The organism is Desulfovibrio sp. X2 (assembly GCF_000422205.1).
Lineage (GTDB): Bacteria > Desulfobacterota > Desulfovibrionia > Desulfovibrionales > Desulfovibrionaceae > Alkalidesulfovibrio.
The window spans coordinates 1-55,608 of the sequence record NZ_ATHV01000018.1; the positions used below are offsets into that span (position 1 = coordinate 1).

Consider the following 55,608-nt stretch of genomic DNA (forward strand, 5'->3'; position numbering starts at 1 on the left):
CGGGCCGTTTTTTTCGCCCTCCGCCGGGGACGGCGGAGGGCGAAAAAAACGGCCCGACCACATCTCCTTTGCCCGGGGCGAGGACAGCGAGCGCATCTGACGGTTCAGGGCAAAGGAGAGGGGAAGAGGTTGGGGAAGGAGTGTCGCTTGTCGGCGGAACGGCGACCGTGGTGGAGAAAACTGCTGCCTGCCGCGCCCAGGCTTCGTCTGCCGAGCCTGACCAGGCGCCAAGAGCGAAGCGGGGCGGGGCTCAGCCGGGGGGATGATCCCCCGCGCGGGAGAGTCCGGAGAGGGGCGCAGAGCCTCTCTCCGGACGTCGGAGGCTCTTTTCTTACTTTGCGACGGGGTAGTCGGCGCCCATCCAGGCGTAGATGCCGCCGGGGAAGCGGTAGACGTTGGTGTAGCCCAGCTTCCTGGCCCACATGGCGCCGTTGTGGGAGCGGGTGCACTTCACGAAGCCGCAGTAGATGACGATGGTCTTGGCCTTGTCGGGTCCGAGGAGCTTTTCGAAGTCGGCCTCGGACTTGCCGTCGGTCTCCTTGGCGTCCCACTTGGTCATGGTGGGCACGGGGAAGAGGAACTGCTCGGCGCCGGGCACGTGGGCCTTCAGGTAGCTGGCCTCGTAGGGCATGGTGTCGACGATGACCATGTCCTTCTTCTCGTCGATCCAGCTCTTCAGCGTCGCGGCGTCCACGAGCTTGTAGTCGCCCTGCATGGCCTGCATGGCGAGGTTGGCGCCGAGCACGGCGTACTTTTCGGCCGTGACCTCGTCCTCGAACTTGTTGCCGGCCAGGGCCGTGGAGGCCAGGGCCAGGCCGAGCGCGAGGCACAGGGCGAGCAGCAGGGCAAGTCTCTTCGGGTTGGTCATCGATCGCACTCCTTGCATTTTCGGGTGAAGGGGGGAAGGGGACTGCGCGGCGCGATGCCGTGCACGGCGCGTGCGGCGTAGAGCCAGACTGCCGCGGCGATCATCCCCAGGTCGCGGTACACCGAGGTCCACAGGGTCCCGAAGGCCTGGGCCTCCGGTTCCGATGGACCGTAACAGCCGCAGTCGATGTCCAGGCCTATGTGGATGGCGTAGACGAGCACGCCGATGAAGAGCAGGAGCACGAGGCAGGTGACCAGGAGGCTGCCGCGCAGATCGAAGGCCAGGGCCACGCCCAGGGCGATCTCGGCCACGGGCAGCCACTGGGAGAGCGGAATGACGAGCCAGCGGGGCGCGATGCCGAAGGCGTCGATGGTCACGGCGAAGACGCGCGGGTCCTGGAGCTTGATGACTCCGGCGACGATGATCATGGCGGCCAGGACGAGCCTGACCGCGGTGTAGAGGGGGCGGGGAAAGAAGCTGCGCGCGCGCATTCGGCCTCCGGTTGTCGGATTGTTTCGGGTAGCCCGTGGGAGCAGGGTCGGGCAAATCGATTGTCCGGATTGGTTTGCGTCAGAAGCGGGGATTCTGTCTATAGCGCAGCTTTCCGCGCGCGGCTTGCCGCTGTGCGGCGCAGCGGGTAGGGGTGGTTCATGGAGAAACATGCGCGGCAGAAGGCCTGGCGGGCGTTCGCGATGTGGCTCGGGCTGTTCGGCCTGACCCAGGCGCTGCTCGTGCTCCTCGCCTGCCGGGCGGACGGGCAGGGGCGCACGCTTCTGGCCTTTGCGCTGCTCTACGTCGCGGGCACGGCGCTGCTCTGGCCGCTGTGCAGGAGCTTCCGGCTGGAAGGGAGGCGCGGCTTCGCCCTGGTCGTGGGGCTCGGGGTGCTCTTCCGCGCGGCCTGGCTCCTCGCGCCGCCGGACGCGGACGTCTTCCGCTACGCCTGGGAGGGGCTGGTGCAGCTGGCCGGGCACAATCCCTACGCCCTGGCGCCGGACTCCCCGGTCCTCGAAGGTCTGGCCGCGGCCCATCCGGCCGTGTTCGGCGGCATGTTCTTCAGGCAGTTCACGGCCATCTACCCGCCGCTTCTGGAGCTGTTCTTCCGGCTCGCGGCCTGGGTCCTGCCCGGGACCTTGGGGGTGAAGCTCCTGCTCCTGCCCGTGGAGGCCGGGGTGCTGGCGGTGCTGGCGGCCCTGCTCGCGCGGCGCGGGATCAGGCCCGGCAGGCTGCTGCTCTGGGCCTTGAACCCCCTGGCCCTGCTCTTCCTGGCCGGAGACGGCCATGCCGAGGCCGTGCAGCTCCTGCCGCTGCTGCTGGGGCTCCTCTTCTTCGAGCGCGGGCAGGCCGGGCGCGGCTTCTTCTGCCTGGGGCTCGCGGCCATGGCCAAGTACTTCGCCTTCCTGGCCGTGCCCTTCTGCCTGCGCGCGGACAACCGGCGCAAGGCCTGGTGGGCGCTGGCGCCGCTCCTGCTCTTCCTGCCCTTCGCGGATGCCGGGGCCGGCCTCTTCCGGATGCTCGCGACCTTCGGCGGCTGGCATTCGGGCGGCCTGGCGGCCGAGCTTCTCTGGCCCGTGAGCGGCGGGGCGACGCCGCTGCTGCTGGGCGCCGGGCTGCTCGCCTGCCTGGTCGCGGTCTTCCTCGCGGTGCAGGAGAGGCTGCGCAGCGTGGCCCTGGCCTTTGCCTGCCTGCTCCTGCTCCTGCCCACGGTGCATCCCTGGTACCTGTGCATGGTTGCGGTCTTCCTGCCGCTCTTCCCCTCGCGCGCCTGGCTGTGGCTGTGCGGGGCCATGGCCGTGCGGCTGCCGGTGAACTGGACCCCGGCCACGGGAGGCCTGGTCGGCGACTGGGCCTGGCTCACGGTGGCCGAGTACGGGGGCTTTCTGGCCCTGCTCGCCTGGGGCGTGTGGCGCGACGACCGCATGGAGCGTGAGCGCAGATGGACCAGGCCCGCGAGCGTGAGCGTGGTCGTGCCGGTGCTGGACGAGGCCGCGCGGCTGCCCGCCTGCCTGGCGGCGGTGGCCGCGGCCGGGGGAGCGGCCGAGGTGGTGGTGGCGGACGGCGGCTCCACGGACGGCACGGCCGCGCTGGCCGAGCGGCTGGGCGCGCGGGTGGTGCGCTCCGCGCCGGGCCGGGGGACGCAGATAGCGGCCGGGGCGCGCGCGGCGCGCGGCGACGTGGTGGTCGTGCTGCACGCGGACTGCCTGCCGGATCCCGGGCTCTTCGCCCGCATGCGCGAGGCCCTGACAAGACGCCCCGAGGCCCCGGGCGGGGCCGCGGCCATGCGCTACGCCGGACCGGAGGGAGGAGGCGCGGGCACGGGGCTCGTGGCCCTGGCCAACAACTGGCGGGCGCGGCTTTCCTCCATCGCCTTCGGCGACCAGGCCCAGTTCGTGCGCGCGGACGCGCTCAAAGCCATGGGCGGCTTTCCGGAGCTGCCGCTGATGGAGGACGTGGAACTCTCGCTGCGCCTCAAGGAGGCGGGGCCGTTCCTCTTCCTGGGGCGGGGGATTTCCGGCCGCAAGCCCGGCGTGGCCGCCTCGGCCAGGCGCTGGCGGCGGGAGGGGCTGCGCGGCAACGCGGCGGCCGTGGTGCTCCTGCTCGGCCGCTGGCTCGCGGAGCGCAGGCTCGGGCTCCCCCGATCGCCGGACCACTATTACCGGCGCTATTACGGGCTTGCCGCAGACGGGAAAAAGGCGATAACACCGCGTCAGCCTTGACTTGCCCGCTATGCGTCCATAAGTTGGGGCCAACCCGCAGCACCCTTGGCCCGGAGCGAGGCGCCGTGACCGCGAAAAAGCTGCTCTCCATCGCAGTGATCTCCAGGGACCTGAACATCCCGGAATCGACCCTGCACTACTGGAAGAACCGGTTCTCGGAATTCCTTCCCAGCGTGGGCCGCGGCCGACAGAAGCGCTTCAGGCCCGAGTCCGTGGACATCTTCAGGACCATCGGCGAGATGCTGAAGCTCGGCCACACCACGCGCGACGTGAAGGCCGAACTGGCCTCGCACTACCCCCTGAACGTGGAGCCCGCGCGCGAGCAGGGCGCGTCCGGCGCGGCCATGCCCATGCCCATGCAGCAGATGCAACCCGTGGTCGAAGGCACGGCGCAGATCGCCACGGCCGTGGGCATGGAGATCGCCAAGGTCATCGGCGAGAAGCTGGGCGAGGCGCTGCGCGTGGCCTGCGGCGACGGGCTCTCCACCCTGAACGAGCAGCTCGCGGAGGCCAGGCAGGCCATGGCCGAGCAGGCCTCCGTGGTGGACACCCTGCGCCGGAGCGGGGGCTACTGCGAGTCCAGGCTCGCGGACCAGGACCTGCTCATCCAGACCCTGCGCGGGGAACTCGAGGTGCTGCAGGAGCGCGGCGAGACCCGACAGGAGCCGGGCGTCCAGGGCGAAGAGGTGCTGAACCTGCGCCGCGAGAACTCCGAGCTCAGGGACAAGCTCTCGGTCCTCGAATCCGAGCTCGTGCGCCTGCGCAAGGACCGCCGCGAGATGGAGAAGTTCCTGCTCGAGAAGATCAGCACCCTCTCGAAGGGCTAGCCGCGGCCGGTCCCGGCCGCCTCAGCGGGCCACGGGCCGAAAGGCCTGGTCCGCCCTGTCCAGGAAATCCTCGTACAGCTCTTCCTGCCGTTCGCTGAAGAAATCCTTGTTCTCCCACGCATCGCAGGGGACGTTGTCGTCCTGCACGCCGCGGCTGAAGGAGACCACGTAGCGGCCGTGCAGCGCGGGCACCATGTAGTAGGCCACGAGCGCGCAGCTCTTGGCGTCGAAGAAGGTGTAGACGGTGTCGCAGAAGGCCTGGTCGTCGCAGCGGTTCCACTCGATCCAGTCGTCCGAGCCCGGCTCGGCCTCCACGGAAACGGGCTCGTAGAGCACGCCCAGCTGTTCGCCCCCGTCCTTGCCCTTGAACAGGGCCACGGCCGAGGTCTTTCCGTTCTCGCTCGTGGTCCGGCTGCTGACCTCGTCCCACCCGGGGGCGAGAAGCAGCTTGTCGTGGGCCAGCCGCGAGTCGGCGAGCTTCACCAGATGGTCCTTGGCGGAATAGTCGATGGGGGAGCAGGCCGGGAGCAGCAGGAGGCAGAGGCAGAGGACTATCGTGGCGCGCATGGTTTCTTCCTTCTTTGCGCTCGTGCATCTACGCCAGGCGGAACGCGAAGTCGAGGCCCCGGGAAAAGAGGCCGCCGGGGCCGCTCTCTCCCCTCCTTCCCGTCACCGCGCCCGGGCCCTGCAGCCGCCCGCCCGGCCCATCCCTTCCGGCCTTCGCCCCGGCCTGCGCAAAACGAGCGCCTCATTGCCCCCGACCCCTTGCCAGATGCCGAAAACGGATTATGTACTGCAATTGATCACAAATGAGCCCCAAAGGAGGAACGACGCACATGAGCAGCGCCAAGGGCACGGGTACGTTCAAGTTCAAGGCTGAGATCCGTCAGCTTCTCGATATCCTGGTCCATTCGCTCTACGCGAGCAAGGAGATCTTTCTCCGCGAGCTCGTCTCCAACGCCTCCGACGCCCTGGACAAGCTGCGCATAGAGCAGCTGCGCGGCGCGGGCGCGGCCGAGATGCCGCTCGAGATCAGGATCACCACGGACAAGGACGCGGGCGTCCTGACCATCAGCGACACCGGCGTGGGCATGACCCGCGACGAGATCGTGCAGAACATCGGCACCATCGCCCACTCGGGCACCTCCGAGTTCGTCAAGCGCCTCGCCGAGACCAAGGACTCCACCCAGGCCTCCTCGGTCATCGGCCAGTTCGGCGTGGGCTTCTACTCGGTCTTCATGGTCGCGGACAAGGTGGAGCTCACCACCCGCTCCCACACCGGAGAGGAGCCCGCCTGGACCTGGACCTCGGACGGACAGGGCAGCTTCACCATCAGCCCGGCGGAAAACGGCCCGGAACGCGGCACCTCCATCCGCGTCACGCTCCGCCCCGAGGCCAAGGAGTACGCGAACCCGGCGCGCATCAAAGAGATCATCGCGCGCCACTCCAACTTCCTGGCCTGGCCCATCCTGGTGGACGGCGAGCGCGTGAACACGGTGCAGGCCATCTGGCGCGAGCCCAAGTTCCAGGTCACGGCCGAGCAGTACGCCGAATTCTACAAGTTCCTGACCTACGACTCCGAAGAGCCGCTCGATACCGTGCACATCGCGGCCGACGCGCCCATCCAGTGGACCGCGCTGCTCTTCGTGCCGCAGAAGAACCGCGACCTGCTCATGGGCTCCTACCAGGGCCAGCAGGGCGTGGACCTCTACGTGCGCCGCGTGCTCATCCAGCACGAGAACAAGGACGTGCTGCCCGAGTACCTGGGCTTCATGCGCGGCGTGGTGGACTCCGAGGACCTGCCGCTGAACGTGGCCCGCGAGACGCTGCAGGAGAACCTGCTGCTGCGCAAGATCAGCACCTCCGTGGTCAAGCAGGTGCTCTCGCACCTGAAGAAGCTCGCCGAGTCCGAGCCCGCGAAGTACGCCACCCTCTGGCGCGAGCACGGCAAGATCTTCAAGCTCGGCTACGGCGACTTCGCCAACAAGGAGTCCTTCGCCGAGCTGCTGCGCTTCGCCTCCACCGCAAGCGACGATCCCGAGGCCCTGACCTCGCTCGCCGAATACGCGGGCCGCATGAAGGAAGGGCAGAAGGAGATCTACTTCATCTCCGGCCAGAGCCGCGAGGCCGCCCTGGCCAACCCGAACCTCGAGCTCCTGCGCAGGAAGGGCGTCGAGGTCCTGCTGCTCCTCGATCCCATCGACGAGTTCGTCATGGAGACCCTGCACGAGTTCGACAGCAAGCTCCTGGTCCCGGCCGAGCGCGCCGATCCCGCCGTCCTGGAGGCCCTGCCCGACGTGGCCGGGCCTGATGGCGAGGAGAAGCAGGAGGAGCTGCGCGAGGACGAGCTCCTGGCCCTGCCCGAACTCATCTCCCGCATGAAGGCCGTGCTCGGCGAGCGCGTGACCGAGGTGCGCGAGTCCAAGCGCCTCAAGGACTCGCCCGTGGTCCTGGTGGCCCCGGACGGCCAGCCCAGCTCCGGCATGCAGAAGATCATCCGCCTCATGACCAAGGACGAGTCCGTGCCGCCGCGCGTGCTCGAGATCAACACGCATCACCCGGTCATCCGCAACCTCCTGGCCGTGGCCGCCAGGAACGCCGAGGACCCCTTCCTCGCCCTGGCCGCCGAGCAGCTCTACGAGTCCGCCATGATCCAGGACGGCTACCTCGCCGACCCGCACACCCTGGTGCGCCACATGCGGGAGCTGCTGGGCAAGGCCAGCGAACTGTACGCGAAGTAGGACGGCCAGGCCGTAATCCGCGTGGGGAAGGGGGAGAAGGGACCCTTTGAAATCAGTGCGCCTTCCCGTGTGCGGCTGATTCCAACCTTAGCCATTTCAATGTGTTGGGGGGGCCTTCCTTCCGCCGCTGCCTAAGCCGTGTGGGCCGTCTGTGTGTGGTTTTCGGTCCGCCTGCCGCAGGCCTGCTCGAAGATCGCCATGGCTTCGATCTCGATGGGGCGCAGCTTCTTCAGGTAGCGCTCGGTGGAGCGCCGGTCGCCATGGCCCAGGATACGCTGGATGGCCGAGACGGCCACACCCGCTTCGTCCATGACCGTGGCCCCGGAGCGGCGCAGGGAATGGAAACCGAAGCGCGTCACGTCCGCCCGGGCGCACAGCTTCTTCAGCAGGTTGCTGCGCTTGCTGTAGGGCCGCTTCTCCTGCAGCCCGGTCTTCCGGTTCTTCCATTCGAGCCGAAAGACCCAGGGCACGTCGGGATCGCGTTCCTTCCACAGCCTCGTCAGGACGTCGCGCAGGACGCCGGTCAGGGTGACGCTGCGCAAGGGCACGCTGCGCGAGCGCTTCTTGCGCGTGTGCAGCACCACCCGGCCTTCGTCCGGGTAGACGTCGTCCCTGGTCAAAAGGGAGCCCGAGCGCCTGGCAACCATCTCCGAGAAGACCATGCCGGTTGGCGGTTTGGGGGCTCTGCTTCCCCATGGCCAGCCTTTTCCTGAATTCGTGCTCCGCGCAGCGAAGTAACGAGCACTCGCCGAGGGGGAATGCCGCCGCAGGCGAAGCCGAAGGCGGCAGGGGGCTATGGCACGGAATGCCCCCTCCCCGGCAAAATGCGGGCGCAGCCCGCAACTGTGTTCCTGGATGTGAAGATGCTCTGGCCTGACCCGGCGTCACCACGGTCCCGTGGTGTGCAGGGAGTGCGTCTTTCCTCTCGGACGGCGCATTGCCAGGAGCACCGGATCGTCCCGCCAAGTCCGCCCTCTAAGCCGCAGCTAAGTCTCGCGCAGCAGTCTGCTCCGGGAACGCACCCTATCCCCATTCCCGGAGACGAGCATGGAGCATTTCAACCGGACTCTCTTTCTGCTGCTGAACGCCTCGGTGAACCCGCCCGTCCTTCTCCTGGGCCTCGCCCGGATGCTCGCCGTCCAGGCCATCTGGCTCGTGCCGCTGACGCTCGCGGCGGGCTGGCTCAGGGGCGCTCCGGCCACGCGGGCGGTCATGCTGCGGGCCGCGGCAGCAGGGCTTCTCGGACTGTCCGCCAATCAGGCGATCGGCCTCGTCTGGCCGCATCACCGCCCCTTCGCCCTGGGGCTCGGCCACAGCTTCCTGGCCCATGCCGCGGACTCGTCGTTTCCGAGCGACCACCTGACCCTGCTGTGGGCTGTGGCGTTCAGCCTCCTCACGCATGCCTCGACGCGCAGGGTCGGCCTGTTCCTGGCCCTGCTGGGCCTGCCAGTGGCCTGGGCGCGCATCTACCTCGGCGTGCACTTCCCCCTCGACATGGCCGGAGCGGCGGGCGTGGCCGCCGCGAGCGCCCTGGGGCTCCTTCGCTGCCGCCGCCTGTTCGAGGGCCCGGTCTACGCCTGGGCCCTGGCGGCCTACCGCCTGCTCTTCGCGCCGCTCGGCAGCGGCCACGGGCGCGGCCGGCCACAGTGAGCTCCGACGGTACGGGTCGATCGCAACGAAACAGCTTCAGCACGAGGAACGACATGAGATGGATACATAAAAAGCAGGCCGGGCGCGTGGCTCTGGCTCTCTGCCTTCTGGCGTCCCTCGTCCTGGCCAGGCTCTGGTACCTGGACGAGCAGGGCAACTTCCACGCGGTCACGGCCGGGGAGGCGTACCGCTCGGCGCAGATGGACCGGGACGAGCTGGAGCATTACGTGCGCGCCTTCGGCATACGCACGGTCGTCAACCTGCGGGGCGGGCAGCGGGGCGCCGCCTGGTACGACGAGGAGGTGGCGACCTGCCGCGCCCTCGGCGTCGGCCATGTCGATATCGCCCTTTCCGCCACCAGCGCGCCCGCTCCCGCCAAGCTCCGCCGGCTCCTCTCCATCTTCCGCAGCGCGCCGCGCCCGATCCTCGTCCACTGCAAGTCGGGCGCGGACCGCTCCGGGCTGGCCGCGGCCCTGTGGAAGCTCGTCATCGACGGTGAGTCCGCGAAGAGCGCCGCGCGGCAGCTCTCCCTGCGCTACGGCCACATGCCGTTGGGCCCGACCCAGGCCATGGACAGGTGCCTCGACAGGCTGGCCGGAGAAGGAGGCTACAGGGGCAGGGCCTTGACCGCCACCACGCTGACGTCGTCCTCCTGAGGCGCCTCGCCGAGGAAGTCCCGCACGGCGGCGTGCACCGCGGCCACCAGATCCTGGGCGCTTTCGCCCGCGTGCGCCCGCACGACCTCGCGCAGCCGCTGCTTGCCGAACATCTCCCCCGCGGTGTCGCGCGCCTCCCAGACCCCGTCCGTGGCCATGACCAGCACCTGGCCGGGGAGCAGGGACGCTCCTTCTCCCTCCGCGTAGACATGGTCCGGGAGCACGCCGAGGGGCACCCCCTCGCCCAGGGTCTCGGAGAAGGCATCCGCGGCCGGGTCGTAGAGCAGCGCCGGATCCAGTCCCGCGCGGCACCAGGCGAGGCGGGCCGGACGGCCCGGGCCGCCTGGCTCGACGCGGACGTGGAGCATGACGACGAAGCTGCCGGAGACGCTCGTGTCCTCTGAGAAGAGGCGGTTCACCCGCGTCAGGAGCGCCGCCGGAGAGACCTCCGGCCCGCCGCGACCCCGCAGCAGTCCGCGCAGCACGGCCGTGAGCAGCGCCGCGGAAACGCCGTGGCCGCTCACGTCGGCCAGCACCACGTCGCACGGCCCTCCGCCGGGGTATGGAAGGAAGTCGAAATAGTCGCCTCCGGTCGCATCGCAGAAGGAGACCGCGCCTGCCATGTCCAGCCCGGGCAGGCTGGGCGGGGACTGCGGCAGCAGGGTCTCCTGCACCTCCCGGGCAAGCCGCACGTCCTGCTTGAGGCGCAGCCGCTCGTCGAGCTGCGGGCCCATCTCGTTGAAGGTCTGGGCGAGCTCGCCGATCTCGTCCCGGCTTGTCACGGGCACAAAGGCCGAAAGGTCGCCCGAGGCCAGCCGCCGGGCGGCGGCCGCGAGCCCGGCCAGCCGCTGCGTCAGGGCTCCCGAGCCCCACAGCCCCAGGAAGACCACGGCGATCATCGTGGCCAGGGTCAGGCCGCCCGTGACCAGGGTCATGCGCCAGGTGCGGGACATGATGGCGTCCTCGGCCCGCTCGCCGCCCGCTTCGATGACCTCGCGGGGGGAGATGATGACCAGCACGGCGTCCGAACCGAGCAGGGGCTTGCAGACCGCGAAGGCGGGCACGCCCTTGTAGGACGTGGAGGCGAGGGCTGATTCGCCCTTGTCCAGGGCCGCACTGATGCGGTTCCAGGAGGACGCGCCGTCGAAATCCAGCCAGTGGCGGGAGCTCGGCCGCTCCCAGAACAGGAAGCCCGACTCCTCCACCTGGTCGCCGATGACGAAGAGCCCCTGGCCGCCGTCCGGACGGCGGCCGAGCCTGGCGATCATGGTGCGGAAGCTCCGCCCGTTGCCCGAGGACAGGCTGTCGTTCTCGCGCACGATCCGCAGCAGGGCCGTGATGGCCGCCACTCCCGCGGGCCGCCCCCCCCGTCCGCGCACGGACTCGGCCAGGGTCATGACGATCCTGCCCCCGGACGGACTGACGTGGAGCTTCCAGACCGGGACGGGGCTCTCGGCCGCTTCCCGGTACCACTCCTGGGCGCGCGCGTCGTAGTGCGCGGGGAAGTCCGGCCGGGGCGGATAGGTCAGGCAGGTCCCTCCGCTCAGGCACACGCTGCCCCAGGCGGCCTCCTCCCGGCCCTGGGAGAAGAGGTCCCGCAGCTCGGGCAGCAGGCCCGCGAGCCGCGCCTCGTCCCGGGCCGCCGCCTCGGGCTCGGCGTCGGACGGCGAATGGAAGAGGCCGCTCTTCGCGCCGGAGGGAACCGCCGTCCCTTCGGCGGACTGGGCGGGGAGCCCGGCGGCCTCCTTGGCCATGAGCCCGAGCATGAGCTCCTGGGACTGCCTGGCCTCGAGCATTTCGGTGTCCACGAGGTCGGCCGCGAGCGTCAGCTCCCGCTGCGCGATGCGGGTCATGCCCGCCTCCGCGCTGTCGGCCAGGTCCCCACCCAGGTTCTGGGCCTCCCAGATGGCGTAGCAGCTGATCAGGACCAGCGGCGGGATGACCAGGGCGAGCAGAAGGAGCAGCAGCTTGTGCCGGATGCGCAGGTCACGGATCACGATCGTCTCCTTGCAGGTCTCCCTCCTCCCTCTTCCCCTTTCCCGGGGGCGGCTCGCTCCCTGCGCGGGGCGCCGCCCCGGCGCCGCCGGACAGCCGGTCGAAGAGCACCGGCATGATCAGCAGCACGAGCGGCAGCTGCACCACGAGCCCCGAGATGATGGCCACGGCGAGCGGCTGCTGCATGGCCGATCCCTGCCCGAGGGCGAAGGCCAGGGGCAGGAGGGTCAGGATGGCCGCCAGGGTGGTCATGGCGATGGGGCGGAAGCGGTTCACGCCCGCCTGCACCGCGGCCTCGCGGTGGCCGAGCTGGGGCAGGAGGTCGTGGTATTCGGAGAAGTAGAAGATCGCCACCTCGGTCACGATGCCGATGATCATGGTCATGCCCATGATCGCGGAGATGTTCAGCTCTATGCCCGCTGCCCACAGCCCGGCGAAGACCGCGGCCACGGCCAGGAGCGGGATGACCATGATGGCCGCGGCCACCCGGAAGCTTTCGTAGAGATAAAGGAGCAGAAGGAAGACCAGGCCCACGGCCGCGGCGAAGACGTTGCGCAGTCCGGCGAAGGCGATCTGCTGCTGCGCGTAGGTGCCGCCGAGCTCGTAGTACATGCCGCGCGGCAGCTTTTGCGCGCCCATCGCCTTCTTCACGTCGCCCATGACCGAGCCGAGGTCGCGGCCGCTGATGCGCCCGGTGACCGCGACCATGCGCTTGAGGTTCTCGCGGCTTATCTGCGGCTGCCCGGTGACCGCCGTGACCTTTGCGATGCGTCCCAGGGGGAAGAGGTGGCCGTCCGGGGCCCTGAGGAGCAGCTTCGAGATGTCGGGCTCGGTGCCGCGCATGGCCTCGGGAATCCAGACCCTGACCCCGACCATCTTGACGGGCTCCTGGACCTGGGTGGTCACCGTGCCGCTCAGGGCGTCGCGCACGAGCGCGGTCACGGCCTCCGGGTCCAGGCCCTCGAGCGCCGCCCTGGTCTTGTCCACGCGGATGTCGAGCGCGTCGCCCGCCGGGTTTATGCCGTCGCGCACGCCGACGATCCCGGGCACGCGGCGCAGCCGCGCGGCCACCTGCCTGGCCGTCGACTCGAGCGGCCCGGGGGTGTCGTAGAAGAGCTTCACCTCCACGGGCTGGGGCACGGCCGTCAGGTCGCCGATGAGGTCCTCCATGAGCTGGGCCGTCTCCACCTCTATGCCCGGCACGCGGCGCTCGATCCTGCCGCGCACGTCGTCCATGATCGCCCAGATGTCGCGCTGCCGCCTGTTCTTCAGGCGGATGAAGAAGTCGCCCTCGTTGGCCTCGGAGAGCCCTCCGCCGAGCCCCGTGCCGGTACGCCGCGAATAGGTCTCCACCTCGGGCGTGGCGGAGACGATCTCCTCCACCTGGCGCAGCAGGCGGTCCGTCTCGCTGAGCGCGGTGCCGGGCGGGGTCCGGTAGTCCAGGATGAAGCCTCCCTCGTCCATGGAGGGCATGAAGCCGGAGCCCAGATGGGCGAAGGCCAGGAGGCCTCCGGCCAGGAGCGCCGCCACCAGGACGAGGGCGAGCCACGGGCGGTCCAGCAGGCGGCGCAGCCAGGCGGCGTAGCGCTCGTTCACCCGGTCCGTGAGACGGCCGCCCTCGGGACGGGCCGCGTCCTTCTCGCGCAGGAGGCGCCCGGCGAGCAGGGGGATGGCCAGCCAGGAGACGAGGAAGGAGATGAACAGGGACGAGGCCATGGTCAGGGAGAGGGCCTTGAAGAAGGAGCCGGTGAGCCCGCCCAGGAAGGCCAGGGGCACGAAGATGACGATGGTCGCGGCGCTCGACCCGGCCAGGGGCGGGAAGAACTCGCGCGCGGCACGCATGACGCTCTCGCGGTGTCCCTGCTCCCGGCCGCGCAGCCGCCGCACGATGTGTTCGTTCATGACGATGGCGTCGTCGATGATGAGCCCCACCGCCGCGGCCATGCCGCCGAGGGTCATGATGTTGAAGCTCATGCCGAGGGCCGAGAGCAGCACCACCGTGGCCGCGAGCACCGTGGGCACCACGAGCACGGCGATCAGGGTGATCTTCAGGCTGCGCAGGAAGGCGAGGAGCACCAGCGCGGCCAGGCCGATGCCGATGAGGATGGCGTCGCGCACGCTGGCCGCGGAAGCGACCACCAGGCGGCTCTGGTCGTACCAGTTGGCGATCTTCACGCCCTTGGGCAGCTGCGGCGCGTAGGCCTTGAGCTTGGCCTTGACGTCGCGCGCGATGCGCACGGAGTTGCCGCCCGGCTGCTGGTAGACCTGCAGCAGCACCGCGGGCCGCCCGTCCGCCGTGACCCTGATCCAGCGCGGCACGGTGGAGCTCTCCACCGTGGCCACGTCCTCCAGACGCACCAGCCCGTTGCTCCCGCTCGTGAGCACCGTGCGCCGGATGTCCGCGAGGTCCTTGAAGCGGGTGTCCGAGAGCACCAGGAAGAGCTTGTAGTGGTCCTCCATGCGGCCCACGGCCTGCAGCACGTTGGCCACGCTCAGCGCCCGGGCCACGTCCTGCAGAGACAGGCCGTAGGCCGTGAGGCGCCCCGGGTCCACGGTGACGCGGAACTCCTGCTCGTCGCCGCCGGTCACGCCGATGCGGGCCACGTTGTCCACGCTCGAGAGCAGCGGCCGCAGCTCATAGGCCGCCAGGTCGTGCAGCCTGGCCAGCGAGAGGTCGGACGAGGTCAGGCTGTAGGCGATGATGGGAAAGACGGTGGGATCCATGCGCCGGGTGAGCAGGGACGTGCCCTGCGGCAGGCTCGGCATGATCTGGCTGATGGCCGAGTTGACCTGCAGCGTGGCCAGGGACATGTCCGTGCCCCACTGCATGGTCACCGAGACCTCGGCACTGCCCCGGCTGGTCGTGGAGCGCACGTCGCGCACGCCGGGCACCCGGCGCACGGCCTCCTCCACGGGCCGCGTCACCTGCAGCACCATCTGCTCGGCGGGCCTGTCCCCGGCGTCGAGGCCGACGTCGATGCGCGGGAAGTTGACGCGGGGGAAGAGCGTGACCGGCATGCCGAAGGAGGCCGCCAGCCCGCCTGCCGCGAGCAGGGCCAGGAGGAACAGGATCGACCGGCGGTGGGCCTGGATCCAGTTCGTGAAGTTCACCGGCCCTCCTCCCGCACGGCCGTGCCGTCCCGAAGCTCGTAGTTGCCCGAGACCACCACGGGCAGCGCCGGATCGAGGGAGCCCGACACGGCGACCTCGCCGTCCGTCTCCACGCCGCAGGTCACGGGGACGTGCACGGCATGGCCGTCCTTGACCTGGAAGAGGCCCGCCTTGCCGTCCGCGTCGCGCAGCACCGCCGAGCGGGGGACCACGAAGGACCGGGTCGTGCCCAGGACGATCTTCCCGCGCACCTGCATGCCCGGGACCATGCCCGCGCCGCCGGACGAAAGCGCGACCACGACGTCCACGAGACGCGTCTGGGGATTGATGATCCCGTACACGGCCGCGATGCGTCCCTCCACCGGGCGGTCGTGGTCGAAGACCGGGGTGATGCGCACCTCCATGCCGTCCGCGACCATGGAGACGTCTTCCGGCTCCACGCCGAGCACGGCCCGAAGCCCGGAGTTGCGCCCGATCTGGAGCACGAGGCCGCCCGCCGGGACGATATCCCCCTGCTTGACCGCGACCTGGGAGACGATGCCGTCGAAGGGCGCGCGGACGACCTCGCTCGGCGTGCCCGTTCCCCGGCTGCGCTGGGCCTTCAGGGCGGAACGGGCGTCTTCCAGGGTCTTTTCCGCCGTCGCCAGGTCGGCCGTGGTCGCCAGGTGCTGCCCCAGCATGCGCCGCACGCGCTCGAGATCGCGGCCCGCGTAGTCCACGCCCAGCTGCGCCTGCCTGAACGCGGCCAGCTCCTCCGGGGCCGAGCGAAAGCTCGCCAGGGGCGCGCCCTTGCGCACCATCTGCCCCTGGGCGACCATCAGACGCTCGACGGTCCCCTTCCGGGGAAAGGACACGGCGGCTGTCTGCCGCGGGTCCAGGAGCACCTGGCCGTAGGCCGAAAGGGTGGATTCCACGGACTTTCGCGTGAGCGCCGCCGTCTTCACCAGGACGCTCGACCCGTCCTGCCCGTCCTTGCCCTGGGCCGTCCGGGCGGGAACGGAAAGCAGGAGCAGCGGGCAGACCAGGGCGAGGACGGCGGCCGCGAACCGGACGGACTTGGTCTTTCTGATATTTGGGGTCGTTCTGGTCGTTCGGGTCATCGGGGTGCCTCCTCGTGCCGCGCCGGGACGTCTCCGGCCGCGACCTTCTCCAGGACCGACGGGTCGCAGCCGAGCGTGGTCTCCAGAGCGAGGCGCTGCTCGGCCAGGGACTGCGCGAGGGTTATGCGCTCGGCGAGCTTGGCGCTCCTTGCCGCGTGCAGGGAAAGGTAGCTCTGCTCGTCGATCTCGCCCGCGTCGGCCGCCTTCCGGGCCGCGGCCTCGGCCCGGTCGAGCCTGGGCAGGGTGGCGTCCAGCTCGGCGAGCCGGGCGCGCAGGAGCCGCAGGTCGTCGAGCAGCCGGGCGACGTCCGATCCGGCCTGGGCCAGCCGCGCCTGGAAATCGTCGTACAGGCGCTCCCGCGTGGCCTTGGCCACGGCGATGTTCCCCCGGTTGCGGTCGAACAGCGGCAGGCTCATGGTCACGCTGAAGCCGAAGGTCTGCACGTTGCTCGTGTCCGAGGCCCGGTTGAAGCCGAGGTTCAGGGCCGGGAACTGGTCCAGGATGGCCTTGCGGTATTTCGCGTCCTGGCTCTCGTAGCCCCATTTCAGGGCCAGCAGGTCGGCGCGGCGCTGGGCCAGGTCGGCCAGCCGCCGGGCGACGAGCCCCTCGTCCAGGGACGGGGAGTACGGCTCGCCCACGAGCTCCAGGCGCGTTTCGGGCGCAAGGCCCAGGAGCAGGTTCAGGTCGTGGCGGTCCTTGGCCAGGGCGCGCCGCTGGGTCGAGAGCCTGCCCGTGGCGTCGGCCAGGGCGGCGAGGTCGGCCCCGGCCGCGGCCGCCGTGACGTCCCCCGCGTCCAGGGCGCGGTCCATGCGCGCCTGGCGTTCCTCGAGCAGGGCCGCGTCGGCGGCGAGGAGCCGTTCGAGGCGCTGCCCGGAGACGATGCGCGCGAACAGCAGCCGGGCCCGGCTCGCGGTCTGCCATTCCTGCCACACGAGGCCGAGGTCGGCCTGGCGCACAGAGGCACGCCCGGCCTCGAGCACCACCTCGTGGGTCAGCAGGGCGTTCAGGTCGTAGCTCAGGCCCACGCTGTAGGCCGTGTAGTTGGAGCCGGGAACGTCGCGCAGCGGGAAGTCCTCGGACAGGCCGACCTGGGGGTCGGGCAGCAGCCCGGCGGCGAAGGCCTGGGCGTGGGAGACTCCGGCATCCGCCCGGGCCGTCCGGAGATCGGGATTGTTGACCACGGCCAGCATGGCCGTCTCGGTCTCGTCCAGTCCGTCGCCCGGGTCGAAGACGTGTCCCGCGAGCTTCGGAAACGGCAGGGAGGCGGGATCGACGAGCACCTTGCGCGGGGCATCGGGAAGCGCGGCGTGCGTGTCGAGCGGCTTGGCCTCGTAGCGGGCGCAGCCCGCGAGCAGGGCCAGAGCGAGAACGGCGAGCAGTCCCGCCCCGGGCCTCGACCCCGTGGCCGCCCGCGCCTGTCGCGGTCCCCGCGCCGCCGTTCCCGGCGCATTCCTCATGCGGTTCCCCCTGCGTGCTACGGTTCGAGAAAATCCAGCACCACACGTTACCGGAACGATGCCGACGGGAAAATGATAATCTGGCCCGGGCTATGTCTTCGAGGCGTGGGGCGCGGCGGCGGCCTCAGCCCGGAAGAGCACCCGGGCCGCGAGGCCGCCCGTGCTCCGGTTGGCGAGGCGCACGCTCGCGCCGTGGCGCTCGGCGATGCGGCGCACCAGGGAGAGGCCGAGTCCGCTGCCCTCCTCGGAGGTGCCCTCGATGCGGAAGAAGCGGTCGAAGACCCGTTCCAGAAGTTCCTCGGGGATGCCCGGCCCGCTGTCCGCGACCTCGACCCGCGTGCCTTCGGGAGACGGGGACAGGCGCACGTCCACGAGCCCGCCCTCGGGCGTGTAGCGCAGGGCGTTCTCGATGAGGTTGGAGAAGAGGACGCGCAGGGCCTCGCGGTCTCCGGCGACGCTCTGCGCGGCGTCGGCCTCGTCCATGAACAGGCCCAGGTCGATGCCCTTGCGCACCGCCAGCGGCGCGAGTTCGGAGAGGCATTCCCTGAGCAGCTCGCCGAGGGCCACGCGCTCGCGCGCGGCCTCGCCCTGGCGCGCCTCCTGGCGGGCCATGCGCAGCAGCTGGTCGACCAGCCCCGAAGCGCGGCGGATGCCCGCCTGCAGCGCGGCCAGGCGTTCCTGCCGGTCGGCCTCGTTCTCGACCCTCTGGAGGTTGAAGCTCTGCAGCTGCAATGCCGCCAGCGGGGTGCGCAGCTCGTGGGCGGCGTCGGAGACGAAGCGGCGCTGCGCCTCGATGGCCTCCCCGAGCCGGGAAAGGAGCGCGTTCATCTCGGCGACCAGGGGGGCTATCTCCTCCGGGACGTCCTCCATGGGAAGCGGAGCGAGATTCTCGGCGTCGCGGTCCGAGACTGCCGCGATGGTTTCGCGCAGGCCGCCGAGGCTCCTGCCGATGGCCCAGAAGGTGAGCACGCCGAGCAGCGGGACGAGCAGGAAGACCGGCAGCGAGGCGTACAGGGCGCTGTCGGCCGCAACTTCGTCACGCACGATGCGGCGCTGGGCGAGCTGCAGGCTCCGGCCGTTCTCGAGGCGGGTGAATACCCGCCATTCGCCCGAGGGCAGGGCGGCGTCGGAGAACCCCTGGACCGAGATCCGGGGCAGCTCGGGCGCGCCCGGCGAGGCGAAAAGGAGCTTGCCGTCCTCGTCGCGGATCAGCAGCGCGTAGCGCTCCTCCGGGTCCGCGTCCCGCAGGCGGGGCAGCACGGGGGCCGGATGCGCGCCGGACATGTCGTAGGCGTAGGCGAGATGGTGCAGCTGGCTGTCGAGCTGCTCGCTGACCTCCTCGCGGGCCAGGACGAAGGTCAGGGCTCCGGTCACGAGCCCCGCGAGCACCAGAGCGCCGAGGAGCCAGCGGAGGAGCTGCCGCCTGATGGACATCAGCGTCCCTCCGCGACCATCCAGCCGACGCCGCGGATGTTGCGCACCGCGTCGTGGCCGAGCTTCTTGCGCAGGTAGTGGATGAGCACCTCGACCGCGTTGCTCTCGACCTCCTCGTTCCATCCGTAGACGCGCTCCTCGAGCTGGCCGCGCGAGAGCACGGCGCCCGGATGCTCGAGCAGGGCATAGAGCAGCGCGAACTCCCGCGCGGAAAGCCGGACGGGCGCGCCCCCGCGCCGCGCCTCGTGCGTGGCGAGGTCGAGCTCGATGTCGCCGTTGCCGAGCACCGAATCCGCATGGCCCGAGCGGCGGCGGATGAGCGCCCGCATCCTGGCCTGCAGCTCCTTGAAGTCGAACGGCTTGACCAGGTAGTCGTCCGCGCCGAGATCGAGGCCCGAGACCCTGTCCTCCACGCCGTCGCGCGCGGTCAGGATGAGCACGGGCACGCGGTCGTCCCTGCCGCGCATGCCGCGCAGCACGTCCAGGCCGCTTCTGCCCGGCAGCCCCAGGTCGAGCAGGACGAGCACGTAGCCCTCACCGGCCAGGGCCGCCTCGGCCTGCGCCCCGTCGCGCGCCCAGTCCACGGAATGCCCCGCGTCCTTGAGCGCCTGGCTGAGGCTTTGCCCGAACATGGCGTCGTCCTCGACGAGCAGAATCCGCATCCTTCAGGTCCCCTGTATTTTTCACCGCCCGGGCGCGACGCGCGTCGCGCCCGGGCGGCCGTTGCCGACGCTACTCGCCGTCCTCGTGCTCACCGTGGTCGTCGTCGTGATCGATCTTGTCGACCGACGACTTCACCACCTTGCCGGTCAGGGCGTCCACCGTGACGTCGTGCACCGTGTCCGCGGAGACGACCTCGACCTCGTAGACGAGGCGGCCGTCCTTCTCCTTGTCGAACTCGGCGCGCGAGGCCCGGCCGCCCTCGGCCTGCTCGGCCGCGGCCACGGCCTGGGTCAGGCCGACCTTGGCCTGCCTGACGCTTGCGGCGTCGTTCTCCTCCCGATGCGTGCGCGCGGCGGCGAAGGCCGCGGAAAACACCAGGCTTGCCAGGGCGAGTCCGATGAAAAGGGTTCTCGTGCGTTTCATGATAAACCTCCAAGTCGTGTTTTGAACAGTCCGGCGCGGGAATTTTCCCCTCGCCGTGGCTGGAGGGTGGGGGCGGAAAATTACGGGACGCTTAGAAGCCGCGGATTTCCTCGAACGTTCCTCGCAGGCCCTGCGGGGAGGCCGATTCCGGCAGCGTAAAAAAGATTTAAACTTTCCGGCCCGATTCTAAGGGGAACTTAACTTTCCTCCGGCAGAAATGGGCGTAGAGATGTCAGGTGGAGCATGCCGGTGCGATGGAGCGAAACGCCATGAGAATTCTCTTGGTCGACGACGACGCCGAGATCCTGCGCTTTCTCAAGAGCGGCCTGGAGCAGGAAGGGCACGAGGTGGACCTCGCGGAAAGCGGGACGGCCGGGCTCGCCCGCATCTGCGAGCAGGCGCACGACCTGGTCGTGCTCGACCTGATGTTCGGGGACCTGGACGGATTCACCATCCTGCGCGAGATCAGGGAGAAAGGGATAAAGGTCCCGGTCATCGTGGTCAGCGCCCGCCAAGCCGTGGACGACAGGATCTTCTGCCTCAACTCCGGCTGCGACGACTACCTGACCAAGCCGTTCTCCTTCCTCGAGCTGCTCGCCCGCATCAAGGCCATCACCCGCCGCCGGACCGACGAGAACATGGCTCCCGCCCGCCTGAGCCTGCACGGAGTGGAGGTCGACCTTCTCAACCGCCGGGTCTTCCGGGACGAGCGGGAAATCCATCTCAAGCCCAAGGAATTCCTGCTCCTCAAGTACCTGATGGAGAACGCCGGAGACACCGTCTCCCGGCCCATGATCATGAAGAACGTCTGGGGCTACGAGTTCGATCCCGGCACCAAGGTGCTCGACGTGCACGTCTCGCAGCTGCGGGACAAGCTGGATTCCGGACACGACGGGAAGCTGATCCACACCGTCAGGGGATGCGGGTATGTCTTTAAGCAGGACTAGGCGCGCCAGGACGCTCAAGTTCAAGATCCTGCTGCTCTATGGAAGCCTCTACATGGCCTCCATACTCTTCTTCATGGGGATATCGTTCTACGTGTTCTACAAGTCGAGCGACAGCAGCGAGATAAAGACGATATACGATGAGATAGCAGAGATAGACAAGAGCGCGAAAGGCAAGCAGTTCCAGGATTTCCTGAACATTCTCTCCGGAGAGATAAACGACATTGGGTCATCGAACCTGATCATACATTTCAATGCCGATGGAAAGGAATACTATCTCCCATCGCGTGAACTGTGGAAGCCGTATCTGCACAGGAACATACACTGGAAAGACATCGATGCAGGCAGGATAGAACGCATCAGGAACAACAAGACAGGCGATATACTGAAACTTGCCGGAGCGAGGCTCCATAACGGAATCGAGCTCCATGTCGGCTACATCTCCGATACTGTCGAGACCCTGAAGAAGAATTTCCTGGACATATTCGAGATGATCTTCATCCCGATCCTCATAGCCGGGTGCGGCATCGGGTACGTAATGACGCAAAAGACCCTGGGAGAGATATCCGCGGTCAAGGACACGGCCATGGAGATCTATCGGGGCAACCTCGAGAGCCGCGTGGAGCGCTCCTTCAACGGAGACGAGATCGACCAGCTCTCCGAGGCGTTCAACCTCATGCTCTCCCGCATCCAGCGGCTCATCGCGGGCATGTCGGCCATCGTCGACAACATCGCGCACGACCTGCGCTCCCCCCTGACCAGGATGAAGGGCAGCATCGAGGTGGCCCTGCTCTACGACAAGGCAGGAAAGGATCAGGGCGCGATCCTCGGCAACTCCCTGGCCGAATTCGAACGCATGATCGCCATGGTCAACGACATCCTGAACATTTCCGAGGCGGAATCCGGCGTCACACACCTCAAGCGCGAGGCCGTGATGGCCCGGGAATTCCTCGAGAGCCTCTGCGAGTTCTACCAGCCCCTGGCCGCTGAGTCCGGCATCGACCTCAGCCTCGGGGAGGTGCAGTCCGTGCGTTTCGACGCCGACCGCCTCAAGCTCTGGCGGGTGCTGGCCAACCTGCTGGACAACGCCCTCAAGTTCACACCGCGCGGCGGGACCATAACCCTCGGCGCGACCGGGACGCCGGAGGGAGTGCGCCTGCTCGTCGCCGACACGGGCGAGGGCATCGCGGAGGAGGACATCGGGAACATCTTCAAGAAGTTCTACAAGGCCGACAAGGGACGCTCCTCCAAGGGCTACGGACTCGGGCTGAGCTACGTCAAGGCGGTGGTGGAGCTGCACGGCGGCGGCATCGAGGTGCAGAGCGATCCCGGCAGGGGGACGCGCTTCGTCATCCTTCTCCCCCGGGCGCCCGCCCCCCTGAGGGCCTGAGCGCGGCGACGCGGCTCCCCTCGTTTTTCCGAAAACCAGGACTGAACGGGACAGCAAAGGCAGTAAAAATGAGCGTTTTTCACCAGCACGGCGCACTGGACGGCAGGCGGCCCCCCTGCACGGTGTTCTGCGACTTCGACGGGACCATCGCCGAGACGGACGTCACGGACAGCCTGCTCGGCAGCTTCGCCCCGCCGCAATGGCTCGACATCGAGCAGGACTGGAAGCGCGGCCTCATCGGCTCGCTCGAGTGCATGCGGCGGCAGGTCGGCCTCCTGCGCTGCCCGCAGGAGCAGCTGGACGCCCACCTCGAGGGCATCGCCATCGACCCGACCTTCCCGGCCTTCGTCGCGGCCTGCGAGGCGCGGGGGACGGAGGTCGTGGTGGTCAGCGACGGCATCGACTACGCCATCCGCTCCATCCTGGCGCGGCACGGCCTTCCGCACCTCACGGTCTTCGCCAACCACCTGCGCCTCGAGCCGGACGGGCGCTACGCCCTGTCCTTCCCGCATGCCGCGCCGGACTGCGCGCAGCGCAGCGGCACCTGCAAGTGCCGGGTCCTGGCGCGGCGAGGGGGGCTTTCGCTCCTCGTCGGCGACGGCCGCTCGGACTTCTGCGCCGCGGCCGACGCGGACTTCGTCTTCGCCAAGGACGCGCTGCTGGCGCACTGCCGCGCGCACGGCCTGCCCCACCTTCCCTACACGCGTTTTTCCGACGTCGCCTCCTTCCTGGACGCCATGGACGATCCGCGGCTCGACCGGGACGGCGACATCATCACACAACTCAAGAACACCGGAGACCGACTCACATGCATGACCACAGCCTCTTAGATCTCGAATCCACGTACTGCTCTTTCGGGGACACCGTCCACTACCAGGAGCCGCCGCGCGTCTTCTCGAGCTGCAGCGGCAGCTTCCTCTACGACGAGAGCCGCAGGGAATACCTCGACCTGCAGATGTGGTATTCGGCCGTCAACTTCGGCTACGCCAACAAGCGCCTGAACGACGCGCTCAAGGCGCAGATCGACACCCTGCCGCAGCTCGCCTGCCAGTACCTGCACAAGGAGAAGATCGACCTCGCCGCCCGTCTCGCGGGCCACATGGAGCGCGCCCACGGCGTGAAGGGACGCGTGCAGTTCAACGTGGGCGGGGCCCAGGCCATCGAGGATTCCCTGAAGCTCGTGCGCAACGCGAGCAAGGGCAAGAGCCTGATGATCGCCTTCGAGGGCGGCTACCACGGCCGGACCCTGGGCGCCTCGGCCATCACCTCGAGCTACCGCTACCGCCGCCGCTACGGCCATTTCGGGGACCGCGCCCTCTTCGTCCCCTTCCCGTACTGCTTCCGCTGCCCCTACGGAAAGCGGCAGGACGACTGCGGCCTCTTCTGCCTCGGGCAGTTCGAGCGGCTCTTCGAGACCGAGTACTACGGGGTCTGGGATCCCAAGGTCGGCGAGGCGGAATTCGCCGCCTTCTACGTCGAGGCGGTGCAGGGAACGGGCGGCTACGTCATCCCGCCGCGCGACTACTTCCCGCGCCTGAAGAAGATCCTGGACGAGCGCGGCATCCTCATGGTGGACGACGAGATCCAGATGGGGCTCTACCGCACCGGCGCCTTCTGGGGGCTCGAGAACTTCGGCGTCACGCCCGACGTGATGGTCTTCGGCAAGGCCCTGACCAACGGCCTGAACCCCCTGTCCGGCATCTGGGCCCGCGAGGCGCTCATCGAGCCGGGCATCTTCCCTCCGGGATCGACCCATTCGACCTTCTCGAGCAACACGCTGGGCACGGCCGTGGCCCTGGAGACGATCAAGATGCTCGAGGAGGAGGACTGGGGGACCATGGTCCGGGAGAAGGGCACCTACCTCCTCTCCGGCCTGCAGGACCTGAAGCGGCGCCATGCGATCGTCGGCGACGTGGACGGGCTCGGCCTGGCCCTGCGCATGGAGATCTGCCGTCCGGACGGCTTCACGCCCGACAAGGCCATGACCGACTGGCTGGTCGACGAGGCCATGAAGTGCGACCTCTCGACCGGGGGGCGGAGCTACGGCCTGATCCTGGACGTGGGCGGCTACTACAAGAACGTCTTCACCCTCGCCCCCGCCCTGACCATCACCCGCCAGGAGATGGACCTGGCGCTGACGCTCCTGGACCAGCTCCTCGAGCGCGCGGCGACCAGGACGAGGCAAAGCGCGGCGTGAAGCTCCGCCTGCTGCACCTCGATGGCAGCCTGAAGGAGCAGGCCCCGTTCTGGGACGAGGCCGACGACCCCGAGGTCGTCGACCTCTCCCGGGAGGGGCCGGCCTTCCGGCTGTGGGCCTGCGAGCGGCGCATGCGCGCCTTTGCCGCGGCCCTGCCGGAGGCGGGAGACGACGAGCCCCGGGCGACGTTCTTCGGCTCGGGAGACTTCCACCACCTCTGCGCCGCCCTGGTCGCCCGGCTGGCCTACCGGCTGGCCGAGCCCCTCACGGTGCTCCATTTCGACAACCACCCGGACTGGGTGCGGCTCCCGCCCCGGTACCACTGCGGCTCCATGGTCAACCGGCTCCTGGAGATGCCCCACGTGAAGCGCGTCATCACCCTCGGCCCCTGCTCCGCGGACCTCGACAACCCGGGGCTCAAGGGCGGCAACCTGCGCGCCCTGTCCGAAGGACGGCTCGAGATCTATCCCTGGCGGCATGCGCCCTCCCGGACCTGGGGCCGCCTGCGTTCCGGGCCGGGCCACCGCTGGGAGGCGGGGCTGCTGTACTGGCGCAACCTGGGGGAAGGGGATTTCGACGCCTTCCTGGACGAGCTGGCCGGGCGGCTGGAAGGGCAGGCCGTGTACCTGACCCTGGACAAGGACGTGCTCCCGGCCGGGACGGCGCTCACCAACTGGGACCAGGGCGAGATGCCCCTCTCCGCCCTGCTCGCGGCTGTGCGGCGCATCGGCCGCGCCGCCCGCGTGGTCGGCGCGGACGTCTGCGGGGACTACTCGCCGCCCGTCTTCTCCAGCAACGCGAAGCGGATCAGCGCCTACTTCGACCAGCCGGGCGGCGGCCATCCGAGGGAGAGGCGGGCCGCCGTGAACGCCGCCGTGAACAGGGCCATCTGGACTGAGCTCAGGGGGATCGCGTGATACCTCCTGCGGTGGTCGGGCTCTTCGCCTGCTCCTTCTGCCTGGACGTGTCCGGGCACCTGTGCCTGAAGGCCGGCTCCAGGCGGGCCGGGGATGCCCCCCGCCTCCTGCGCGGGCTCCTGCCCGCCTGGCTGCGGTCGCCCCTGGTCTGGGCCGGACTGTGTGTCTTCGTCCTGGAGACCATGGTCTGGCTCGCGCTTCTCTCCAGGGTCCCCCTGAGCCTGGCCTTTCCGGCGGCGAGCCTCAATTCCTGCGGCGTGCTCCTGGGCAGCCGCCTGCTGCTGCGCGAGCAGGTCTCCTTCAGGCGCTGGATCGGAGGGCTGACCGTGGCCCTCGGCGTGGCCCTCGTCGGCGCCAGCGCGCTCTGACATCCCTTTTTGGAGCGGATTGCATGACTTCCATACGCGACCATTCCTTCCTCTTCCCCGGCGGGGACCACGGCGTTCTCCTGATCCACGGCCTGGGCGGCACGCCCGCGGAGATGAAGTTCCTCGGCAAGGGACTCGCGCGCAGGGGATACACCGTCCTCGGCGTGCAGCTCGCCGGGCACTGCGGCAGCGAGGCGGACCTCCTCGCCACCGGCTGGCGGGACTGGGCCGCGAGCGTGGACGAGGCCTTCGCCGCCCTGCGCGAGCGGTGCCGCACGGTCTTCTGCGGCGGCTTGTCCATGGGCGCCGTGCTCTCGCTGCACCTGGCCGCCTCCCGGCCCGGGAGCGTCGCGGGGCTGGCCCTGTACTCCACGACCCTCAAATACGACGGCTGGTCCATCCCGAAGCTCAGCTTCCTCCTGCCCCTCGTGCTCCGCCTGCCCTTCGGCGCGCGCTACCGCTTCGTCGAGTCCTTTCCCTACGGCATCAAGGACGAGCGGCTGCGCAACCGGGTGGTCCGGAACATGTTCGGCGGCGAGAGCGGCGAGGCCGGACTGGCCGGGACCCCGGGGCTTTCCCTGCGCCAGCTGTGGCATCTCGTGGCCGATGTGCGGCGAAGGCTGCCGCAGATACGCACTCCCGCGCTGGTGCTGCATTCCGGGGAGGACGACGTGGCCAGCGTGAAGAACGCGGACACACTCGAAAGCTGCCTGGGCGGCCCGGTGCGCAAGATCATCCTGAACGACTGCTACCACATGATCACCGTGGACAAGCAGCGGGACGAGGTGGTGGAGCTGTCGGCGCGCTTCTTCCGCGACGTGGCGCCCGCCTCCGCCCCCCGCATCCCGGACGGGGCAAAACCCCGCCTCTCCCTGGGAGGCTCGCTGTGACGGAGGTCACGCGCCACGAGCGCATGGCGGACGTCGGCCCCCTGGCCTGGGACGCCTGCCTGCCCGGCGAACTCGAGGACCACGCCTGCTACCAGGCCACGGAATCGTCCGGGCTCCCCGGGTTCAGCCTCTTCTACCTTGCGGTGCGCGAGGGCGGCGAGGTGCTCGCCGTGGCCCCCGCCTTCGTCACGGACTACAGCCTGGACACCACCGTGCGCGGTCCCTGGAAGAGACCCGCCTCGGCCCTGGTCCGCCTTTTTCCGCGCCTGTTGCGCCTGCGGCTCGCCTGCCTCGGATCGCCCGTGGCCGAGCGCTGCCACCTGGGCTTCGCGCCGAGCGTCGCGGCAGGAGACCGTCCGGCCCTGGCCGCGCTCCTCTTCGAGGGGCTCGAGACGCTTGCGCGCGGGCAGGGGGCACGGCTCACCGCGGCCAAGGACGTGGCCGACAACGATCTGCCGCTCCTGTCCGGGGCCCTGGCGCGCGGCTACCACCGCCTGCCGAGCCTGCCCGGCGCGTCCCTGCCCCTGCCGTTTCCCGACCTGGAGGCCTACCTCTCGTCCCTCGGCAGGGCCACGCGCAAGAACATGCGCCGCAGGCTGCGCGCCGCGCAGGGCAGGGTCACGGTCGAGCGGCGGGAGGCGATAGACGACGTGCTTCCCGAGATCGCCGCCCTGTACGAGGAGACCCTGGCGCGCAGCGACATGCAGTTCGAGCGGCTGCCCGCCGCCTGGTTCCGGGAGATGCTCTCCCGCATGCCCGGCAGGGCCTCCTGCGTGCTCTACCGCGTGGACGGCCGCCTCGCCGCCTTCAACCTCGTGCTCGAGAACCGGCACGCGCTGCTCGACAAGTTCTTCGGCATGCGCGCCGACCTCGGGCGCGAGCACGGGCTGTACTTCGTCAGCTGGCTGGAGAACGTCCGCCGCTGCATCGAGCGCGGCCTGCCCGTCTACGTCAGCGGCCAGGCAGGATACGAGGCCAAGCTCCGCCTGGGCAGCCGCCTCGCGCCCAACTGGCTCCTCTTCCGCCACGGCAATCCTGTCCTGAACGGGCTGCTGCGCCTCGTCGCCGCCTTCGCGCGGCCGGACAACTTCGATCCGGCCATTCGCGGACTCGGCCGGGCCCTCGGCCAGCCCTCCGGAAAGGAGGACGCATGAACCGCCATCTCTTCGGAAGCTCCGGGACGGTTTTCCTCTGGATTCTGCTGCTCGCGGCCGACACCGGGGCCCAGCTCGCGTTCAAGCTCGGCTCGGCCTCGCTGGCCGAGGCGGCGCCCGGGGCGCACTGGCTCGCCGCGGCCGCGGGCTCGCCGTTCATCTGGCTCGGCCTGGCGTGCTACGTCTGCTCCTTCGTCCTGTGGATGAGCATCCTCAGGACGACGCCGCTGAGCCTCGCGTTCTCGCTCTCCGGGCTCGGCTACGTCAGCATCCTGCTCGCGGCGCGCGTGATCCTCGGCGAGCAGATCTCGGCCCTGCGCTGGCTCGGCGTCGGCGTCATCGTCGCCGGAGTGACCCTCCTGGCGAGCGAGGAGGAGTGACATGCCCTCCCGCCGCGTTCCGCTCCTGCCCGTTCTTCTCGCCGTCGCGCTCGCCGCGGTCCTGCTCGTTCCCGCTCCGGCCCGTGCCGGTGGCGAGGACAGCCCGTCCGTGAGCGCGGGGGAGCAGTACACGGCCAGGGGAAGCGTGGCGGGAGGCCCCGCGGCCGCCTCAGTGGCGCGCACGAGCCTCATTGCCTCCGCGCTGCCCTTCACCCTGGAATACGACCTGGACAGGTATTCCTGGCGCGACGCTGACCGCCTTCCCTTCGTGCGCGCCGGGCGGGAGCCGTGGAAGACGCTGCACCTCCTCACCCTGGACCTCGACTACGCGGGGAAGCTTGTCGGGAAGACCGGCTTCTTCACCGAGCTCGAGGGCTATTCGGGGTTCGAGAGCGAGACGGCGGGCTCGCTCGGCGCGAACCTGAGCGGCGGGCTCACCTACCAGCTGCTTCCCGACCTGACGGCAGGCGCGGGCGCCACGCTCGAGCTGCGGCCCGTCGATCGGGTGCTCAGCCCCATCCTCATGCTGAACTGGCGGGACGCCTCGTCGGAAGGCTTCTCCGCCAGCCTCGGCTATCCGGAAAACACCCTGGCCTACCGCCTGAACCCCGCGCTCGACTTCCGCCTGGCGCAGACCTACGACGATTCCTTCTACCGCCTCGCGGACGACAGCGGCGTGGACAGGGGACGCTATCTCGAGGTCATGGACACGGTCGTGGGCCTGTATGCGGACTATTCCCCGCTGCCGCATCTGACGTGCACCATCGGTCTGCAGTATACCCTGGGCCGCAGGTTCGATTTCTACGGCAGCGACGGCAACAAACGCGACGCCGTCTCCTTCGGAAGCGCGCCGGGAGGCTACATCTCCGTGAACTATGCCTTCTGACGCGGCCTGCCCGGCAGAGGACGATCCGGCTGGCCCCTAAGCCGCCGCTAAGTTTCGCGCCGCAGCCTGCCGGGATCGGGCCCTGTTCCCGGCGCAGTCTATGAAGTTTTGCGGGCAGGGCCTTTTGAGCTTGCCGTCCGCCGTCATGGCGCACGCTGACGAAGAACGGCCGCACGGGCGCGCCCCGCCCCGACCGCCGAACAAGGAGCTTTGCATGGCCTTTATCAACCAGGACGACAACGGATGCCTTTCCCCCGCCGCAGGGGTGTCGGAACGGTTCCAGCGCATCTTCTCCGCGGCCGCAGGCCTTCTCAGGGAGTCCCGCTTCCTGCTCCACGCCGTGGGCAAGTCGCGGCGCTTCCTGCTGGTGCATTTCAGGAAGGAGTACGTGCGCAGGCAGCTCTCCGGGCGCTCGGGCGGCTGCCGCCAGTGCGGGACCTGCTGCAACCTCCTCTTCACCTGCCCCATGCTGACCACGCACAGGACGTGCCTCGCCTACGGCACCTGCCGCCCCGAGGCCTGCAAGGTCTTCCCCATAGACCGGCGGGACATCGACGAAGTGGCGACCTGCGGCGGCCGCTGCGGCTACACCTTCGACCGCGATCCGCCCAGCCCCGGCAACTAGGCGGGCGTCCCGCCATCCCCCCCGCACCGCGACGCGGGCGACGAACGGAGATGCCGTCCTCGTCAAAAAAACAGAAAGGCGGCCCGCTGTTTCGGACCGCCTTTCTGTTTCACTCCATGCGCTTGGTGCAGCAATTCGACGTTTGGAACTAATGACGAATCTGTCCCGGCCGACGTCCTTCCGCCCCGCGTCTTCTCCCTATCCCTTCAGCGCGTAGCGTCGCCTAGCGCTGTCCGGCCATGGCGCGCAGGCGGGCGATGCGCTCCTCGGTGGGCGGGTGGGTGGAGAACCAGCGGCCGAGCGAGGCGCCGCTGAAGGGGCTGACGATGAACATGTTCTCGGTGCTGGGGTTGGCCTGCAGCGGCACGCGGCGGCTGCTCGCCTCGAGCTTGCCGAGGGCGGAGGCCAGGGCCAGGGGGGTGCCGGAGATGCGCGCGCCCGTGGCGTCGGCCAGGAATTCGCGCGAGCGGGAGATGGCCATCTGGATGAGGGTGGCGGCCAGGGGGGCGAAGAGGGCCATGGCGATGAGCGCCAGGGGGTTGCCGCCCTCGTCGTCGCGTCCGGAAAAGCCGCCGAAGATGGCGGACCAGCGGGCGATGCTGGCCAGGACCATGATCACGGAGGCGAGCACGGCGGCCACGGTCTGGATGAGGATGTCGCGGTTGAGCACGTGTCCGAGCTCGTGGGAGAGCACGCCGCGCAGCTCCTCGGGCGAGAGGGTGCGCACGATGCCCTCGGTGACGGCGACCACGGCGTTTTGCGGGTTGCGGCCGGTGGCGAAGGCGTTGGGCGCCTGCTGCGGGATGATGACCAGGCGGGGCTTGGGGATGCCCGCGTTGCGGGCCAGGTCCTCGACCATGGCGTGCAGCCCGGGCGCGTCCTCGGGCGCCAGCTCGCGGGCGCGGTACATGGAGAGGACGATCTTGTCCGAGAACCAGTAGCTGCCCACGTTCATGACCAGGGCGAGGACGAAGGCGATCATGAGGCCGCTGCGGCCTCCCATGGCCTGGCCGATGAGCAGGATGATGGCGGTGAGCGCTCCGAGCAGGAGCGCGGTCTTCAGTTGGCTCGTCATTTCGTGTCGTCTCCTCGGGAGGGGATGTCTCTCGGGATTTTTCCGCTGAGGGGAGCGGCGCGCGCCGCTAGTCGCGCGAGCTGATGGGGATCTGGCGGCTGGCCTGGGCAGCCGGCTTCCTGGGCACCGTGATGGTCAGGAGGCCGTTGCGCAGCACGGCGCGGATGCCCGCCGGGTCCAGCCCCTTGGGCAGGACGAAGCGGCGGGCGAAGGGGCCGTAGGAGCGCTCCAGGGTGTGGTAGACCGGCTCCTGGACGTCCTTTTCCAGGCGGCGCTCGCCGTGCAGCCAGAGGTCGCGGCCTTTGACCTCGAGGACCACGTCGGGGAGGCTGAGGCCGGGCAGGTCGATGAGCAGGGTCACTGCCTCGACGGTCTCGAAGACGTCGGCCCGGGGCCGCCAGACGTAGGCGCCCTCGGGTGCGGCCGGGTGCCCGCCCCCCGCTCCGGGGAGCGCTTCCTGGAGGATGTCCATGCGCTCCTTGGGGTCTTCGACGAGTATCCAGGGATTCCAGTTCTGCTTGCCCATGCGTGCACCATCTCTCGGGAAATCCGGCCGTGCCGGGTCTTGACCATTTCATAGCCATTTGGCGGCAAGATCACAAGATGATAAGGGGAAAAGGCCGCCTGTCAACGCCGCTCGTCTTGCAAACGCCGCTTCACGCGGGTACCTTTTTTCGGCTGCGACCGAACGAACACGCACCAGGAGTTGGACCATGCCCCAGGAAATGACCTGCCTGCCCCTGCCGGCCCTTCCGGACGACCTGTCCATTCCGGTGCTGGGCACGGCCAAGATTCCCTCGGGCCTGCGCTACGGGCATTTCGTCCCGGACGGGAGCAGCGTCTTCGTCTTCGCCAACGCGGCGGACGTGCCGCCGGGCGGCTGCAACCCGACGCTGCAGATGGCGGGGCCGCGCGAGCGCATCTATTTCGATCCGGCCAAGACGCACTGCGCCATCGTCACCTGCGGCGGGCTCTGCCCGGGCATCAACGACGTGATCCGGGCCATCGTGCTCGAGGCGCACCACAACTACGGCGTGCATTCGGTCATGGGCATCCGCTACGGGCTCGAGGGCTTCATCGCGGAGCACGGCCACGAGCCCATGGAGCTGACCCCGGCGTCGGTGTCGAGCATCCACGAGTTCGGGGGCACCATCCTCGGCTCCTCGCGCGGGCCGCAGTCCGTGGAGCGCATCGTGGACTTCCTGGAGCGCAGGAACATCTCCTGCCTGTTCGTCATCGGCGGCGACGGGACCATGCGCGCGGCCGCGAAGATCACCGAGGAGATCGAGAAGCGCAGGGTGAAGATCTCGGTGGTCTGCATCCCCAAGACCATCGACAACGACATCAACTTCGTCGCCCAGACCTTCGGCTTCGACACCGCGGTGGAGCAGGCCACGCTGGCCATCCGCTGCGCCCACACCGAGGCCCTGGGCGCGCCGAACGGCATCGGCCTGGTCAAGGTCATGGGGCGCGAGGCGGGGTTCATCGCGGCGCAGAGCTCGCTGGCCCTGCGCGACGTGGATTTCGTGCTCGTGCCCGAGGATCCCTTCGAGCTGTACGGCGAGAACGGCTTCCTGGCCGCGCTCACGCGGCGGCTGAGGCTTCGGCGCCACGCGGTGATCATGCTCGCCGAGGGCGCGGGGCAGCACCTGCTGCAGGCAACGGACGAGAGGGACGCCTCGGGCAACGTGCGGCTCGGGGACATCGCCGCGCTGCTCATCCAGGAGATCGACGCGCACATGGCCCGCGAGGGCATCGAGCACACGCTCAAGTACATCGACCCGAGCTACATGGTGCGCTCGGTTCCGGCCAATCCCAACGACTGCATCTACTGCAGCTTCCTGGGCCAGAACGCCGTGCACGCGGCCATGGCCGGGAAGACCGCGCTGGTCGTCTCCAAGTGGAACGGCTACTACGTGCACATGCCGCTCTCCATGCTGACCCACGGCCGCAAGCGCATCGACGTCACCTCGAACTACTGGAGCAGCGTGCTTCAGAGCACCGGACAATACGTCTATTTCCAGGGCTGAGCGCGGGCCCCGGCCGGGGCCCGCCGCCCGCATCACCCGCTACACCCCCCGTTCGCGCTCGAATCCAAGGAGGCTTCATGCGTTCGCGTCTTGACGAGACCATCCGTTCCGTTCTGCCTGCCGACCTCACCCTCAAGGAACAGGGGCAGGCGCATCTGGACGACCTGACCAAGCCCAAGGGCAGCCTCGGCCGCCTGGAGGAGATCGCCCTGAAGCTCTGGCTGGTGGGGCAGGGCAAGGCGCCCGAAGCCTTTCCCGCGCGCGTCTACACCGTCGCCGGGGACCACGGCGTGGTCGAGGAGGGCGTTTCCCTCTACCCGCAGGAAGTCACGCGGCAGATGGTCATGAACATCGCCGGGGGCGGCGCGGGCATCAGCGTGCTCTCCCGGGTGAACGGGGTGGAGCTGAAGGTCGTGGACGCGGGCTCCGTGGGCGGGACCTATCCGGAGCAGGCAAACCTGATCCAGAGGAAGATCGCCCAGGGCACGGCGAACATGGCCAAGGGCCCGGCCATGACCGAGGAGCAGTGCCTGCAGGCCCTGTGCCTGGGGCTGGACCTGGCCGAGGAGAGCGAGCGCGACGGGATCCGGGCCGTGGGCACCGGCGACATGGGCATCGGCAACACCACGCCGTCCACGGCGCTCTTCTGCGCCTTCCTCGGACTCGCGCCGGAGGAGATCACGGGCCCGGGCGCCGGGCTCGACGCATGGGGCGTGACGCACAAGACCAAGGTCATCGCGCGGGCACTCGAGGTGAACAAGGCGGCCAAGGCCAAGGGGCCGCTGGCCGTGCTCGCGGCGCTCGGCGGCTACGAGATCGCGACGCTCGCGGGCCTCATCATCGGCTGCGCCTCGCGCGGCATCCCGGTGGCGGTGGACGGCTTCATCTCCAGCGCGGCCTACGTCTCGGCCCTGAACCTCTGCCCCACGGTGCAGCACTACTGCTTCCTGTCCCACGCCTCGGCCGAGCCGGGCTTCATGCGCATCTGCAAGGCGCTGCACGCGCGCCCGCTGCTGGACCTGGACTTCCGTCTGGGCGAGGGCACGGGCGCGGCCGTGGCCCTGCACCTCATGCGCTGCGCCTGCGCCATGTGGAACGAAATGGCCACCTTCTCCTCCGCGGGCGTGAGCAACGCGTAGGAGCAACCCGCAGCATCGGACGATGGACGGAAGAAATATCCGATAAAGGGGGGCGCGGAATGATTCCGCGCCCCTCTTTCTTTCGGACCGTCCGAAAAGCGCCGGATGCAAGGCGCACAAAAAGCTCAGGCCCGGCGCGTATTGTCACATACGCGCCGGGCCTGAGCTTTTCGCAGCAACGCCGCGGACGGCGTTTTTCAGCGGTCCGGGCTAGCCGGCGATCAATTTCTCGAGGGCCGCGAAGGCAGCCGGGATGCCCGAGGCGTCGGTGCCGCCCGCCTGGGCCATGTCCGGCCTGCCGCCGCCGGAGCCGCCGATGGGCGCGGCGACCTCCTTGATCAGCGACTGGGCCGTGAAGCGGCCGTGCAGGTCCTTGGAGACGTAGAGGATCAGGGAGACCTTGCCGTCCTCCTGGGCGGAGACGAGGCAGGCCACGCCCGAGGACATCTTGGAGCGGATGTCGTCCATCTGCTCGCGCAGGGCCTTCACGGCCACGCCCTCGGTGGCCACGGTGAGCAGCTTCACGCCGCCGACCTCGCGCACGTCGTCCATGAGGCTCTTGCCCGCGCCGGAGAGGAGCTTGGCCTGGAGCTGCTCGCGCTCCTTGGCGAGCGCCTTGACCTCCTTCTGCAGGCCGGAGATGCGCTCCACGAGCTCGCCGGGGCGGCCCTTGAGCAGGCCCGCGGCCTTTTCCACCTCGCTGCGCAGGGCGTGGATGGCGGTGAGCGCGTTCAGTCCCGTGGCGCCCTCGATGCGGCGCACGCCCGCGGCCACGCCGGACTCGGAGAGGACGAGGAAGGGACCGGCCTGGCCGGTGTTCGTGAGGTGCGTGCCGCCGCAAAGCTCCATGGACACGCCCGGCACCTCGACCACGCAGACCTCCGAGCCGTATTTCTCGCCGAACAGCGCGGTCGCGCCCTTGGCGATGGCGGCCTTCTGGCTCATGACCTCGCGCTGCACGGGCAGGGCCGCGAGGATGGATTCGTTCACGCGCGCCTCGACGTCCGCGATCTCCTCGGGCGTCATGGCCGCGATGTGGGTGAAGTCGAAGCGCAGGCGGTCGGGCCCGACCAGGGAACCGGCCTGCTTCACGTGGTCGCCGAGCACGGCGCGCAGGGCGGCGTGCAAAAGGTGGGTCGCGGTGTGGTTGCGCGCCGTGGCCAGACGGTTGTCCTCATCCACCGAGAGCTTGGCCTCCTGGTCGCGGGCGAGGTCGCCCTCGGTCACGAAGACCTTGTGCACGTGGAGGTTCTGGGCGGGTTTCACGGTGTCGAGCACGTCGGCCAGGCCGGACATGGTCTCGATGAGGCCGGTGTCGCCCGCCTGGCCGCCGGACTCGCCGTAGAACGGCGTGGCCGCGGCCACGACGAAGCCGCCCTGCCCCTGGGGCAGGCGCTCCACGGGCTCGCCCCGCTCGTCGAGCACGGCCAGCAGCCTGCTCTCGGCCGTGAGCGTGTCGTAGCCGAGGAAGGTGCAGGAGAGGCCGGTCTCGAGCAGCGCGGCGAAGCGCCCGGCGAGGTCCTGCTCGCCCGAGCCCTTCCAGGCCTCGCGGGCGCGCTCCTTCTGCCGGGCCATGGCCGCGGTGAAGCCCTGCTCGTCCACGGAAAAGCCCTGCTTCTCGGCCACGTCCTTGACGATGTCGATGGGGAACCCGAAGGTGTCGTAGAGCTTGAAGGCCACGTCGCCGGGCACGGTCTTCTTCCCGGCCGCCGCAAGGCCCGCGAGCTCCTCGGAAAGCATGTCCAGCCCCTTGCCCAGGGTGCGGGCGAACCGCTCCTCTTCCTCGCGCACGACCTTGGCCATGAAGTCGCGGCCGGTCAGCAGGTCGGGATAGGCCTCGCCCATGACCTCGGCCACCTTCAGGCAGACCTTGTACAGGAAGGGGTCCTTGAAGCCGATGAGCGTGCCGAAGCGCAGCGCCCGGCGGATGATGCGGCGCAGCTCGTAGGCGCGGCCCTCGTTGGAGGGCATGACGCCGTCGGTGATCAGGAAGGCGGCGGCGCGGGAGTGGTCCGCGATGACGCGCAGCGCCACGTCGCTCTCCTCGTCGCCGGACTTGTAGGCGACGCCCGCGATGACTGCGATGTAGTCGATGAGTTCCTGGAAGAGGTCGCAGTCGAAGTTGGAGAACTTGCCCTGGCACACGGCGGCCACGCGCTCGAGCCCCATGCCGGTGTCGATGGAGGGGCGCGGCAGGGGCACGCGCTTGCCCGGCTCGATCTGGTCGTACTGCATGAACACGAGGTTCCAGATCTCCAGGAAGCGGTCGCAGTCGCAGCGGCCGATGGCGCAGTCCGGGCCGCAGTTCATGTGCTCGCCCTGGTCCACGTAGATCTCGGAGCAGGGACCGCAGGGGCCGGTGTCGCCCATGGACCAGAAGTTGTCCTTCTCGCCCAGGCGGAAGATGCGCTCGGCCGGAACTCCCGCGACCTTCTGCCACAGCTCGTGGGCCTCGTCGTCGTCGCGAAAGACCGTGACGTAGAGGCGGTCCCTGGGCAGGCCGAGCTCCTCGGTGATGAAGCCCCAGGCGAAGCGGATGGCGTCGGCCTTGAAATAGTCGCCGAAGGAGAAGTTGCCGAGCATCTCGAAGAAGGTGTGGTGGCGCGCGGTGCGGCCCACGTTCTCGAGGTCGTTGTGCTTGCCGGAGATGCGCAGGCACTTCTGGGAGGTGGTGGCGCGGGAGTAGTCGCGCTTCTCCTGGCCCAGGAAGAGCTTCTTGAACTGCACCATGCCCGCGTTGGTGAAGTACAGGGTGGGGTCGTCGCGCGGCACGAGGGGGGAGGAAGGGACGACCTGGTGGCCGTGCCGGGCGAAGTAGTCGAGGAAGCGCTTGCGTATCTCGCTGGCGGTGATCATGCCGTGGGCTCCTTGCGTGGGGTCCGTTGCGGGCTCCCGTGCGCTTGCGCCGCCGGGAGGTTTCTCTCTTTCCGTATGGGGTATGAAAAGGCGCGGGCCGGGCGAGACGCCCGGCCCGTGCCGCGATATCGTCTGTCTAGTCCTCTGCGCCTTGGGCGTCGGCCGCCTCCTCCCCGTCCGGGGAGGTGAGGTCGAGCATGCCCAGGTGCTGCATGAGGTCCTGCTCGATCTTGGCCATGAGCTCTGGGTTGTCGAGCAGCAGGGCGCGCACGTTCTCCTTGCCCTGGCCCAGGCGCTCTGCGCCGTAGGCGAACCAGGAGCCGGACTTCTCGATGACCTTGGCGTCCACGCCGAGGTCGATGAGCTCGCCCGGGCGGGAGATGCCGGTGCCGTAGAGGATGTCGAAGGCGGCCTCGCGGAACGGAGGCGCCACCTTGTTCTTCACGACCTTGACGCGGGCGCGGCTGCCGTAGACCTCGTCCTGGTTCTTGAGCGTCTGGATCTTTCTGATGTCCAGGCGCATGGAGGAGTAGAACTTGAGCGCGTTGCCGCCCGTGGTGGTCTCGGGGTTGCCGTAGCCCATGGTGCCGATCTTCATGCGGATCTGGTTGATGAAGACCACGGCGGTGTTGGACTTGTGGATGGAGCCGGTGAGCTTGCGCAGGGCGTGCGACATGAGGCGCGCCTGCCCGCCCACCTGGGTCTCGCCCATGTTGCCCTCGAGCTCGGCCTGGGGGATCAGCGCGGCCACGGAGTCGACCACGATGATGTCCACGGCGTTGGAGCGCACGAGCATGTCCGCGATGTCCAGGGCCTGCTCGCCGTAGTCGGGCTGGGAGATGAGCAGGTCGTTGGTGTGCACGCCGAGCCTGCGGGCGTAGGAGATGTCCAGGGCGTGCTCCGCGTCGATGAAGGCCGCGGTGCCGCCGAGCTTCTGGGCCTCGGCGATGATGTGCAGGGCCAACGTGGTCTTGCCGCTCGATTCCGGGCCGTAGATCTCGGTCACGCGGCCGCGCGGGATGCCGCCCACGCCGAGCGCCAGATCCAGGCCGATGGAGCCGGTGGGGATGACGGGAATGGCCTGGTGCGCCCCCTCGTCGAGCTTCATGATCGACCCCTGGCCCCACTTGCGCTCGATGGTGGTCAGGGCGGTCTTGAGCGCCTCGCGGCGGCTGTCCTCGGGGGACGGTGCGGCGGAAACCTTGCGGGCCATGAAATGCCTCCGGGTGTGAGATGCCAAAGCCCCATGTCCTTAGCAGATGCACCCTGCGCGGGCAAGGCGTCGGCGGCCGCGCTCCCTGCCGGACGCGGGCGTCTTCGGACGCGCGGCACGGCGGCGGGCCGCAGGGGCAGAGGAGGCGGGAGAGGAAAAAAAGGGCGGAGGGGCTAGTTGCGGAACCTGATCAGCACGCCCTCGTCGGACTTGGAGAGCTCGGCCTTGGGCGGCCGCGCGGGGTCGAGGTCGAAGACCGCGCGCAGCCGGTCCGGATGCTGGCCCAGGCGCATGCCGAGGCAGCCCTCGACGCCCTTGCCCGCCTGCCCGAAGGTGCGGTCGCGCAGGCCGTCCACGGTCCAGTTGCCGAGCAGGTCCACGACCAGGCGCGGGGGGTTCTTCATCTCGAAGTAGGTGAACTGGACCGGACCGTCCGTGTTCAGGCGCACCTGGAAGGTGTTGCCCTGCCGTCCGGTCGTGATCGTGGCGCGGCGCGGCGGGGCGGCGGGAGCCTTCTCGGCCTTGGCCGCGGGCGCGGCCTTGGCGGCCGGGGTCTGGCCCGAGGAAGCCTTGCCCGACGGAGCCTTGGCGGAAGATTTTTCGGACGAGGCCTTGCCCGAGGCGGGCTCGCGCTGCAGCGGCGGCTCCGGCTTCGCGGCCTCAGGCTTCGCCTCGGGCTTTGCCGCCTCCGGCTTGGCCGGGGCGGCCTGGCTGCCTGCGGGCTGACCGTTTCCGGACGGCTCGGGCAGGACCAGGGGCGGCGGCGGGGTCTCGGGCTTTGCCGCGGGGGACGTCTGGCCCGATTGCGTCTGGCCCGATTGCGTCTGGCCCGATTGCGTCTGGCCGGACGCGGACGGAGCCACGGGCTCGCCCGGAGCCGGGGAAGGCGGCATCGCCCCCCTGCCCTGGCCCGGCTGCACCACCGTGCGCCGCACGGTGTACTCGTCCGGCCCAGCCGTGTCCGGCGTGACGCTCTTGTAGACCGGCCCGGCCGAGGACGGCAGGACCGCCTCGTCCGCGGCCAGGATGCGGCGCGGGGACGCGGGCGCGATGAGCACGACCGCCATGAGCAGCGCCGCGGCCGCTCCGAGCAGGCGCTCGGACAGGGCGGGGGATCGTCTGCTGCGGCGGGGGAAAATGCGCTTGCTGCTCATCTCGCGTCGGGCTGGGGCGTCGGGTTGGGGCCTTCGGGGACAGCTTCTGCCGGATGCTGCGCGCGGCTGAAAAAGGCAACGCATACCGGTCCATACGGCGGTTGAGCCGGCTTGGCAAGCCCGGCGCGGAGGAATTGCGGCTCCTCTTCCCCGGGTCCGCCCCGGCCCGCCGGGGCTAGTGTCGCGTCCGTGAAAAAAGTCGATATGCTGCGCAGGAGTCGTACGCGACACGTGAACCGGGCGAATGCAAGGTTCCGCCGCCAGCGGCAGCCGTTAGGCGAGCGCGCTTTGGCGCGAGCCTTACGGCTGCCGACAGCAGCGATGCCGACAGCAGCGATGCGGCAACCACGTTTTCGGTGCAGCGATCTTCCGCAAAATACGGCTTAGCGTATTTTGCGGACGTCACACTAGAGCGAGAATTCCTCCCAGTGCACCCGCTCGTGCGCGAAGCCCCGCTTGTCCAGCGCCGCCCTGGCCATGCGCATGAAGCCCGGAGGGCCGCAGAGGAAGACGCGGGCCGAGGGCGGCACGGCGGCGATCATCCCGGCCAGCCCCTCGGCGTCGAGCCGCTCGCCGTCCGGACCGCGCGTCAGCACGTGGCGCACGCTCAGGCCGGGCAGGCTCTCCGCGAGACTCTCCAGCTCGGCCGCGTGGGCCACGTCCGCCTGTTCGCGGTTGCTCCAGATGAGGCGCACGCGGCGTCTGCCGTTGCTGTTTGCGACGGCCTCCGCCTCTTCCGCTCCCTGCGGCGCGGGCGCGGCGGCGCGGGAGAGGTGGCGGAGCATGGAGAGCATAGGGGTGATGCCCACGCCCGCAGCCAGGAAGAGCAGATCCTCGTCCGGGTCCGCGGCCTCGGTCAGCAGGCTGAAGCGGCCGTAGGGGCCGCGCACCAGGGCCTCGTCGCCGGGCGAGAGGCGGCCGATCATGGCCGTGAAGTCGCCCGAGCAGCGGATGGTGAAGCGCAGCTCCGCTTCCTCCGGGGCCGAGGCGATGGTCCAGGGGTGCTCCTCACGCGGCAGGGCCGGGCTCAGGAAGGTCACGAAGGCGAACTGGCCCGGCGCGTAGTCGAAGATCCGCCCCTCGACGGGGGCGAGGCGCACCTCGTGGGCCTCGCGCCCGGCCTGGGCCACGCCCGCCACGCGGAAGCGCAGCGGCGCGCCGCCGCCGCCGAAGGCCCGCCCGGAGATGCCGGGCACGAAACCGCGCGCCGCGAGGAAGAAGAGGCCGCCCAGAAGCGGCATGAAGGCGATGACCTCGATCTCGTCCGTGACGAAGGCCGCGTGCAGGGCCACGAGGCCGGTCAGGCAGAGCACACCCAGGCGGTGCAGGGGCAGCCAGCGGGAAAAGGAGAGGCCGAGCCAACTCCTGAAGCGGGCCACGCCCGCCGCGAACCACAGCGTGGTCAGGCTTGCGGCGCCCGCGAGCAACGGCCACTGCTTGAGCACGGGCGGGCCGATGTCCTTTTGCAGGGCGAAAACCACGAAGGGGTGGCAGAAGAGCAGGCAGGCAGCGGTGATGCCGACGACGCGGTGCGCCTTGAAGAGGTCGTCCAGCCCCACCAGCCGGTCGAGAAGGCGCAGACGCGAGGCGATGACGAACTGCAGCGTCAGGCACAGGGCCCCGGCCATGCCGAGGGCCATGCCGACGTCCGTCCACCAATCGGACGAGAACAGGGGCTTGGCGTCCTGCACCACGGCGGCCACGGGCCAGACGGCGACGGCGAGCACGGCCAGGACGATCAGCAGCCCCCGGGCCAGGGGGCGCGTGGAGTGCGGGGTGAGGGGACGGACGCTCATGCGCGGCACCCCCGCTGGGATTTCGGCGGTCCTTCGGGCCGCTGCGCGATCACGGCCACGTGAGCCAGGGGCAGCTTGGTCCAGAGGATGAGGATGTCGGGCAAGGTGGATTTGAGGATCACGGTCTGCGCGGTCACCGGCCCCTGCCAGGAGACGGCCGCGGTCCAGGCCATGGCCGTGCTGCCCAAGATCACCGTGAACCAGGCGGCCAGGCAGCCCCAGGGCGCGGTCTCGCGCCGCAGGAAGAGCCAGGGCAGGACCAGGGTGTTGATCAGGGCCGTGATGAAGGGGACCCAGTGGGCGAGGGCCTCGGAAGGCGGATGCAGCCGCAGGTGCAGCAGCAGGCCGCCGAGAGAGAGGAAGAACCACGCCAGGGCCACCAGGCGGGGGATGCGTTCCGCGCGGGGGGCGCCATGCGCGTCAGGGGAATCGTGCACTGCCGGTCCTCCGTGAGATTTGCGGCGAGCATACCACTTTTTCGGCGCATGAAAAGGGTGGTCATCCGCCTTTGCGCCCCCTGCGCGAGATTTCGGCCGCGGCCCTGCCCGCCAGCTCCCGCATGCGCGCCACGTCCGAGGCGCGCGGGACGAGGCCCCGGCCGAAGGGCAGGGCCCAGGGCTCGCCGCGCAGCAGCGCGTCCGCCCACTGTCCGACCTCGGGCGCGAAGAAGCGCTTGTTGTTGCGCACCAGATGCGCCTTGGCCGGGCCGTCGCGCGCCTGAGCCAGGCGGGAGAAGTTGGCCCCGTGCCAGATGTGGCGGTAGAGCACGCGGGGCACGCGGGCGAAGCGGCAGCCCACAAGCGCCATGCGCGTCCACAGGTCCCAGTCCTCGTACTCCGTGTTCTCGCGATAGCCGCGCGCGGCGCGAAAGCTCTCGAGCCGGAACATGGCCGTGGGCGCGAGGACGTTCTGGGTGCGCAGGAGGTCCGGATCGAAGTCCGGCAGCCGCACCGCGCGCTCCTCGCCGTCCGCGCCCACCTCGGCGTAGTCCGCGTAGGCCACGTCCGCGCCCGCTTCCAGGGCCGCGAGCAGGGAGGCGAGGAAATCCGGCATGGGCTCGTCGTCCGGGTCCAGGCAGACCGCGAAGGGCGCCCCGGCCCTGGCCGCGCCCTCGTTCCTGGTGCGGCCGGGCCGCCCGCCGTGGGGGAGCTCCACCACCTCCCAGGAGGCCGCGCCGAGTCCGGGCAGGAGGGCGCGCGCCGCATCCGCCGAGCCGTCCGTGCTGCCGTCGTCCGCGAACACGATCCGGACCTGCGAAAGGGGCAGGGTCTGCGCCGCGAGCGCCGCGAAGAGCCGGGGCAGGAAGCGTCCGTAGTCGTGGTTCGGCACGACGACGCAAAGCCGCGGCAAAGCGGCGTCGTGCGGGCTCCCATCTGCCGTTATATGTTCAGCGCCGAGCATGAAGTTCCCTTTACAGTACCTTGGGCCTGGGGCACAATCCGCACACCATGCGGACCCGGACGATCACCATGACCCTCTTCAACCGGCCGCACTATCTGCGGAAGGTGCTCGGGGCGCTCTCGCGCTGTTCCGGGATCGAGCGCTACACGCTCATCGCCTGCGTGGAGCCGGGCGACGACGAGGTCCTGGCCCTGGCCCGCTCCATCGACTTCACGCGCGAGACGCGCGTGCACGTGAACGAGCACGTCCTCTCCTGCCCGGTCAACGTCTACCAGGCCCTCTCCTTCGCCTTCCTGCAGACGGATTTCAACATCCACCTCGAGGACGACATCCTCCTCGCCCGCGACGCCCTGCTCTACTTCGAGCACTGCGGCCGCGCCTACGCGGACGATCCCGCCGTCTTCAGCGTGACCGCCTACAACAACCAGCGGCCGCCCGAGGCCGAATACGGACGCACCGCGCGCCGGGCCTGGTTCACGCCCTGGGCCTGGGCCACCTGGCGCGACCGTTTCGAGGAGATGAAGCCCCTGTGGGACTTCGACTACTCGCACGGCAACTGGGACAACAACCTGAACACGCGGGTGCGCGGCGAACGGGTGGAGGTCTTCCCCATCCTGGCGCGCGCGCAGAACATCGGCGTGGAGGGGGTGCACATCCCCTCGGCCGAGTGGGGCCGGACCTTCCACTACAACGAATTCTGGGCCGGCCGCGTGCCCTCCCCGGGCCCGGCCGACTGGCGGGAGAATCCTGACTGGGCCTGGACGCCGCACCAGGCGGACCCCGAGCAGCTGAGGAAGCTGCCCAGGGAATGGCTTCGGGCCGCGGGCATTCCGCTGCCCGAAGAGCGCGACTGAGAGCGGGGCTCCGGCCCCGGGACACCGGCCGACGGCGTCACACGTTCGCCACCGGCCGCGACGTATAGAGCGCCCGGCGCAACATTGCGCCTTCGTTCGGAATTTCGGCTGCATCAAGTGAGGAGGGGGGAAATGGCGAACACGAACATCCTGCTCGAGGCCGGTACCAACGAACTCGAGATCGTCGAGTTCTACATCGACGAACTCGGGGCGAACGGCGAGACGTACCGCGGCTACTACGGCGTGAACGTGGCCAAGGTGCTGGAGATCATCCGCCTGCCGCAGATAACGAGCCTGCCGGGCGCGCTGCACCCGTCCGTGCGCGGCACCTTCAATCTGCGCAACAAGGTCATCTCCCTGGTCCACCTGCCCATGTGGCTCGGCAAGTCCACCGCGCCCTCGCCCGAGGACAAGGTCATCGTCACCGAGTTCAACAACGTGGTCAACGCCTTCCAGGTCTCGGGCGTGACCCGCATCCACCGCCTCTCCTGGGGCGACATCGAGCCGCCCTCGGTGCACGTGCAGCGCTTCTCAGAGGAGTCCGTGACCGGCGTGGTCCGGCTGGACACGCGCGTGGTCTTCCTCCTGGACATGGAGAAGATCGTGGGCGAGCTGAACCCGAACCTGGGGCTCCGGCCCCTGGACAGCGTCTGCGCGCCCGGGGAGGAGTTCTGCTACCGCGCCCTGATCGCGGACGACTCCACGACGATCCGCCGCATGATCGGCTCCTCGCTGGAGCAGGCGGGCTTTCAGGTCACGCGCACGATCAACGGCGAGATGGCCTGGAACAAGCTCCAGGAATGGAAGGGCGCGGCCGAGAGCGCGGGCAGGCCCATGTCCGAGCACGTGCACGTGATCATCTCGGACATCGAGATGCCCGGCATGGACGGCCACTCCCTGACCCGGCGCATCAAGTCGGACCCGAGCCTCAAGGAGATCCCCGTGATCCTCTTCTCCTCGCTGATCACGGACAAGCTGCGCCACAAGGGCGATGCCGTGGGCGCGGACGACCAGATCTCCAAGCCCGAGATGTCGAGCGTGGCCGTGCGCGCCAAGGCGCTGGCCGACAGGTACCTCGGCCGGACAGAGGCCTAGCTTCCGCACGAAGAAGGGGCGACGCGGCCGCGTCGCCCCCCTCACCGGATCGTTCGCGCCCGTTCGGGGCCGCTACTCGTAGAGGGCCTCGTAGACCTTGCCCACCAGCTTCTCGGAAGGCGTCAGGGTCTTCTTGCCCGGCTCCCACTTGGCCGGGCAGGCCTCGGTCGGGTTCTCCCGCAGGTGGACGTTGGCCTGCATCTTGCGCAGCAGCTCGTCCGCGTTGCGGCCCACGTTGTAGAAGTTGACCTCGGAAGAGACCAGAACGCCGTCCGGGTTGACCACGAAGGTGCCGCGAAGCGCCGTGCCCGCCTCGCAATCGTAGACGCCGAAGTAGCGGGAGACCTTGCCCGTGGGGTCGGCGGCCATCTTGTACTTCACGTTCGCCAGCAGGCGCTCGTCCGTGCGCCAGGCCATGTGGGTGAACTTGGTGTCCGTGGAGACCGAGATGACCTCGCAGTCCATTGCGGCGAGCTGCGGGTGCTTCTCGGCAAGGTCCGCGAGCTCGGTGGGGCAGACGAAGGTGAAGTCTGCCGGGTAGAAGACCAGGACCACCCACTTGCCCGCCTTGCGGAGCTTCTTCAGTTCGACCTCGGAGAAGCCGCCTTCAGTGGGATCGTAGACGTCCATGGTGAAGTTCTCGATCTTCTTGCCGACCTTGGCATGCTCCTCGCAAGTGCAGCAGCAATGATGATCATGGCCGTGGTGGCCGTGCGAGTGGTGGTCATGCGTATGGCATTTCTGTTCATCAGACATGATGTGTCCTCCTGTACCAATGGCGGTATTTCGGCCGAGGGCCGCATACTCCAGCGTAATATGCGGACACGGCAGTGTCGTCAAGGGCCGGCGGTACACTTCAACGGGGAGGAGGAAGGGGTGCTGCGCGCCCGTTTCCGCATGAATGGTTGCGGTTCGTCGACACTGCGTGTAACCAGCATGTCACGCACCGGCCGTAGTATCCGCCCACAGGCCCCTTGCGGCCGGATGCCGCGTTCACGAGGAAAAACGGCAGTTGCTCGATCGACAGCACGCCTCGTTCCGCCCGCCGGGCGGCACTCAGATCCGGGTGCAGCAACGCCCGCCCGGACCCGATCCCCGCTCCGCGGAAAAGGGACACGCCTCCCTTCGCCTCCGACCGCTTCCCTTCACCCCCACCACTGCGGCGGCCCCGACGCCGAACGACCCGCAGGCCGGGCACCCACCTGACCGTGAGTCCCGACCCGCGCGCCTCGCCTCGCGCGCCGTGCCGCCACCGGAACCGGAGCCCAGATGCAGCCCATGAAAAAGCAGTTCGTCGTCGACACCAACGTCTTGCTGGAAGACCCCAAGGCCCTCTTGCAACTGCGCAACGGCGCCGAGAACGACGTCTTCATCCCCTACCACGTCCTGCTCGAGCTCAATAAGTTCAAGAAGGACCCGCGGCTCGGCCACATCGTGGCCAGGGTCGTGAAGGTCCTGGGCGAGCATCCGGAGGCCTTCAAGATCCTGAAGGCGGAAAAGATTGCCGACGCCTTCGACAGCCACGTGGACAACTTCATCCTCGACGAGATCTCCATCTCGGGCATCGACAAGCCCATCCTCGTGACCAACGACAAGATCCTCCAGCTCCAGGCCGCGAGCAAGGGGATCGAGAGCGAGGCGTACCGGGAGTCCGTGCCGTTCAAGTCCGAGGCCGAGTACTACACCGGCTTCCTGGACAACGGCTCGGGTCCCATCGCGAACTCCTTCCGCTGGGCGGAAGGACGTCCGGTCTTCCACGGTCCTGAAGGCGAGAAGGTCATCAACTACCAGCACAAGGTCTGGAACGTGACCCCGCGCGGGGTCTACCAGAACCTGGCCCTGGAACTGCTGACGCACGAGGGCATTCCAGTGGTCTCCATCCAGAGCGAGGCCGGGTACGGCAAGAGCTTCCTTGCCCTGGCCGCGGCCATGCACCTCGTCCTGGAGAAGAAGTCGCATCAGAAAATCTACGTGGTCAAGCCCATGTACGAGATCGGCCAGAAGCTCGGCTACCTGCCGGGCAAGGTCGAGGAGAAGATGGAGCCCTATACCCGCTACATCTCCGACCTGGTCATGAAACTGCACGCTCTCAGGCCCGCAAACCGGCTGTTCACTAACCCCGACGTCTACCCTCCCCAGTTCGACCTCAAGAAATTCGAGCTCTTACCTCTTGCATACATACGTGGAATGACCATAGAAAACGCCGTGGTCATCGTGGACGAGATGCAGAACCTCTCCCGCAACGAGACGCGGGCCCTGCTCTCGCGCATGGGCGAGAATGTGAAATGCGTCTGCCTGGGCGACACGAGGCAGATCGACAACCCCTACCTGTCGCAAGAAAACAACGGCTTGAACTGGGTGGTGAAGAAGTTCAAGGGCGCGGAGATTTACGCCCACCTCGTGCTCAAGGGCGAGAAGTCCCGCGGCCCGATCACCGACCTGGTCATCAAGAGCGGACTATAGAAAGATGACGAAACCCGAACGCTTCATATCCTCTTCCCTTTCCGTCCCGGACGGAAAATGGCTGCACGACCCCGTGCCGCGATTCGTTCCCGGAGACTCCGTGGGAGTGAGGGCCTCTTTTGTCGAGGAGGCCGACCGCCTGGTGGCGGACGGCGTGTTCGACAACGTGGGCCGCAAGCACTTCTACAACGTCTGCCGGGAACATCCCGAACGCTGCCTGAAATCCCGCGTGCGCATGACCCTCAAGCGCCGCGAGCACTTCAGGCGCTACATGGGGTTCTAGCCTGCAGCCCTCGCTCCCTCGACGGCGCGTTCGGACCGGGCTCCCGGTCCGAACGCGCCGGGGCGGGGCGCGGCGCGCCCGGCCTGCAGTCCGCCCTGAACGATGAACGGTGTTCAGAACCGTTTCGCAAAAAACTCCCCAGACTCGACTCCATCCCCGGCCCCGGCCGTTTCCCCGGCGTGTCCGGCGCGCGGGCCCGGCGCAGGCCTCATTTCTTCTTGACGGCCGCCGACCCCGCTATTATCTAGTTTGTCCGCCTCAAGGCCAGCTTAGCTCAGTTGGTAGAGCAGCTGATTCGTAATCAGCAGGCCTGGGGTTCAAGTCCCCAAGCTGGCTCCAGAGAAATCAAGGCCCAGTGCGACGTTGCTGCCGTTCTGGGCCTTTTTCTATCCTCCCAAAATATACCAGAATCACCCACGAAAGGGGTGCAGTTTGCACCCCCTTTGCACCCCCCGTTATGGGCCATGTCGTCTAAGATCCCCGAGGCAAATGGCATCCTGCCACTACTCGTCAGGATGACACCATACGTGCGCGCTACACGCGCGCATGCGCCTGCGCGTGGCCGGAAGAATTTCGGCAGGGTAGGGGGGTCCGGAAAGAGGTAACAAAGGTAACAAGCCTCGGCAAAATTCCCAGGAAGCTATACGCCACAAGGCTTCCCGAGCTTTTTTGTAAAGGTAACATTTGAGTAACAAGAAGTAACAATGTTACCTCCATCCGTTACCTTCGGGCCTGTTTTTCGATAATGCGCAACTGCCCTGAATAATTGAATGTTACTTTTTCCGTTACCTTTTGTTACCCCGATGTTACCTTTGCCTGCCAGCCAGCAAAGCCGCATGGTTCCTTGCTTCCCTGGTAAATCCCCGGCCCCTGTTACCTTTGTTACCTCATTCCGGACCCCCCTACCCCGTCCGGCTCCCTCTCCCTTGCCAATATCGACTTGCTAGGGCAGACAACCCTAATCACCTTTCTAGGAGGGCTTTCGTGCGGACCTTTCTGCTCCTTTTACTTCTTGGGGTCACCATCCTCGTTTGGGCCAAGATCATCATCACCGCGCCTAGGGCATGGCGGAGGCGGAAGGAAGGAGGGTTTTGGGCTGCATGGAAGGCCGTGGCCTTGGAAGATCGCGAGCGCTACAGGCAAAGCCAGCTCGCCAAGAAGGCCGAGAAAGCGAAACCCCATCTGGACCTGACTCCGGCCACGGACTATGATCCGAAGACGGGCGAGGTCTATGGTGATGGCGGACATGCGTCCAAGAGCAGGGCCATTGAACGGTGGGAGGCCAGCCTCGTGCAGATATGGTCCGGGAGCGAGGATGTCGAGTTCACCTATGAATCGAGAAGCGGCAAGGTTCGCAGAAAGGTCACGGTGCAGACGGTTCTTCGCAATGAGACATTCTCCACATATCTGCGCGGCTTCTGCCACGTGCGCAACGAGGAGCGCACGTTTTCTACAGACTCCATCTGCACGAAAATACTTGTCAAAGGGAAGCGATACGATGTCGAGGACTTCCTCTCGGGGATGCTGGGGATATCGGATGATGATCTTGGGTGGACCTAGGAACACCACCTTGACACACATTTCGTACTAGGGCAGATTGCCCTACAGGAGCTCGTAACTCCTAGATCGCAGGACGGCCCCACGCCCGTCAGACTTCGTGGGATTTCTTGCTTTCCGGCCTCGGAAAGCCCATTCGGCGCATCTTTGTGCCGGGTGTGGGACGAATACAATACCCTTCGGGGGAATACTCCCGCCGCTCCTGCGCGGTTACGAGCACCCGGTCTTGCTGATCGTACAGCTACGGCCCATCGTTAATCGCAGGAGGTCCACATGTCTTCTCGCCTCACCCTCGTCATCCGGGTCGATTTCAAGACCCGCCGCGTGCTCGCCGTGTTCGGCGGACGCCGGTCCAGGCTGGCCCCGGCCGCGCCGCGCGCGCCCCTCCCCGCCCACCTATTGCGCCTCACGACGGGAGCGGCTACGGCCTCCCAAGGTGGCGCGCAATGACAAGCAGCCTGACCCCCTTTGCCTTCGACGATTCCCTGGTCCGGGTGCGCACGGACGACGCGGGCAACCCGTGGTTCGTGGCCAAGGACGTGTGCAACGTCCTTGATCTCGGCAACCCTTCGCAGGCTGTCAGCGACCTGGAAGACGACGAGAAAAATACCATCAGCATTGCTGATGGAAATCGCGGTAATCCCAACATGCTCATCATCTCCGAGTCCGGCCTCTACTCCCTGGTCTTCCGTTCCCGGAAGCCGGAGGCGCGGCGCTTCCGGAAGTGGGTGACGGCGGAAGTCCTTCCCGAGCTGCGCAAGACGGGCAGCTATCAGGCCGGTTCCGGCCCGGCCTCGGCCAGCCTGGAGGATCTGCACGAGCTGGTGGCCACATGGGCCATGCTCGCGGAGCTGCCGCGCCAGGCGCTGCTCACGCAGATTTATGCGCAGTTCGGCCTCACGCGGGAGGAGCCGCCAGCAGGGGCCGTCCTGGACGCTGCGCGCTACGTGCTCGCCAGGAACGCGGACCTGCTGCGCAAGGGGCGCTCTGTCGGCCTCAAGGCCGTGCGGCAGTACGAGGCCTTCACCAAGGGAGAGGAGGAGGAACCGGCCCTGGTCACGGCCTTCTGGCAGCAATTCGACCTGTTGAACGCCGAGGGAGGGCCGGAGGGGCAGAAGCCCGGCTGGCTCAACCACTCCCGCTCCCCCGCGCTCATGGCCGTGAACCTGCCGCAGTTCCTGCGCGCCTCGCAGGCGCGCGGGCTCTACGTCTTCGACGCGCCCGAGCTGCGGCGCCTGCTGCGCGCCAGCACCCCGCGCAAGCTGGTGGAGAGCAACAAGGCCATGTACAGCGCGCACACGGGCAAGGCCCTCAAGTGCTGGGTCTTCTACCTCGCGCCTGGACCCTGCCCCCTGATGAACCTATCATCCGATACCGACGACGCGCGTCCTGAATCGCAAACGGAGGAGGCGGACGTATGAGCCCAGAACACACGGACCCCACGTACAAGGACGCCGTCGCCGTCGTCTCCGGCCTCGAGCGCCTCTCAGACGACCTCGTCGAGCTGATTGCCGAGATAGGCACGGCGGAGCGCAATCTGTACCAGGATCTCGCGGAGATTCAGGCGCGGGGCTGTGCTCCTGCCGCGCGAATCGAGGAGCTGGACAATCTCCGGCGCCAGCTCTCCTGGCTGGCGGGCGACGTGGAGCGCATGCGGGCCGCGCTCACACGGGAGGGAACACATCATGGAAGCTGATCCTATCGTGAGGCTCTACCTGGATGCAGAGGCCTTGGAGGCCGTGGCGAAGCTCCTGCCGGAAGAGCATGAGGGAATAGGCCTCGTGCTCGGCCTGCTCGGGGCAGACATCCGCAAATGCGGCGAAGCCATGGAGGCGCGGGAAACCGCCAAGGCCCGCCTCTAGCCCTGCCGCTCCCCCGGCTGCGATAGGGGCAGCCGGGGGAGTTTCTATTTCTACACAAAAAATACACATGCAACTTGACGCCTACACATTTAATGTGTAGTTGTTTTCTCACGGCGAACGGAGGAAATGTGGATAGCAAGACGGTCATACGGAAGCTCGAAGAGGACGGTTGGTTCCACTGCGGCACGCGCGGCGACCACTGGTACTTCAAGCACCCGACGAAGCCCGGCAAGGTCACTGTTCAGCACCCGGTCAAAGACCTCTGGATCAAGAACGTCAAGAGCATCGAGAAGCAGTCCGGGGTGAAGCTGCGCTAGGCGGCTTCCCCCCCCGGACGCGCGAAAAGAATAGAAAAGAGAGGGCGACATGCACTACATCGCAGCATTCCACCCGGCGGAAGAGAAGGCGGGAGCCTTCACCGTGACCTTCCCCGACCTGCCCGGCTGCATCACCCAGGGAGACACCTTCACCGAGGCCTTCGCCATGGCGCAGGAGGCCCTGGAAGGGTTCCTCGACGTCATGCGCGAGGACAACGACATCATCCCCGAGCCCTCCGGGTTCGAGGAGGCCATGGCCAAGGCCAGGGCCGAGGCGGAAGAGGACGGGGAGCCGCTCGCTCCCGGGACCATCTTCCAGGCCGTGCCCGTGCCGCCGCTCGACGTGCCGCCTGTGCGCTTCAACGTCTCCATGGCGCCGCACGTCCTGTACCGGATAGACCGCTTCGCCAAGGCGGAGGGCCTGACCAGATCCGGCTTCCTCGCCAACGCGGCCCGCCACTACATCAAGGATCTGGCCTCGGAAGACGCCAAGGACTGCCCGCCTGCGGCCCACTGATCCGGCGCGCTGGCGCAGCACAAGCAGATAGAGTGGTGGGGAAGTGGTAAGCCAACTCAACGCGGGAGAAAGAGTATGGAACTTCTCAGCTATGGCGCAGCCTTTGTCCCTGTAGGCGACCATCGGGAAAGTCCTGAAAAGGGAACGTACAGGGTCATCTTTCCCGATCTCGAAAAGTGCGGCAGCGTGCTTGCCAAGAGCCTCGGGGAGGCCGAGCAAAAGGCGCAAAAGGCGCTTTCAGCGTGTCTTGCTGAAATGCGCGCCAAAGGTGAACACATCCCTAAACCACGCACCATGGACGAGATCGTCGCGCAAGAGGAACGCCAGTATCCTCGTGGTACGATATTCCGATCAATAGACGAAAAAGCGAAGTAATCTCAAAGGGATTAGAGCGCAAGGAAAAGGCCCCCGGACAGATCAACCTGTCCGGGGGCCTTCTTCGTTCCCTCGCCGCCGGTCTACCCGGCCAGCACCTGCCGGGCCTGCGTGGGGGTGGAGCAGGACCGGAGCGCTTGGCGCACGGTATCGGGCAGGTCCAGCGCCGAGGGCGAAAGGGTGTGGCTGAACTCGACGTTCACTACGAAGGTGTGGCCGCATTCCGGGTTCGTGCAGGCGCAGTAGAGCTTGCGGAACTGCGGCGTCAGCTCGCGCGTGGTGGTGATGATTGCCTTGCTCTTGCACCGGTCACAGATGATCCGCATGGTGTCCTCCCTCCTGAAAAAACACAATCGGGGTTCCCGCACCTGGCGTCAACCAGGGTGCGGTCAGTTTCCAGCCTGCGCGGCGTCCTCCTGGGCGAAGCCGACCCGGAACCCGGGCGGCAGGTGGTCGTTCACCTCGAGCAGGATCTCGCGCACGGGCTGGACCTCGTTCTTGGCGTAGATCGCGTCCGTCTTGGTGATGTCGCCGAATCCGGCCGTGTTGGTGGGGATGATGCTGGCCATGGCCGGGGGGATGCGGTGGGCCGCGATGATGTCGTCGCGGCTGATGTTCTTGATCTTCTCCAGGTCGTCCTTCGTCGAGAAGTCGCCCACGGGCAGGATCTGCACGTCCTTCTCCCGGCCGTTCGGGATGTGCAGGTACATGTTCCGGAAGTTGCCGATGCCCTTGGCCCCCTGGATGGCGGTCCTGATGCGGTCGCTGTCTTCCTGCGCAAGGCCCGCGGCAGAGGCGTAGAAGATGTAGCCCATGTGCGCGCCGTTCAGGTAGTAGCGCCGCCTGAACAGCGTAGCGTCCTCGTTCAGCAGCATGGACTGGACCGCGCCCAGGTAGGCTGGCAGGCCGTAGACCTCCTGGGACACGTCGTAGTTCTTCAGGTGGACCACCTCGCCGGGCTCGAAGGGCACGACCTGGCCGGTGCTCGAAAGCAGGCAGTAGCGGTCGGCCTCGGACATGCGGCGCATGTTGATGGCCGGAAGGTGCCGCAGGCCGATGACCTCGCCGTAGAAGTTGTGCACCTTCTGGAAGTAGGCGTTGGCGAACACGGCGTAGTCCGTGACCGCCGCGTGCATGGCGCGGCGAGTGAGCGCGGGCGAGGTCTGAAAGCCGCGCATGACCATGTTGACTTTGAACTCCAGGATCGGGCCGTGGTAGGCGTTGGCGCGCAGCAGGCGCGCCAGGCCGCGCAGGGGCACCGGCGTCTGGTAGTAGCGCCCGTTGTCCAGCAGCCAGACGCCGAGATTGTCCATGATCTGCCCGGCCAGGACCGGCTCAGGGTCGCCGAACGTGAAGGCATGAATCGTGCTCATTTCCCCTCCGGGTTCTATCCGCCTATGGCCACCGTGCAGCCGCTCGTCCCGGTCATGCGGGCGAGCGGCTCGGCGGCCAGGGCGTGCATGATGCTCCAGGCCTCGTCCGCATGGCCTGTCTCGGCCGTGCGGTTCGCGGCGTAGGTGACCTGTCCGTTGCCCGTTACCACTCTGCGCACGCACATGAAGGCGTGGGCTATCCCCGTCTCGGCCGCGTCCCACTCCAGACGGCCCTGTTCCATGACCTCCAGCGCCTTGAGGACAAGAGCCGCCTTGGTCTGCACCGAGTAGACGATGGGCATGGCCAGCGGGCAGAAAGTCTTGACCTGCTCGTAGACGCCTATGCCCGGCCCGGTGGTGTCGATCCCGAGGTGCGCGAAGCGGTACTTGGCGCACAGCTCGCGGATGCGCTCAGTCTGCCAGAGGTAGGACTTGCCCACCCACTTGTGGCGTTCGATCACGCGAACCTTACCGCCGGACTTGAGCGGCGGCAGGGCCACAGTGAAGCTCGCGTCGTCGCGCGTGCGGCTCGGGTCGTAGCCGCCCCAGACCGGCCGGTTGCCCACGGGGTGGGCGTCGCCCGGTCGGACGTCGTCCCAGTCCGCGGGATCGGCCATGCAGCCTTCGAGCAGGGGCAGGGAGAAGACGGCCATGGTGTCGTCGATGAACTCGCAGCCGAAGAGCTGGCGGAACTCCTCGGGCGTGTACTCGAGCCGGAGCTGCTTCGCGTCGAAGAGGTCGCAGCCGCCCTTCTCCGCGTCGGCCAGGGTCACGATCTGCCGCCACCAGGTGTCCGGACAGAGGACGCCCTGGCGGTGCGCCGCCGCGTCCGGCCATGGCTTGGGCCGGGCGAAGCGCTTCTGGTAGTCGGCCCCGGACCAGAGAGCGTAGGCCTCGTGCGTCACGGCCGATGGCGTGGAGAAGAGCGTGCGCCGCCATTTCTTGTGCGCGGCCATGCCCGTGGCCACCTTGAACAGCTCCCGAAAGCGCATGATCCAGAAGGCCTCGTCGATGTAGACGTGGCCGTGGTAGGACTGCGCGCTCTTCGAGTTGTTGGACAGGAAATGCAGCTCGGCCGGGCCGTTCGCCGTGTGCAGCACGAGCGGGTCGCCCGTGAGCGTGATGTCGAAGGCCTCGCCCACGAGCTGCACGATGTAGTTCCGGAAAACCCGGGACTGCGCGCGCGTGGCGGAGAGGAAGATCTGGTTGTCGCCAGCGAGGCAGGCGTCCTCGAAAGACTCCTGGGAGAAGTACCACGTGGCGCCGATCTGCCTGCTTTTCAAGATGAAGCGATTGCGCTGCGCCTTGGCCACGCGCCAGCCGCGCTGGAAGTCGAAGAAGCGGGTGTGGAACTTCTCCTGGAACATGGCCGGGGTGATGCGGGAGACGTCGTTCTTGATCTTCTTGGCGCGCTGCTTGCGCGGCCCGTCGCCGCTTTGCTCTCCCCTCGACCGCGCCTCGCCGTCCGGATGCGCCCCGGCCTCTCCCCCGGACGGCTCCTTGCGCGCCAGGGTCAGCTCCCGCGCCCGCAGGGCCTGCATGCGCTCCAGGGAGCCGACCAGGAGGTCCAGCTCCTTCAGGTCCTGCGCCGTCTTCGGCTCGCGCTCGACCAGCAGGGCCAGGCGGCGCGCCACGGCATCCTCGGCCGACTCGTGGGTCAGCATGGCGTCCCACTCGCCGGACGCGGCCCAATGGTAGACCGTGCGCCGGGGCACGTTCAGGGCGTCGGAGATCTCGGCCACGGTGTAGCGCCGCAGGTACAGGCCCCGGGCCGCCGTCCTGATCTCCTCCGGGTACTGGCGCGCGCGCGCCGAGCCCTGGTTCTCGCAGCTCTCCATGCCGCCGCCATAGCACGGCCCAGCCTGCCCCTCCCGCTCTGCGAATCCGATATCCATTGAATCGGACAGCGCTTTCTTGCGCGCGGCTTGCCGGATGTGCCTACATGCCGTCCATGAACAAGCCCGCCCTCGTCACCGATTTCGTGAAGATCGGCCAGTCCGGCAAGGCCATCGACGGCCGGGACATCGCCCCGCAGTGGCTGCGCGACGCGGCCGAAACCTACAAGCAGGACACGTACACCGCCCTGATCTGGCCGGAGCACATCCGCATCCAGAACTACGGGAAGGTGGTTGAGCTGCGGTCTGACGAGAAGGACGGGGTCGTCTCCCTGTATGCGCGTCTGGCCCCCAACGCCTCCTACATGCTGAACAACAGGTTCGGGCAGCAGCTCTTCACCAGCATGGAGGTGGCCCCCAATTTCGCCGGGACCGGCAAGGCCTACCTCGTGGGCCTGGGCGTCACGGACTCGCCTGCCAGCCTCGGCACGGACGAGATCAAGTTTTCCACCCGCAAGAACGCCTCCGACAGCGTCTTCCTGCCCGGCGTCGAATTCTCCTTCCCCTCTCCGGAGGAGGACGGCGAGGCCCCGAGCTGGTTCACGCGCTTCATGGAGCGCTTCACAACCACCAAAGAGGACACGGAGACCATGGACCAGAAACAGTTCGATGCACTGACGGCCCAGGTCGATACCCTGGCCGCCTCCGTCAAGGAGATCGCGGGCAAGGTCGAATCCCTGGCCGCCAAGCCCGCCTCCGACGAGGCCGGAACCGAGGCCACACCCGGCGCCGGGAGCGAAGCGAAGACCGAACCCGGCACCGCGGCCGACGGCGAGAAGTTCGCGGCCATCGAGGCCGGTCTGTCCAAGCTGGGCACCCAGCTCGACGAGATCTCCAAGCGCTTCGAGGCCGCCCGCCCGGGCACGACCGCCCCCGCCAGCTCCGGCCCGTCCGGCGAGCAGGACCCCCTCTACTAGGAGCGCAGACACATGAGACTCGACACCCGCAAACTCTTCGCGGCCC

Annotated in this window: 54 protein-coding genes and 1 tRNA gene (1 of these 55 only partly in view); 32 read left to right on the top strand and 23 right to left on the bottom strand. The window is 68.3% G+C overall.

The window, feature by feature from the left end:
• Positions 1-331: 331 nt before the first annotated feature.
• Together DSX2_RS06230 and DSX2_RS06235 are read right to left on the bottom strand one after the other, a co-directional pair.
• Positions 332-868 carry a rhodanese-like domain-containing protein gene (locus DSX2_RS06230; RefSeq protein WP_020880316.1) on the bottom strand — a complete coding sequence of 179 codons (537 nt, stop codon included), beginning with the start codon at positions 866-868 and terminating at the stop codon, positions 332-334.
• Positions 865-1,359 (bottom strand): MauE/DoxX family redox-associated membrane protein, encoded by a 495-nt coding sequence (locus DSX2_RS06235; RefSeq protein ID WP_020880317.1) that lies wholly within the window; start codon positions 1,357-1,359, stop codon positions 865-867. The genes DSX2_RS06230 and DSX2_RS06235 overlap by 4 nt, the downstream gene beginning before the upstream one ends.
• Before the next feature lie 159 nt (positions 1,360-1,518).
• Between DSX2_RS06235 and DSX2_RS06240 the strand changes: the two genes are divergently transcribed.
• Both DSX2_RS06240 and DSX2_RS06245 read left to right on the top strand, forming a co-directional pair.
• Entirely contained in the window at positions 1,519-3,582 is a 2,064-nt protein-coding gene (locus tag DSX2_RS06240) for a glycosyltransferase (RefSeq protein ID WP_152512860.1), read from the top strand.
• 65 nt (positions 3,583-3,647) lie between these two features.
• On the top strand, positions 3,648-4,409 hold the full coding sequence (locus DSX2_RS06245; protein ID WP_020880319.1) for a MerR family transcriptional regulator: 762 nt from the start codon (positions 3,648-3,650) through the stop codon (positions 4,407-4,409).
• 21 nt (positions 4,410-4,430) lie between these two features.
• Here the strand turns inward: DSX2_RS06245 and DSX2_RS06250 are convergent, their stop codons facing one another.
• Positions 4,431-4,976: a hypothetical protein gene (locus DSX2_RS06250; RefSeq protein WP_020880320.1), complete on the bottom strand. Its 546-nt coding sequence runs from the start codon at positions 4,974-4,976 to the stop codon at positions 4,431-4,433.
• Between the two features lie 269 nt (positions 4,977-5,245).
• On the opposite strand from DSX2_RS06250, the gene htpG reads away from it, so the two are divergent.
• Complete coding sequence (gene htpG / locus DSX2_RS06255; RefSeq protein WP_020880321.1) at positions 5,246-7,150, top strand: molecular chaperone HtpG; 1,905 nt, start codon at positions 5,246-5,248, stop codon at positions 7,148-7,150.
• Positions 7,151-7,281: 131 nt separating this feature from the next.
• On the opposite strand, the gene DSX2_RS06260 is transcribed toward htpG, so the two are convergent.
• The gene (locus tag DSX2_RS06260; RefSeq protein WP_020880322.1) at positions 7,282-7,812 is read right to left on the bottom strand and encodes a tyrosine-type recombinase/integrase; all 531 of its coding nucleotides are present in this window, start codon (positions 7,810-7,812) and stop codon (positions 7,282-7,284) included.
• 385 nt (positions 7,813-8,197) lie between these two features.
• Between DSX2_RS06260 and DSX2_RS06265 the strand changes: the two genes are divergently transcribed.
• Entirely contained in the window at positions 8,198-8,800 is a 603-nt protein-coding gene (locus DSX2_RS06265; protein WP_020880323.1) for an undecaprenyl-diphosphatase, read from the top strand.
• A 53-nt stretch (positions 8,801-8,853) separates the two neighbouring features.
• Positions 8,854-9,456, top strand: coding sequence for a dual specificity protein phosphatase family protein (locus DSX2_RS06270; RefSeq protein ID WP_020880324.1), 603 nt, complete (start codon positions 8,854-8,856; stop codon positions 9,454-9,456).
• On the opposite strand, the gene DSX2_RS06275 is transcribed toward DSX2_RS06270, so the two are convergent.
• From DSX2_RS06275 to DSX2_RS06305, 7 genes are all read right to left on the bottom strand, one after another.
• Positions 9,408-11,453: a SpoIIE family protein phosphatase gene (locus DSX2_RS06275; RefSeq protein ID WP_020880325.1), complete on the bottom strand. Its 2,046-nt coding sequence runs from the start codon at positions 11,451-11,453 to the stop codon at positions 9,408-9,410. The genes DSX2_RS06270 and DSX2_RS06275 overlap by 49 nt on opposite strands.
• Positions 11,443-14,562 (bottom strand): efflux RND transporter permease subunit, encoded by a 3,120-nt coding sequence (locus DSX2_RS06280; protein ID WP_020880326.1) that lies wholly within the window; start codon positions 14,560-14,562, stop codon positions 11,443-11,445. Before DSX2_RS06280 ends, DSX2_RS06275 begins: the two co-directional genes overlap by 11 nt.
• Positions 14,559-15,662: an efflux RND transporter periplasmic adaptor subunit gene (locus DSX2_RS06285; protein ID WP_020880327.1), complete on the bottom strand. Its 1,104-nt coding sequence runs from the start codon at positions 15,660-15,662 to the stop codon at positions 14,559-14,561. Before DSX2_RS06285 ends, DSX2_RS06280 begins: the two co-directional genes overlap by 4 nt.
• Positions 15,659-17,119 (bottom strand): TolC family protein, encoded by a 1,461-nt coding sequence (locus DSX2_RS06290; protein ID WP_020880328.1) that lies wholly within the window; start codon positions 17,117-17,119, stop codon positions 15,659-15,661. Before DSX2_RS06290 ends, DSX2_RS06285 begins: the two co-directional genes overlap by 4 nt.
• Before the next feature lie 90 nt (positions 17,120-17,209).
• Positions 17,210-18,553 (bottom strand): ATP-binding protein, encoded by a 1,344-nt coding sequence (locus DSX2_RS06295; protein WP_020880329.1) that lies wholly within the window; start codon positions 18,551-18,553, stop codon positions 17,210-17,212.
• Positions 18,553-19,215, bottom strand: a complete 663-nt coding sequence (locus DSX2_RS06300) for a response regulator transcription factor (protein ID WP_020880330.1) — start codon at positions 19,213-19,215, stop codon at positions 18,553-18,555. The genes DSX2_RS06295 and DSX2_RS06300 overlap by 1 nt, the downstream gene beginning before the upstream one ends.
• A gap of 70 nt (positions 19,216-19,285) precedes the next feature.
• Positions 19,286-19,639, bottom strand: a complete 354-nt coding sequence (locus DSX2_RS06305) for a PepSY domain-containing protein (RefSeq protein WP_020880331.1) — start codon at positions 19,637-19,639, stop codon at positions 19,286-19,288.
• 269 nt (positions 19,640-19,908) lie between these two features.
• Here DSX2_RS06305 and DSX2_RS06310 point away from each other — a divergent pair, with 269 nt between their 5' ends.
• The 11 genes from DSX2_RS06310 to DSX2_RS06360 all read left to right on the top strand — a co-directional run bounded on the left by DSX2_RS06310 (position 19,909) and on the right by DSX2_RS06360 (position 29,390).
• A complete protein-coding gene (locus DSX2_RS06310; RefSeq protein ID WP_020880332.1) occupies positions 19,909-20,586 on the top strand; it encodes a response regulator transcription factor in 678 nt (225 codons plus the stop codon).
• Complete coding sequence (locus DSX2_RS06315; RefSeq protein WP_020880333.1) at positions 20,567-21,973, top strand: HAMP domain-containing sensor histidine kinase; 1,407 nt, start codon at positions 20,567-20,569, stop codon at positions 21,971-21,973. Before DSX2_RS06310 ends, DSX2_RS06315 begins: the two co-directional genes overlap by 20 nt.
• A gap of 68 nt (positions 21,974-22,041) precedes the next feature.
• Entirely contained in the window at positions 22,042-22,803 is a 762-nt protein-coding gene (locus DSX2_RS06320) for an MtnX-like HAD-IB family phosphatase (RefSeq protein ID WP_020880334.1), read from the top strand.
• Positions 22,782-24,170, top strand: a complete 1,389-nt coding sequence (locus tag DSX2_RS06325) for an aspartate aminotransferase family protein (protein ID WP_020880335.1) — start codon at positions 22,782-22,784, stop codon at positions 24,168-24,170. The genes DSX2_RS06320 and DSX2_RS06325 overlap by 22 nt, the downstream gene beginning before the upstream one ends.
• Positions 24,167-25,087 carry a hypothetical protein gene (locus DSX2_RS06330; RefSeq protein WP_020880336.1) on the top strand — a complete coding sequence of 307 codons (921 nt, stop codon included), beginning with the start codon at positions 24,167-24,169 and terminating at the stop codon, positions 25,085-25,087. The genes DSX2_RS06325 and DSX2_RS06330 overlap by 4 nt, the downstream gene beginning before the upstream one ends.
• On the top strand, positions 25,084-25,455 hold the full coding sequence (locus DSX2_RS06335; protein ID WP_020880337.1) for an EamA family transporter: 372 nt from the start codon (positions 25,084-25,086) through the stop codon (positions 25,453-25,455). Before DSX2_RS06330 ends, DSX2_RS06335 begins: the two co-directional genes overlap by 4 nt.
• Positions 25,456-25,478: 23 nt before the next feature.
• Positions 25,479-26,345, top strand: a complete 867-nt coding sequence (locus tag DSX2_RS06340) for a carboxylesterase (protein WP_020880338.1) — start codon at positions 25,479-25,481, stop codon at positions 26,343-26,345.
• On the top strand, positions 26,342-27,499 hold the full coding sequence (locus DSX2_RS06345) for a GNAT family N-acetyltransferase (protein ID WP_020880339.1): 1,158 nt from the start codon (positions 26,342-26,344) through the stop codon (positions 27,497-27,499). The genes DSX2_RS06340 and DSX2_RS06345 overlap by 4 nt, the downstream gene beginning before the upstream one ends.
• The gene (locus DSX2_RS06350; RefSeq protein ID WP_020880340.1) at positions 27,496-27,879 is read left to right on the top strand and encodes an SMR family transporter; all 384 of its coding nucleotides are present in this window, start codon (positions 27,496-27,498) and stop codon (positions 27,877-27,879) included. The genes DSX2_RS06345 and DSX2_RS06350 overlap by 4 nt, the downstream gene beginning before the upstream one ends.
• A gap of 1 nt (position 27,880) precedes the next feature.
• Positions 27,881-28,765: a hypothetical protein gene (locus tag DSX2_RS06355; protein WP_020880341.1), complete on the top strand. Its 885-nt coding sequence runs from the start codon at positions 27,881-27,883 to the stop codon at positions 28,763-28,765.
• A 214-nt stretch (positions 28,766-28,979) separates the two neighbouring features.
• Entirely contained in the window at positions 28,980-29,390 is a 411-nt protein-coding gene (locus tag DSX2_RS06360; protein WP_020880342.1) for a hypothetical protein, read from the top strand.
• Between the two features lie 223 nt (positions 29,391-29,613).
• Here the strand turns inward: DSX2_RS06360 and DSX2_RS06365 are convergent, their stop codons facing one another.
• Entirely contained in the window at positions 29,614-30,465 is an 852-nt protein-coding gene (locus DSX2_RS06365) for a zinc metalloprotease HtpX (RefSeq protein ID WP_020880343.1), read from the bottom strand.
• Between the two features lie 67 nt (positions 30,466-30,532).
• Positions 30,533-30,991, bottom strand: coding sequence for an Hsp20/alpha crystallin family protein (locus DSX2_RS06370; RefSeq protein WP_020880344.1), 459 nt, complete (start codon positions 30,989-30,991; stop codon positions 30,533-30,535).
• A gap of 187 nt (positions 30,992-31,178) precedes the next feature.
• Here DSX2_RS06370 and DSX2_RS06375 point away from each other — a divergent pair, with 187 nt between their 5' ends.
• Both DSX2_RS06375 and cobT read left to right on the top strand, forming a co-directional pair.
• On the top strand, positions 31,179-32,495 hold the full coding sequence (locus tag DSX2_RS06375) for an ATP-dependent 6-phosphofructokinase (RefSeq protein ID WP_020880345.1): 1,317 nt from the start codon (positions 31,179-31,181) through the stop codon (positions 32,493-32,495).
• A gap of 77 nt (positions 32,496-32,572) precedes the next feature.
• Positions 32,573-33,634, top strand: coding sequence for a nicotinate-nucleotide--dimethylbenzimidazole phosphoribosyltransferase (gene cobT / locus DSX2_RS06380; RefSeq protein WP_020880346.1), 1,062 nt, complete (start codon positions 32,573-32,575; stop codon positions 33,632-33,634).
• 210 nt (positions 33,635-33,844) lie between these two features.
• Here cobT and alaS read toward each other — a convergent pair whose 3' ends face one another.
• The 6 genes from alaS to DSX2_RS06410 all read right to left on the bottom strand — a co-directional run bounded on the left by alaS (position 33,845) and on the right by DSX2_RS06410 (position 42,003).
• Positions 33,845-36,490, bottom strand: coding sequence for an alanine--tRNA ligase (gene alaS, locus DSX2_RS06385; protein ID WP_020880347.1), 2,646 nt, complete (start codon positions 36,488-36,490; stop codon positions 33,845-33,847).
• A 136-nt stretch (positions 36,491-36,626) separates the two neighbouring features.
• Positions 36,627-37,703 carry a recombinase RecA gene (recA, locus tag DSX2_RS06390; protein WP_020880348.1) on the bottom strand — a complete coding sequence of 359 codons (1,077 nt, stop codon included), beginning with the start codon at positions 37,701-37,703 and terminating at the stop codon, positions 36,627-36,629.
• A gap of 173 nt (positions 37,704-37,876) precedes the next feature.
• Positions 37,877-38,857, bottom strand: a complete 981-nt coding sequence (locus DSX2_RS06395; protein WP_020880349.1) for an AMIN domain-containing protein — start codon at positions 38,855-38,857, stop codon at positions 37,877-37,879.
• Positions 38,858-39,264: 407 nt separating this feature from the next.
• Positions 39,265-40,653: a ferric reductase-like transmembrane domain-containing protein gene (locus DSX2_RS06400; RefSeq protein WP_020880350.1), complete on the bottom strand. Its 1,389-nt coding sequence runs from the start codon at positions 40,651-40,653 to the stop codon at positions 39,265-39,267.
• Positions 40,650-41,090 (bottom strand): hypothetical protein, encoded by a 441-nt coding sequence (locus DSX2_RS06405; RefSeq protein ID WP_020880351.1) that lies wholly within the window; start codon positions 41,088-41,090, stop codon positions 40,650-40,652. Before DSX2_RS06405 ends, DSX2_RS06400 begins: the two co-directional genes overlap by 4 nt.
• A 61-nt stretch (positions 41,091-41,151) precedes the next feature.
• Positions 41,152-42,003, bottom strand: a complete 852-nt coding sequence (locus DSX2_RS06410; RefSeq protein WP_035041076.1) for a glycosyltransferase family 2 protein — start codon at positions 42,001-42,003, stop codon at positions 41,152-41,154.
• Positions 42,004-42,122: 119 nt separating this feature from the next.
• Between DSX2_RS06410 and DSX2_RS06415 the strand changes: the two genes are divergently transcribed.
• Complete coding sequence (locus DSX2_RS06415; RefSeq protein ID WP_020880353.1) at positions 42,123-42,908, top strand: Glycosyl transferase, family 13; 786 nt, start codon at positions 42,123-42,125, stop codon at positions 42,906-42,908.
• Positions 42,909-43,040: 132 nt separating this feature from the next.
• Positions 43,041-44,003, top strand: coding sequence for a chemotaxis protein (locus DSX2_RS06420; RefSeq protein WP_020880354.1), 963 nt, complete (start codon positions 43,041-43,043; stop codon positions 44,001-44,003).
• 72 nt (positions 44,004-44,075) lie between these two features.
• Here DSX2_RS06420 and DSX2_RS06425 read toward each other — a convergent pair whose 3' ends face one another.
• Positions 44,076-44,759 (bottom strand): peroxiredoxin, encoded by a 684-nt coding sequence (locus tag DSX2_RS06425; RefSeq protein ID WP_020880355.1) that lies wholly within the window; start codon positions 44,757-44,759, stop codon positions 44,076-44,078.
• Positions 44,760-45,272: 513 nt separating this feature from the next.
• Between DSX2_RS06425 and DSX2_RS06430 the strand changes: the two genes are divergently transcribed.
• From DSX2_RS06430 to DSX2_RS18000, 10 genes are all read left to right on the top strand, one after another.
• On the top strand, positions 45,273-46,466 hold the full coding sequence (locus DSX2_RS06430) for a PhoH family protein (protein ID WP_020880356.1): 1,194 nt from the start codon (positions 45,273-45,275) through the stop codon (positions 46,464-46,466).
• 100 nt (positions 46,467-46,566) lie between these two features.
• Complete coding sequence (locus DSX2_RS06435; RefSeq protein ID WP_152512863.1) at positions 46,567-46,749, top strand: hypothetical protein; 183 nt, start codon at positions 46,567-46,569, stop codon at positions 46,747-46,749.
• A gap of 263 nt (positions 46,750-47,012) precedes the next feature.
• Positions 47,013-47,088: transfer RNA gene (locus DSX2_RS06440), tRNA-Thr, on the top strand.
• A 645-nt stretch (positions 47,089-47,733) separates the two neighbouring features.
• Positions 47,734-48,309 carry a hypothetical protein gene (locus DSX2_RS06445; protein ID WP_020880358.1) on the top strand — a complete coding sequence of 192 codons (576 nt, stop codon included), beginning with the start codon at positions 47,734-47,736 and terminating at the stop codon, positions 48,307-48,309.
• Positions 48,310-48,752: 443 nt separating this feature from the next.
• Positions 48,753-49,727, top strand: coding sequence for a Bro-N domain-containing protein (locus tag DSX2_RS17505; protein WP_020880360.1), 975 nt, complete (start codon positions 48,753-48,755; stop codon positions 49,725-49,727).
• The gene (locus DSX2_RS06460) at positions 49,724-50,002 is read left to right on the top strand and encodes a hypothetical protein (RefSeq protein WP_020880361.1); all 279 of its coding nucleotides are present in this window, start codon (positions 49,724-49,726) and stop codon (positions 50,000-50,002) included. The genes DSX2_RS17505 and DSX2_RS06460 overlap by 4 nt, the downstream gene beginning before the upstream one ends.
• The gene (locus DSX2_RS18565) at positions 49,992-50,168 is read left to right on the top strand and encodes a hypothetical protein (protein ID WP_020880362.1); all 177 of its coding nucleotides are present in this window, start codon (positions 49,992-49,994) and stop codon (positions 50,166-50,168) included. Before DSX2_RS06460 ends, DSX2_RS18565 begins: the two co-directional genes overlap by 11 nt.
• A 128-nt stretch (positions 50,169-50,296) precedes the next feature.
• Positions 50,297-50,485, top strand: a complete 189-nt coding sequence (locus tag DSX2_RS06465) for a type II toxin-antitoxin system HicA family toxin (RefSeq protein ID WP_020880363.1) — start codon at positions 50,297-50,299, stop codon at positions 50,483-50,485.
• 49 nt (positions 50,486-50,534) lie between these two features.
• The gene (locus DSX2_RS06470) at positions 50,535-51,002 is read left to right on the top strand and encodes a type II toxin-antitoxin system HicB family antitoxin (RefSeq protein ID WP_020880364.1); all 468 of its coding nucleotides are present in this window, start codon (positions 50,535-50,537) and stop codon (positions 51,000-51,002) included.
• A gap of 75 nt (positions 51,003-51,077) precedes the next feature.
• A complete protein-coding gene (locus tag DSX2_RS18000; protein ID WP_084486506.1) occupies positions 51,078-51,377 on the top strand; it encodes a type II toxin-antitoxin system HicB family antitoxin in 300 nt (99 codons plus the stop codon).
• A gap of 83 nt (positions 51,378-51,460) precedes the next feature.
• Here DSX2_RS18000 and DSX2_RS06475 read toward each other — a convergent pair whose 3' ends face one another.
• The 3 genes from DSX2_RS06475 to DSX2_RS06485 form a co-directional block, all read right to left on the bottom strand.
• On the bottom strand, positions 51,461-51,703 hold the full coding sequence (locus DSX2_RS06475) for an ogr/Delta-like zinc finger family protein (protein WP_020880365.1): 243 nt from the start codon (positions 51,701-51,703) through the stop codon (positions 51,461-51,463).
• Positions 51,704-51,766: 63 nt separating this feature from the next.
• Positions 51,767-52,750, bottom strand: a complete 984-nt coding sequence (locus DSX2_RS06480) for a phage portal protein (RefSeq protein ID WP_020880366.1) — start codon at positions 52,748-52,750, stop codon at positions 51,767-51,769.
• A 14-nt stretch (positions 52,751-52,764) separates the two neighbouring features.
• Positions 52,765-54,588, bottom strand: coding sequence for a terminase family protein (locus DSX2_RS06485; RefSeq protein WP_052014707.1), 1,824 nt, complete (start codon positions 54,586-54,588; stop codon positions 52,765-52,767).
• Positions 54,589-54,692: 104 nt separating this feature from the next.
• Here DSX2_RS06485 and DSX2_RS06490 point away from each other — a divergent pair, with 104 nt between their 5' ends.
• Positions 54,693-55,562 carry a GPO family capsid scaffolding protein gene (locus DSX2_RS06490; protein ID WP_020880368.1) on the top strand — a complete coding sequence of 290 codons (870 nt, stop codon included), beginning with the start codon at positions 54,693-54,695 and terminating at the stop codon, positions 55,560-55,562.
• Between the two features lie 12 nt (positions 55,563-55,574).
• A protein-coding gene (locus DSX2_RS06495; RefSeq protein ID WP_020880369.1) for a phage major capsid protein, P2 family crosses the window boundary here: on the top strand, positions 55,575-55,608 show its 5' portion. The gene runs 992 nt beyond the window's last position; 34 of the gene's 1,026 nt are visible here — the first part of the coding sequence; its start codon is at positions 55,575-55,577; the stop codon falls past the right edge of the window.

What these genes read in the sequence shown, in the direction of transcription:
- DSX2_RS06230 (WP_020880316.1), bottom strand. Translation starts at nt 868, where the DNA reads ATGACCAACCCGAAGAGACTTGCCCTGCTGCTCGCCCTGTGCCTCGCG.
- DSX2_RS06235 (WP_020880317.1), bottom strand. Translation starts at nt 1,359, where the DNA reads ATGCGCGCGCGCAGCTTCTTTCCCCGCCCCCTCTACACCGCGGTCAGG.
- DSX2_RS06240 (WP_152512860.1), top strand. Translation starts at nt 1,519, where the DNA reads ATGGAGAAACATGCGCGGCAGAAGGCCTGGCGGGCGTTCGCGATGTGG.
- DSX2_RS06250 (WP_020880320.1), bottom strand. Translation starts at nt 4,976, where the DNA reads ATGCGCGCCACGATAGTCCTCTGCCTCTGCCTCCTGCTGCTCCCGGCC.
- htpG (WP_020880321.1), top strand. Translation starts at nt 5,246, where the DNA reads ATGAGCAGCGCCAAGGGCACGGGTACGTTCAAGTTCAAGGCTGAGATC.
- DSX2_RS06260 (WP_020880322.1), bottom strand. Translation starts at nt 7,812, where the DNA reads ATGGTCTTCTCGGAGATGGTTGCCAGGCGCTCGGGCTCCCTTTTGACC.
- DSX2_RS06265 (WP_020880323.1), top strand. Translation starts at nt 8,198, where the DNA reads ATGGAGCATTTCAACCGGACTCTCTTTCTGCTGCTGAACGCCTCGGTG.
- DSX2_RS06270 (WP_020880324.1), top strand. Translation starts at nt 8,854, where the DNA reads ATGAGATGGATACATAAAAAGCAGGCCGGGCGCGTGGCTCTGGCTCTC.
- DSX2_RS06285 (WP_020880327.1), bottom strand. Translation starts at nt 15,662, where the DNA reads ATGACCCGAACGACCAGAACGACCCCAAATATCAGAAAGACCAAGTCC.
- DSX2_RS06290 (WP_020880328.1), bottom strand. Translation starts at nt 17,119, where the DNA reads ATGAGGAATGCGCCGGGAACGGCGGCGCGGGGACCGCGACAGGCGCGG.
- DSX2_RS06295 (WP_020880329.1), bottom strand. Translation starts at nt 18,553, where the DNA reads ATGTCCATCAGGCGGCAGCTCCTCCGCTGGCTCCTCGGCGCTCTGGTG.
- DSX2_RS06300 (WP_020880330.1), bottom strand. Translation starts at nt 19,215, where the DNA reads ATGCGGATTCTGCTCGTCGAGGACGACGCCATGTTCGGGCAAAGCCTC.
- DSX2_RS06305 (WP_020880331.1), bottom strand. Translation starts at nt 19,639, where the DNA reads ATGAAACGCACGAGAACCCTTTTCATCGGACTCGCCCTGGCAAGCCTG.
- DSX2_RS06310 (WP_020880332.1), top strand. Translation starts at nt 19,909, where the DNA reads ATGAGAATTCTCTTGGTCGACGACGACGCCGAGATCCTGCGCTTTCTC.
- DSX2_RS06315 (WP_020880333.1), top strand. Translation starts at nt 20,567, where the DNA reads ATGTCTTTAAGCAGGACTAGGCGCGCCAGGACGCTCAAGTTCAAGATC.
- DSX2_RS06320 (WP_020880334.1), top strand. Translation starts at nt 22,042, where the DNA reads ATGAGCGTTTTTCACCAGCACGGCGCACTGGACGGCAGGCGGCCCCCC.
- DSX2_RS06325 (WP_020880335.1), top strand. Translation starts at nt 22,782, where the DNA reads ATGCATGACCACAGCCTCTTAGATCTCGAATCCACGTACTGCTCTTTC.
- DSX2_RS06340 (WP_020880338.1), top strand. Translation starts at nt 25,479, where the DNA reads ATGACTTCCATACGCGACCATTCCTTCCTCTTCCCCGGCGGGGACCAC.
- DSX2_RS06350 (WP_020880340.1), top strand. Translation starts at nt 27,496, where the DNA reads ATGAACCGCCATCTCTTCGGAAGCTCCGGGACGGTTTTCCTCTGGATT.
- DSX2_RS06355 (WP_020880341.1), top strand. Translation starts at nt 27,881, where the DNA reads ATGCCCTCCCGCCGCGTTCCGCTCCTGCCCGTTCTTCTCGCCGTCGCG.
- DSX2_RS06360 (WP_020880342.1), top strand. Translation starts at nt 28,980, where the DNA reads ATGGCCTTTATCAACCAGGACGACAACGGATGCCTTTCCCCCGCCGCA.
- DSX2_RS06365 (WP_020880343.1), bottom strand. Translation starts at nt 30,465, where the DNA reads ATGACGAGCCAACTGAAGACCGCGCTCCTGCTCGGAGCGCTCACCGCC.
- DSX2_RS06370 (WP_020880344.1), bottom strand. Translation starts at nt 30,991, where the DNA reads ATGGGCAAGCAGAACTGGAATCCCTGGATACTCGTCGAAGACCCCAAG.
- DSX2_RS06375 (WP_020880345.1), top strand. Translation starts at nt 31,179, where the DNA reads ATGCCCCAGGAAATGACCTGCCTGCCCCTGCCGGCCCTTCCGGACGAC.
- cobT (WP_020880346.1), top strand. Translation starts at nt 32,573, where the DNA reads ATGCGTTCGCGTCTTGACGAGACCATCCGTTCCGTTCTGCCTGCCGAC.
- alaS (WP_020880347.1), bottom strand. Translation starts at nt 36,490, where the DNA reads ATGATCACCGCCAGCGAGATACGCAAGCGCTTCCTCGACTACTTCGCC.
- recA (WP_020880348.1), bottom strand. Translation starts at nt 37,703, where the DNA reads ATGGCCCGCAAGGTTTCCGCCGCACCGTCCCCCGAGGACAGCCGCCGC.
- DSX2_RS06395 (WP_020880349.1), bottom strand. Translation starts at nt 38,857, where the DNA reads ATGAGCAGCAAGCGCATTTTCCCCCGCCGCAGCAGACGATCCCCCGCC.
- DSX2_RS06400 (WP_020880350.1), bottom strand. Translation starts at nt 40,653, where the DNA reads ATGAGCGTCCGTCCCCTCACCCCGCACTCCACGCGCCCCCTGGCCCGG.
- DSX2_RS06415 (WP_020880353.1), top strand. Translation starts at nt 42,123, where the DNA reads ATGACCCTCTTCAACCGGCCGCACTATCTGCGGAAGGTGCTCGGGGCG.
- DSX2_RS06420 (WP_020880354.1), top strand. Translation starts at nt 43,041, where the DNA reads ATGGCGAACACGAACATCCTGCTCGAGGCCGGTACCAACGAACTCGAG.
- DSX2_RS06425 (WP_020880355.1), bottom strand. Translation starts at nt 44,759, where the DNA reads ATGTCTGATGAACAGAAATGCCATACGCATGACCACCACTCGCACGGC.
- DSX2_RS06430 (WP_020880356.1), top strand. Translation starts at nt 45,273, where the DNA reads ATGCAGCCCATGAAAAAGCAGTTCGTCGTCGACACCAACGTCTTGCTG.
- DSX2_RS17505 (WP_020880360.1), top strand. Translation starts at nt 48,753, where the DNA reads ATGACAAGCAGCCTGACCCCCTTTGCCTTCGACGATTCCCTGGTCCGG.
- DSX2_RS06460 (WP_020880361.1), top strand. Translation starts at nt 49,724, where the DNA reads ATGAGCCCAGAACACACGGACCCCACGTACAAGGACGCCGTCGCCGTC.
- DSX2_RS18565 (WP_020880362.1), top strand. Translation starts at nt 49,992, where the DNA reads ATGGAAGCTGATCCTATCGTGAGGCTCTACCTGGATGCAGAGGCCTTG.
- DSX2_RS06470 (WP_020880364.1), top strand. Translation starts at nt 50,535, where the DNA reads ATGCACTACATCGCAGCATTCCACCCGGCGGAAGAGAAGGCGGGAGCC.
- DSX2_RS18000 (WP_084486506.1), top strand. Translation starts at nt 51,078, where the DNA reads ATGGAACTTCTCAGCTATGGCGCAGCCTTTGTCCCTGTAGGCGACCAT.
- DSX2_RS06475 (WP_020880365.1), bottom strand. Translation starts at nt 51,703, where the DNA reads ATGCGGATCATCTGTGACCGGTGCAAGAGCAAGGCAATCATCACCACC.
- DSX2_RS06480 (WP_020880366.1), bottom strand. Translation starts at nt 52,750, where the DNA reads ATGAGCACGATTCATGCCTTCACGTTCGGCGACCCTGAGCCGGTCCTG.
- DSX2_RS06485 (WP_052014707.1), bottom strand. Translation starts at nt 54,588, where the DNA reads ATGGAGAGCTGCGAGAACCAGGGCTCGGCGCGCGCGCGCCAGTACCCG.
- DSX2_RS06490 (WP_020880368.1), top strand. Translation starts at nt 54,693, where the DNA reads ATGCCGTCCATGAACAAGCCCGCCCTCGTCACCGATTTCGTGAAGATC.